The organism is Methylobacterium komagatae (assembly GCF_042661665.1).
Lineage (GTDB): Bacteria > Pseudomonadota > Alphaproteobacteria > Rhizobiales > Beijerinckiaceae > Methylobacterium > Methylobacterium komagatae.
In genome coordinates this window covers 4,145,985-4,199,868 of record NZ_JBHSWN010000001.1, presented here as the reverse complement: position 1 = coordinate 4,199,868, position 53,884 = coordinate 4,145,985, and the positions used below count along the sequence as shown (strand labels likewise).

Annotated in this window: 60 protein-coding genes and 1 pseudogene; 23 read left to right on the top strand and 38 right to left on the bottom strand. The window is 65.4% G+C overall.

The genetic code is table 11. The features are described from left to right. Nucleotides 1-85: 85 nt before the first annotated feature. The 13 genes from ACFQE0_RS20920 to ACFQE0_RS20860 form a co-directional block, all read right to left on the bottom strand. Nucleotides 86-625 carry a cytochrome b gene (locus ACFQE0_RS20920; RefSeq protein ID WP_378973061.1) on the bottom strand — a complete coding sequence of 180 codons (540 nt, stop codon included), beginning with the start codon at nucleotides 623-625 and terminating at the stop codon, nucleotides 86-88. Then, entirely contained in the window at nucleotides 622-1,233 is a 612-nt protein-coding gene (locus ACFQE0_RS20915; RefSeq protein WP_378973059.1) for a class I SAM-dependent DNA methyltransferase, read from the bottom strand. The genes ACFQE0_RS20920 and ACFQE0_RS20915 overlap by 4 nt, the downstream gene beginning before the upstream one ends. Then, nucleotides 1,230-2,378, bottom strand: a complete 1,149-nt coding sequence (locus ACFQE0_RS20910; RefSeq protein WP_378973057.1) for an acyl-CoA dehydrogenase family protein — start codon at nucleotides 2,376-2,378, stop codon at nucleotides 1,230-1,232. The genes ACFQE0_RS20915 and ACFQE0_RS20910 overlap by 4 nt, the downstream gene beginning before the upstream one ends. A 97-nt stretch (nucleotides 2,379-2,475) precedes the next feature. Beyond that, the gene (locus ACFQE0_RS20905; protein WP_378973055.1) at nucleotides 2,476-3,417 is read right to left on the bottom strand and encodes a hydroxyacid dehydrogenase; all 942 of its coding nucleotides are present in this window, start codon (nucleotides 3,415-3,417) and stop codon (nucleotides 2,476-2,478) included. A gap of 123 nt (nucleotides 3,418-3,540) precedes the next feature. After that, the gene (locus tag ACFQE0_RS20900) at nucleotides 3,541-4,047 is read right to left on the bottom strand and encodes an SRPBCC family protein (RefSeq protein WP_378973052.1); all 507 of its coding nucleotides are present in this window, start codon (nucleotides 4,045-4,047) and stop codon (nucleotides 3,541-3,543) included. A gap of 23 nt (nucleotides 4,048-4,070) precedes the next feature. Next, nucleotides 4,071-4,805 (bottom strand): ABC transporter ATP-binding protein, encoded by a 735-nt coding sequence (locus ACFQE0_RS20895; RefSeq protein WP_378973050.1) that lies wholly within the window; start codon nucleotides 4,803-4,805, stop codon nucleotides 4,071-4,073. Continuing rightward, the gene (locus ACFQE0_RS20890; RefSeq protein WP_378973047.1) at nucleotides 4,802-5,593 is read right to left on the bottom strand and encodes an ABC transporter ATP-binding protein; all 792 of its coding nucleotides are present in this window, start codon (nucleotides 5,591-5,593) and stop codon (nucleotides 4,802-4,804) included. Before ACFQE0_RS20890 ends, ACFQE0_RS20895 begins: the two co-directional genes overlap by 4 nt. Beyond that, complete coding sequence (locus ACFQE0_RS20885) at nucleotides 5,587-6,618, bottom strand: branched-chain amino acid ABC transporter permease (RefSeq protein WP_378973045.1); 1,032 nt, start codon at nucleotides 6,616-6,618, stop codon at nucleotides 5,587-5,589. The genes ACFQE0_RS20890 and ACFQE0_RS20885 overlap by 7 nt, the downstream gene beginning before the upstream one ends. Then, entirely contained in the window at nucleotides 6,615-7,514 is a 900-nt protein-coding gene (locus ACFQE0_RS20880) for a branched-chain amino acid ABC transporter permease (protein WP_378973043.1), read from the bottom strand. The genes ACFQE0_RS20885 and ACFQE0_RS20880 overlap by 4 nt, the downstream gene beginning before the upstream one ends. Nucleotides 7,515-7,551: 37 nt before the next feature. Further along, nucleotides 7,552-8,787, bottom strand: a complete 1,236-nt coding sequence (locus tag ACFQE0_RS20875) for an ABC transporter substrate-binding protein (protein ID WP_378973041.1) — start codon at nucleotides 8,785-8,787, stop codon at nucleotides 7,552-7,554. A 74-nt stretch (nucleotides 8,788-8,861) separates the two neighbouring features. Then, a complete protein-coding gene (locus tag ACFQE0_RS20870; RefSeq protein ID WP_378973039.1) occupies nucleotides 8,862-11,246 on the bottom strand; it encodes a xanthine dehydrogenase family protein molybdopterin-binding subunit in 2,385 nt (794 codons plus the stop codon). After that, nucleotides 11,243-11,758 (bottom strand): (2Fe-2S)-binding protein, encoded by a 516-nt coding sequence (locus tag ACFQE0_RS20865; RefSeq protein WP_378973037.1) that lies wholly within the window; start codon nucleotides 11,756-11,758, stop codon nucleotides 11,243-11,245. The genes ACFQE0_RS20870 and ACFQE0_RS20865 overlap by 4 nt, the downstream gene beginning before the upstream one ends. Next, nucleotides 11,748-12,617 (bottom strand): FAD binding domain-containing protein, encoded by an 870-nt coding sequence (locus ACFQE0_RS20860; protein ID WP_378973034.1) that lies wholly within the window; start codon nucleotides 12,615-12,617, stop codon nucleotides 11,748-11,750. Before ACFQE0_RS20860 ends, ACFQE0_RS20865 begins: the two co-directional genes overlap by 11 nt. A gap of 97 nt (nucleotides 12,618-12,714) precedes the next feature. Between ACFQE0_RS20860 and ACFQE0_RS20855 the strand changes: the two genes are divergently transcribed. Both ACFQE0_RS20855 and ACFQE0_RS20850 read left to right on the top strand, forming a co-directional pair. Then, the gene (locus ACFQE0_RS20855; RefSeq protein WP_378973032.1) at nucleotides 12,715-13,404 is read left to right on the top strand and encodes a TetR/AcrR family transcriptional regulator; all 690 of its coding nucleotides are present in this window, start codon (nucleotides 12,715-12,717) and stop codon (nucleotides 13,402-13,404) included. Nucleotides 13,405-13,476: 72 nt separating this feature from the next. After that, complete coding sequence (locus ACFQE0_RS20850) at nucleotides 13,477-13,914, top strand: cupin domain-containing protein (protein WP_378973030.1); 438 nt, start codon at nucleotides 13,477-13,479, stop codon at nucleotides 13,912-13,914. Here the strand turns inward: ACFQE0_RS20850 and ACFQE0_RS20845 are convergent. Beyond that, nucleotides 13,911-14,750 (bottom strand): FAD binding domain-containing protein, encoded by an 840-nt coding sequence (locus tag ACFQE0_RS20845; protein WP_378973028.1) that lies wholly within the window; start codon nucleotides 14,748-14,750, stop codon nucleotides 13,911-13,913. The genes ACFQE0_RS20850 and ACFQE0_RS20845 overlap by 4 nt on opposite strands. A gap of 302 nt (nucleotides 14,751-15,052) precedes the next feature. Further along, nucleotides 15,053-15,136: pseudogene (locus ACFQE0_RS20840) on the bottom strand (hypothetical protein); the annotation flags it as partial. A 352-nt stretch (nucleotides 15,137-15,488) separates the two neighbouring features. Here ACFQE0_RS20840 and ACFQE0_RS20835 point away from each other — a divergent pair. The 8 genes from ACFQE0_RS20835 to ACFQE0_RS20800 all read left to right on the top strand — a co-directional run bounded on the left by ACFQE0_RS20835 (nucleotide 15,489) and on the right by ACFQE0_RS20800 (nucleotide 27,100). Beyond that, nucleotides 15,489-15,659, top strand: a complete 171-nt coding sequence (locus ACFQE0_RS20835) for a hypothetical protein (RefSeq protein ID WP_378973026.1) — start codon at nucleotides 15,489-15,491, stop codon at nucleotides 15,657-15,659. Nucleotides 15,660-15,668: 9 nt separating this feature from the next. Further along, the gene (locus ACFQE0_RS20830; RefSeq protein ID WP_378973024.1) at nucleotides 15,669-15,968 is read left to right on the top strand and encodes a hypothetical protein; all 300 of its coding nucleotides are present in this window, start codon (nucleotides 15,669-15,671) and stop codon (nucleotides 15,966-15,968) included. A gap of 65 nt (nucleotides 15,969-16,033) precedes the next feature. Next, entirely contained in the window at nucleotides 16,034-16,321 is a 288-nt protein-coding gene (locus ACFQE0_RS20825; protein WP_378973021.1) for a hypothetical protein, read from the top strand. Between the two features lie 339 nt (nucleotides 16,322-16,660). After that, the gene (locus ACFQE0_RS20820; RefSeq protein WP_378973019.1) at nucleotides 16,661-19,585 is read left to right on the top strand and encodes a bifunctional [glutamine synthetase] adenylyltransferase/[glutamine synthetase]-adenylyl-L-tyrosine phosphorylase; all 2,925 of its coding nucleotides are present in this window, start codon (nucleotides 16,661-16,663) and stop codon (nucleotides 19,583-19,585) included. 412 nt (nucleotides 19,586-19,997) lie between these two features. Beyond that, nucleotides 19,998-20,468, top strand: coding sequence for a DUF4214 domain-containing protein (locus ACFQE0_RS20815; protein ID WP_378973017.1), 471 nt, complete (start codon nucleotides 19,998-20,000; stop codon nucleotides 20,466-20,468). 20 nt (nucleotides 20,469-20,488) lie between these two features. Further along, on the top strand, nucleotides 20,489-22,780 hold the full coding sequence (locus ACFQE0_RS20810) for a glycosyltransferase (RefSeq protein ID WP_378973015.1): 2,292 nt from the start codon (nucleotides 20,489-20,491) through the stop codon (nucleotides 22,778-22,780). Then, complete coding sequence (locus ACFQE0_RS20805) at nucleotides 22,777-24,615, top strand: glycosyltransferase family 4 protein (RefSeq protein WP_378973012.1); 1,839 nt, start codon at nucleotides 22,777-22,779, stop codon at nucleotides 24,613-24,615. The genes ACFQE0_RS20810 and ACFQE0_RS20805 overlap by 4 nt, the downstream gene beginning before the upstream one ends. A gap of 148 nt (nucleotides 24,616-24,763) precedes the next feature. Further along, nucleotides 24,764-27,100: a glycosyltransferase family 4 protein gene (locus tag ACFQE0_RS20800; protein WP_378973010.1), complete on the top strand. Its 2,337-nt coding sequence runs from the start codon at nucleotides 24,764-24,766 to the stop codon at nucleotides 27,098-27,100. Between the two features lie 145 nt (nucleotides 27,101-27,245). Here ACFQE0_RS20800 and ACFQE0_RS20795 read toward each other — a convergent pair whose 3' ends face one another. The 4 genes from ACFQE0_RS20795 to ACFQE0_RS20780 form a co-directional block, all read right to left on the bottom strand. Next, nucleotides 27,246-28,211: an NAD-dependent epimerase/dehydratase family protein gene (locus ACFQE0_RS20795; RefSeq protein ID WP_378973008.1), complete on the bottom strand. Its 966-nt coding sequence runs from the start codon at nucleotides 28,209-28,211 to the stop codon at nucleotides 27,246-27,248. Between the two features lie 5 nt (nucleotides 28,212-28,216). Next, on the bottom strand, nucleotides 28,217-29,206 hold the full coding sequence (gmd, locus tag ACFQE0_RS20790; RefSeq protein ID WP_378975605.1) for a GDP-mannose 4,6-dehydratase: 990 nt from the start codon (nucleotides 29,204-29,206) through the stop codon (nucleotides 28,217-28,219). A gap of 450 nt (nucleotides 29,207-29,656) precedes the next feature. Then, nucleotides 29,657-30,076 (bottom strand): thiol-disulfide oxidoreductase DCC family protein, encoded by a 420-nt coding sequence (locus ACFQE0_RS20785; RefSeq protein WP_378973005.1) that lies wholly within the window; start codon nucleotides 30,074-30,076, stop codon nucleotides 29,657-29,659. 43 nt (nucleotides 30,077-30,119) lie between these two features. Beyond that, nucleotides 30,120-30,602 carry a Ros/MucR family transcriptional regulator gene (locus ACFQE0_RS20780; RefSeq protein WP_378973003.1) on the bottom strand — a complete coding sequence of 161 codons (483 nt, stop codon included), beginning with the start codon at nucleotides 30,600-30,602 and terminating at the stop codon, nucleotides 30,120-30,122. Between the two features lie 288 nt (nucleotides 30,603-30,890). On the opposite strand from ACFQE0_RS20780, the gene ACFQE0_RS20775 reads away from it, so the two are divergent. The 4 genes from ACFQE0_RS20775 to ACFQE0_RS20760 all read left to right on the top strand — a co-directional run bounded on the left by ACFQE0_RS20775 (nucleotide 30,891) and on the right by ACFQE0_RS20760 (nucleotide 34,043). Further along, complete coding sequence (locus ACFQE0_RS20775; protein WP_378973001.1) at nucleotides 30,891-31,934, top strand: AraC-like ligand-binding domain-containing protein; 1,044 nt, start codon at nucleotides 30,891-30,893, stop codon at nucleotides 31,932-31,934. Between the two features lie 102 nt (nucleotides 31,935-32,036). Then, complete coding sequence (locus ACFQE0_RS20770; protein WP_378972999.1) at nucleotides 32,037-32,312, top strand: hypothetical protein; 276 nt, start codon at nucleotides 32,037-32,039, stop codon at nucleotides 32,310-32,312. 265 nt (nucleotides 32,313-32,577) lie between these two features. Next, nucleotides 32,578-33,309 (top strand): MipA/OmpV family protein, encoded by a 732-nt coding sequence (locus tag ACFQE0_RS20765; protein WP_378972996.1) that lies wholly within the window; start codon nucleotides 32,578-32,580, stop codon nucleotides 33,307-33,309. 242 nt (nucleotides 33,310-33,551) lie between these two features. Next, entirely contained in the window at nucleotides 33,552-34,043 is a 492-nt protein-coding gene (locus ACFQE0_RS20760; protein WP_378972993.1) for a hypothetical protein, read from the top strand. Between the two features lie 58 nt (nucleotides 34,044-34,101). On the opposite strand, the gene ACFQE0_RS20755 is transcribed toward ACFQE0_RS20760, so the two are convergent. After that, on the bottom strand, nucleotides 34,102-34,404 hold the full coding sequence (locus ACFQE0_RS20755; RefSeq protein WP_378972990.1) for a hypothetical protein: 303 nt from the start codon (nucleotides 34,402-34,404) through the stop codon (nucleotides 34,102-34,104). 88 nt (nucleotides 34,405-34,492) lie between these two features. Then, nucleotides 34,493-36,112, bottom strand: a complete 1,620-nt coding sequence (locus tag ACFQE0_RS20750) for a methyl-accepting chemotaxis protein (protein ID WP_378972988.1) — start codon at nucleotides 36,110-36,112, stop codon at nucleotides 34,493-34,495. A 230-nt stretch (nucleotides 36,113-36,342) separates the two neighbouring features. Between ACFQE0_RS20750 and ACFQE0_RS20745 the strand changes: the two genes are divergently transcribed. The 3 genes from ACFQE0_RS20745 to ACFQE0_RS20735 all read left to right on the top strand — a co-directional run bounded on the left by ACFQE0_RS20745 (nucleotide 36,343) and on the right by ACFQE0_RS20735 (nucleotide 37,700). After that, nucleotides 36,343-36,705 (top strand): hypothetical protein, encoded by a 363-nt coding sequence (locus ACFQE0_RS20745; protein ID WP_378972985.1) that lies wholly within the window; start codon nucleotides 36,343-36,345, stop codon nucleotides 36,703-36,705. A gap of 135 nt (nucleotides 36,706-36,840) precedes the next feature. After that, complete coding sequence (locus tag ACFQE0_RS20740) at nucleotides 36,841-37,497, top strand: L,D-transpeptidase (RefSeq protein ID WP_378972983.1); 657 nt, start codon at nucleotides 36,841-36,843, stop codon at nucleotides 37,495-37,497. 11 nt (nucleotides 37,498-37,508) lie between these two features. Continuing rightward, complete coding sequence (locus ACFQE0_RS20735; RefSeq protein ID WP_378972981.1) at nucleotides 37,509-37,700, top strand: hypothetical protein; 192 nt, start codon at nucleotides 37,509-37,511, stop codon at nucleotides 37,698-37,700. Between the two features lie 49 nt (nucleotides 37,701-37,749). On the opposite strand, the gene ACFQE0_RS20730 is transcribed toward ACFQE0_RS20735, so the two are convergent. Next, nucleotides 37,750-38,181, bottom strand: coding sequence for a hypothetical protein (locus ACFQE0_RS20730; protein WP_378972978.1), 432 nt, complete (start codon nucleotides 38,179-38,181; stop codon nucleotides 37,750-37,752). 520 nt (nucleotides 38,182-38,701) lie between these two features. Continuing rightward, complete coding sequence (locus ACFQE0_RS20725; protein WP_378972976.1) at nucleotides 38,702-39,262, bottom strand: DUF533 domain-containing protein; 561 nt, start codon at nucleotides 39,260-39,262, stop codon at nucleotides 38,702-38,704. 249 nt (nucleotides 39,263-39,511) lie between these two features. Between ACFQE0_RS20725 and ACFQE0_RS20720 the strand changes: the two genes are divergently transcribed. Further along, on the top strand, nucleotides 39,512-39,817 hold the full coding sequence (locus ACFQE0_RS20720; protein ID WP_378972973.1) for a hypothetical protein: 306 nt from the start codon (nucleotides 39,512-39,514) through the stop codon (nucleotides 39,815-39,817). 16 nt (nucleotides 39,818-39,833) lie between these two features. Here the strand turns inward: ACFQE0_RS20720 and ACFQE0_RS20715 are convergent, their stop codons facing one another. From ACFQE0_RS20715 to ACFQE0_RS20700, 4 genes are all read right to left on the bottom strand, one after another. Continuing rightward, entirely contained in the window at nucleotides 39,834-40,076 is a 243-nt protein-coding gene (locus ACFQE0_RS20715; RefSeq protein WP_378972971.1) for a hypothetical protein, read from the bottom strand. A gap of 200 nt (nucleotides 40,077-40,276) precedes the next feature. Then, a complete protein-coding gene (gene ctrA / locus ACFQE0_RS20710; protein ID WP_378972968.1) occupies nucleotides 40,277-40,978 on the bottom strand; it encodes a response regulator transcription factor CtrA in 702 nt (233 codons plus the stop codon). A gap of 254 nt (nucleotides 40,979-41,232) precedes the next feature. Beyond that, nucleotides 41,233-41,646: a GFA family protein gene (locus tag ACFQE0_RS20705; protein WP_378972966.1), complete on the bottom strand. Its 414-nt coding sequence runs from the start codon at nucleotides 41,644-41,646 to the stop codon at nucleotides 41,233-41,235. Beyond that, on the bottom strand, nucleotides 41,643-42,899 hold the full coding sequence (locus ACFQE0_RS20700; protein WP_378972963.1) for an MFS transporter: 1,257 nt from the start codon (nucleotides 42,897-42,899) through the stop codon (nucleotides 41,643-41,645). Before ACFQE0_RS20700 ends, ACFQE0_RS20705 begins: the two co-directional genes overlap by 4 nt. A gap of 74 nt (nucleotides 42,900-42,973) precedes the next feature. Here ACFQE0_RS20700 and gcvA point away from each other — a divergent pair, with 74 nt between their 5' ends. The 3 genes from gcvA (at nucleotide 42,974) to ACFQE0_RS20685 (ending at nucleotide 44,701) form a co-directional block, all read left to right on the top strand. Next, on the top strand, nucleotides 42,974-43,852 hold the full coding sequence (gcvA, locus tag ACFQE0_RS20695) for a transcriptional regulator GcvA (protein WP_378972960.1): 879 nt from the start codon (nucleotides 42,974-42,976) through the stop codon (nucleotides 43,850-43,852). A 160-nt stretch (nucleotides 43,853-44,012) separates the two neighbouring features. Further along, entirely contained in the window at nucleotides 44,013-44,258 is a 246-nt protein-coding gene (locus tag ACFQE0_RS20690; protein WP_378972957.1) for a hypothetical protein, read from the top strand. Nucleotides 44,259-44,320: 62 nt separating this feature from the next. Further along, a complete protein-coding gene (locus ACFQE0_RS20685) occupies nucleotides 44,321-44,701 on the top strand; it encodes a SpoIIAA family protein (RefSeq protein ID WP_378972954.1) in 381 nt (126 codons plus the stop codon). A 30-nt stretch (nucleotides 44,702-44,731) separates the two neighbouring features. Here ACFQE0_RS20685 and ACFQE0_RS20680 read toward each other — a convergent pair whose 3' ends face one another. The 5 genes from ACFQE0_RS20680 to ACFQE0_RS20660 all read right to left on the bottom strand — a co-directional run bounded on the left by ACFQE0_RS20680 (nucleotide 44,732) and on the right by ACFQE0_RS20660 (nucleotide 49,394). Then, entirely contained in the window at nucleotides 44,732-45,205 is a 474-nt protein-coding gene (locus ACFQE0_RS20680) for a tellurite resistance TerB family protein (RefSeq protein ID WP_378972952.1), read from the bottom strand. Nucleotides 45,206-45,347: 142 nt separating this feature from the next. Beyond that, on the bottom strand, nucleotides 45,348-45,917 hold the full coding sequence (locus ACFQE0_RS20675) for a peptidase S14 (RefSeq protein WP_378975603.1): 570 nt from the start codon (nucleotides 45,915-45,917) through the stop codon (nucleotides 45,348-45,350). A 654-nt stretch (nucleotides 45,918-46,571) separates the two neighbouring features. Then, nucleotides 46,572-47,465, bottom strand: a complete 894-nt coding sequence (locus ACFQE0_RS20670; protein WP_378972949.1) for an outer membrane protein — start codon at nucleotides 47,463-47,465, stop codon at nucleotides 46,572-46,574. A gap of 846 nt (nucleotides 47,466-48,311) precedes the next feature. Further along, entirely contained in the window at nucleotides 48,312-48,980 is a 669-nt protein-coding gene (locus ACFQE0_RS20665; protein WP_378972947.1) for a hypothetical protein, read from the bottom strand. A 30-nt stretch (nucleotides 48,981-49,010) separates the two neighbouring features. Further along, nucleotides 49,011-49,394: a hypothetical protein gene (locus ACFQE0_RS20660; RefSeq protein WP_378972944.1), complete on the bottom strand. Its 384-nt coding sequence runs from the start codon at nucleotides 49,392-49,394 to the stop codon at nucleotides 49,011-49,013. A gap of 334 nt (nucleotides 49,395-49,728) precedes the next feature. Here ACFQE0_RS20660 and ACFQE0_RS20655 point away from each other — a divergent pair, with 334 nt between their 5' ends. Beyond that, a complete protein-coding gene (locus tag ACFQE0_RS20655; RefSeq protein ID WP_378972942.1) occupies nucleotides 49,729-49,932 on the top strand; it encodes a hypothetical protein in 204 nt (67 codons plus the stop codon). A 233-nt stretch (nucleotides 49,933-50,165) separates the two neighbouring features. Here the strand turns inward: ACFQE0_RS20655 and ACFQE0_RS20650 are convergent, their stop codons facing one another. Beyond that, a complete protein-coding gene (locus tag ACFQE0_RS20650; protein ID WP_378972940.1) occupies nucleotides 50,166-51,347 on the bottom strand; it encodes a GNAT family N-acetyltransferase in 1,182 nt (393 codons plus the stop codon). A 274-nt stretch (nucleotides 51,348-51,621) separates the two neighbouring features. Between ACFQE0_RS20650 and ACFQE0_RS20645 the strand changes: the two genes are divergently transcribed. Then, entirely contained in the window at nucleotides 51,622-51,921 is a 300-nt protein-coding gene (locus ACFQE0_RS20645; protein ID WP_378972938.1) for a hypothetical protein, read from the top strand. Between the two features lie 14 nt (nucleotides 51,922-51,935). Here the strand turns inward: ACFQE0_RS20645 and ACFQE0_RS20640 are convergent, their stop codons facing one another. From ACFQE0_RS20640 to ACFQE0_RS20620, 5 genes are all read right to left on the bottom strand, one after another. Next, on the bottom strand, nucleotides 51,936-52,214 hold the full coding sequence (locus tag ACFQE0_RS20640; protein ID WP_378972936.1) for a PilZ domain-containing protein: 279 nt from the start codon (nucleotides 52,212-52,214) through the stop codon (nucleotides 51,936-51,938). Between the two features lie 252 nt (nucleotides 52,215-52,466). Then, entirely contained in the window at nucleotides 52,467-52,733 is a 267-nt protein-coding gene (locus tag ACFQE0_RS20635; RefSeq protein WP_378972933.1) for a hypothetical protein, read from the bottom strand. A gap of 144 nt (nucleotides 52,734-52,877) precedes the next feature. Continuing rightward, on the bottom strand, nucleotides 52,878-53,063 hold the full coding sequence (locus tag ACFQE0_RS20630; RefSeq protein ID WP_378972930.1) for a ribosome modulation factor: 186 nt from the start codon (nucleotides 53,061-53,063) through the stop codon (nucleotides 52,878-52,880). Between the two features lie 41 nt (nucleotides 53,064-53,104). Then, nucleotides 53,105-53,389, bottom strand: a complete 285-nt coding sequence (locus ACFQE0_RS20625; RefSeq protein WP_378972928.1) for a hypothetical protein — start codon at nucleotides 53,387-53,389, stop codon at nucleotides 53,105-53,107. A gap of 122 nt (nucleotides 53,390-53,511) precedes the next feature. Then, on the bottom strand, nucleotides 53,512-53,754 hold the full coding sequence (locus tag ACFQE0_RS20620) for a hypothetical protein (RefSeq protein WP_378972925.1): 243 nt from the start codon (nucleotides 53,752-53,754) through the stop codon (nucleotides 53,512-53,514). Nucleotides 53,755-53,884 lie beyond the last annotated feature (130 nt).

Here is a 53,884-nt window from a genome sequence, read left to right as displayed (position 1 = left end):
CTAAGTACCAGACTGCTTGGTGGATAGGCCTACGTCAATTTATTTTTCAGTCCATGCCTCAGCTACGAGGCAGCCATGCTCGGGCTCAGGTCATGCGGGAGAGGGTGCGGTCCTTCCACACCCTCTGATGCACCAGCACCATGGCCGCGTGTCCGAGGACGACGGCCAGGAGGGTGAAGCCCAGCCAGGCATGGAGGAGATCGGCCGGGGCCATCATCCATGCGATCTTGGTGTCCCGCTCCGGCATGAGGGGAATTCCATAGGGGGCGAACGGCTTGCCCGAGCCATATTGGCGGAGCAAGGCGAGGCTCGGGATGATGATCATCAAGCCGTAGATCACGCCGTGCCCGATCGAGGCCGCCCGGCCGAGGCGGCCGGGATGGGGTGGGCGGCTCTTGAGATTGGCGAGGCCCCAGAGTCCCCGCAGCAGCACCAGCCCGAAGAGCGTGAAGCCGAGGTCGAAATGGCTTCCACCGACGAGGCGGGTCACGGCGGTATCGCCGATCCCGACATAGAGCAGCGCTCCGGCGAATTGCCACGCGAAGAGCGCGGCCATCAGCCAATGGAAGCCACGGCTGATGCGGCCGTAGCGTTCAGGCGTGTCGAGCCAGCGGACCGTGCTCATGGTTGGCCTCCGGGCGCCGTGGCGGCTCGGTCCGCCAGCACGTCGAGGCGGTACGTCTCCGTCGCGAGATGGCGGAGGGGGGACAGGAAGGCCGACGAAGCCGCGATGAACGCATGCGTCGCCTCGTCACCGCTCAGGGGATAATGGGTCTCGCCCGTCCAGTGGACCAGGACGACGACGCCTCCCGGCCAGAGGGAGTGCCGGACCCGCTCGGCCAACCGCTCCACGTCGCCGGGATCGAGGAAATAGATCATCTCGGACAAGAGGATCAGGTCGAACGACCCGGCGGGCCATTCCACGGGAACCTGCGTCCGCTCGAACCGGACATGGCCGAGGTCGCGGCATGTCTCGCGGGCACGGGCGAGGGCGCGCTCCACCACATCGACCCCGACCACCGCATCGCAGCGCGCGGCCAGAGCGCGGGTCAACACGCCGATGGAGCACCCGACTTCCAAGGCCGAGGCGTAACGCGGATGCGGCAGCGCGGCGAGGGTCGCCTCGTATTTCGCGTGCTCGTAGGCGCTGGTCTCGAAATGCCAGGGATCGGGATCGTCGGCGTAGTGCCCGTCGAAGTAGCTCGGCGGGATGGAGGATGTGAAACGGCTCATGGACCGCCCCCATGCCAGAGGTCGCCGGCCATCCCGCCCGCCGCCAGGATCTCCTCCGCCGCGCCGACCAGAGCGCCGTCGGGAGCAGGCTGGCGCAGATAGGTGGCGAGGTCGCGGGACAACCGCTCCAGCGGATGGCCGCGCAGGAAGCCCTGGAGGCCGACCGAGCGCTGGGCCAGTTGCAACACGTCGAGCCCGGCCCGCTCGACCGCGAGACGCACGAGGTTGATGCAGGCGATCAGCCGCCCGGACGGCAACGTCCCCTGTGTGACCGTGGCCGCACCGCGCGCGATCCAGTTCCGCGCGCCCTCGACCGCCAGAGCCCCCTCCCCCAACCGGGCGAGCTGGTGCGGGTCGCCTCCTCGTCCATGTCGCGTCAGGTGCTCGCGCCACGCATCGAACACCGCCTCGATGCCGCCGAGCTGCACGGCGGCAAAGCGCCATGCGCCGCCGGAGAAGACCGGTTGGCGATGGTAATCGCCCGGTTCCCCGAGGATGGCATCGTCCGTGACCGGCAGGTCCGTGAAGTCGACGGTTCCGGTGGCCGAGGCGCGCATCCCATGCGCGCGCCAATCCGACAGGTCGGCCCGGGTCCCGGCCCGCAGGGGAACGACCAGCATCACCGGCCCGTCCGCGTTCGCGCGATGGGCGGTGACGAGAGCCCGGGTCACGTGGCCGGCTCCCGAGGCGAAGGTCTTGGCGCCACGCAGATGCAGGCCGTCCGGCCCGCCCTCCAGGACGAGGCCGCCCCCTGCCCTCTCGGTGTTCCAGACGCCGAAGAGATGGCCGGAGCGCGCATCCTCGAACAGGCGCTCACGCTGTCCGGCATCGCCGTAGAGGGCGACGAGATGGAGCGCGTTGACATGGCCCTCGTAGAGGCGACCCAGCGCGAGGCTCCCATACCCGACGAGGCGCAGCACCTCGGCGAGCTTCGCCCCGCCCGGCTCCTCGCCGAGCCCCGCACCGCCCTCGCGGACGGGGATGGGGGCGGCCAGGAGACCGAGACGGGCGAGGTCGGCGACGTCCGAGGCCGGGAAGCCGTCGTCACGGTCCTGGGCGTCGGCGTTGATCCGCGCCGAGACGGCCACCTCCCGCGCGGCGGCGAGGGCGTCGTAGGCCAGATTCACCGGTGTTATTTGGTCCATGCGTCCCCCCCCAGCCCGCTTCACCGGCGCAAAACCAGACAGCACCGCTCGCGAGCCCTCCACGCCAACCTTTGTTAGAACGCGAAGTTCGGTCGGCTCAGGGCCCGATGAGGTGGCGACGCACGGCTTTGGCCGTGACCGCCGAGACGCGGACATTCGACTCCTGCGTCACGCCCGCGATATGCGGCGTGAGGATCAGGTTCGGCACGCCCGCGAAGGCCGCGCCGGTCTGCGCATCCAGGGGCTCGCGGTCGAACACGTCGAGGGCCGCGCCGCCGAGATGGCCCGCCTTCAGGGCCGCGGCCACGGCCGCTTCGTCCACCACCCCGCCGCGAGCGGCGTTGATGAGTACGGCGCCCTTCGGCATCCGGGCGATGGCGGCCCCATCGATCAGCCCCCGCGTCCCCTCGGTGAGGGGCACGTGCAGGGAGAGTACGTCGCTCTGCGCGATCAGCGTCGCAAGGTCGCGGCGGATCACGGGGCCGGAGGGCGGGGTCCAGGCGGGATCGCCTGGCGCGAGGAACGGATCGTGAGCCGAAACCTCCATGCCGAGGGCGGAGGCCCGCCGAGCGGTCTCGCGGGCGATCGCGCCGAAGCCGACGAGGCCGAGGCGCTTGCCGCCGATCTCGCGGCCCATCAGCGCGTTGCGCGGCCAAGCGCCCTCGACCACTTGACCGGTCGCGCCGTAGGCGCCGCGCAGGAGCAGCATCGCGCTGGCGATCACGTATTCGGCCACGGCCCCGTCATTGGCGCCCGTCGCCGGATAGACGGCGATGCCCCGCTGGTTGCAGGCGTCGACGTCGATATTGTCGAGGCCGACGCCGAGGCGGCCGACCACCTTCAGATCCGCCGCGCTGTCGAGCAGGGCGCCGCGCACCTGGGTCCTGTTGCGCACGATGAGGGCGTCGGCGCCCCGGAGCGCCTCCGCAAGATCGCCGGGCCGGTCGACGAGGCCCGGATCGTACAGGGTCTCGAACCCTGCGAGTTCCGTCGCGATCGCGGCCTCGTCCATGAACTCGCTGACGACGACCTTGGGCATGAGCTGTCCTTCCAGGAGACGGTTCGTCGCTCACCATAGCGCGACGAGCCCTCGAGAAGGCGCAAACGATCGTCGCCGGAAGGCGCAATTCAGGCCATGGCCGTCTCGGGTGCGGACGGCTCGCTAGAGCATCGCTTTCGTGGCATTTTCCGATGCGGAACCGGTATCCGCTTCGGCGGATACGACTCCGGCGGCCCCGAACTCGGCGGCGAACTTGCCGAAGAACTCGTCCGCGAGCTTGCGCGAGGTCGACTGCATCAGGCGCCCGCCGAGGGTGGCGATCTTGCCGCCGATCTCGGCCTTGGCCGTGTAGGTCAGGACCGTCTCGGCCCCCTCCCCCGCGAGACTCACCGCCGCGCGGCCCTTGGCGAATCCCGCCATGCCGCCATTGCCCTGTCCGGTGAGGGTGTAGCCCTCGGGCGGGCGCACATCCTCCAGGCGGACCGTGCCCGCGAAGGTCGCCGAGACCGGCCCGATCTTGAGGGAGACCTTGGCCTTCATCTCCTCCGGCGAGACCTGTTCCAGCTCCTTGCAGCCGGGGATGCAGCGGGCGAGCACGGCGGGATCGTTCAGCGCCGCCCAGACGGCCTCCCGCGCGGCGGGGATGCGGTACTCGCCGGCGATGTCCATTCGGATCTCCTTCTCACGGGCGCTCAGACCGCGCAGTAGCGGGCCTGGATCTCGGGATCGTTCCGCAGCGCGGCTGCGGGGGCGTGGTAGACGACCGCGCCGCCATCCACGATGTAGACGCGGTCGGAGATGGCGAGGGCGAGTTCCACGTTCTGCTCGACCAGCAGGATCGTGGTCCCGGCCCGCTTCATCGCCACGAACTGCTCGAACATCTCCTCGACGAGGATCGGCATGATCCCCTCGGAGGGCTCGTCGAGGAGCACCATCACCGGTTCGGCCATGAGCGCGCGGGCGATGGCGAGCATCTGCTGCTCGCCCCCCGACATGGTGATGGCGTCCTGCTTCAGGCGCTGCTTCAGACGGGGGAAGGTCTCGGCGATGACCTCGATCCGCCGCGCCTCGTCGCGGCGGGAGACCCGCTCGCCCTTCGCCGCCAGGATGCCGAGGCGCAGGTTCTCCTCCACCGTCAGCCCCGGCACGATGCGGCGCTCCTCCGGCACGTAGGCGAGGCCCCGGTGAAAGCGCTCGTGAGGCGGCCGGTCGAGGATGTCGGCGCCCGCGAAGGTCACGCGACCCTCGCGCTTCGGCACGAGGCCCATGATCGCCTTGAGCGTCGTCGTCTTGCCCGCACCGTTGCGGCCGACCAGCGTGACGATCTCGCCGGGGCGGACCTCGAGGGAAATCCCCTGCAGGATGTGGGAGTGGCCGTACCACGCCCGCAGGTTCTCGACCGACAGCAGCGGCGCGGCGGCACTCATGCGCTTTTGCCCAGGTAGACGCGGCGGACCTCGGCATGGGCGCGGATGTCGTCGGGGGTGCCCTCCGCCAGCAGCTGGCCCTGGTGCAGGACGACAAGGCGGCGGCACAGGCCCATGACCAGCTTCATCTTGTGCTCGACGAGGATGAGGGTCCGCGTTGCGGCGAGCCGCTGGACGAGATCCATCATCTCGCGGGTCTCCTCAGGGCTCATTCCGGCGGTCGGCTCGTCGAGGAGGAGGAGCGAGGGCTCGGCGGCGAGGGCCACCGCGATCTCCAGGGCGCGCTGCTCGCCATGGGCGAGTTCGCGGGCCAACCGGTCCATCCGGGAGGCGAGGCCAACCTCGCCAAGCAGCGCCTCGGCGCGCTCGATCAGTTCCGGATAGGCCGAGCGGTGGCGGAAGAAGGCGAAGCGGACGCGCCGCGCCTGGGCCGCCACCCGGACGTTCTCGCGCACGGTGAGGTGCGGGAAGACGTTGGTGATCTGGAACGACTTGGCGATGCCCATCCGGGCGAAGTGGTGCGGGGCCGCGCCGGTGATGTCACGCCCCCGGAACAGGACCCGCCCTTCGCTCGGCGGGAAGGCGCCGGAGATCAGGTTGAAGAAGGTCGACTTGCCCGCCCCGTTCGGCCCGATGATCGCGGTGATGCCGCCCTCGGGGAAGGCGACGCTGACATCGGACAGGGCGCGGAAATGACCGAACCGCTTGCCGAGCCCCTCGGTGGCGAGGATCGGCGGCGCAGCGGCGACGGCGGCGGGGGATGCCGCAAGAGGAGCCGCGCTCACCATCCGGCCCTCCTCAGGCGCGCCAGCACCTCGCCCCAGATGCCGAGCGGCAGGAACAGGACGAAGGCGATGAAGATCGCGCCGACGAAGAGCTGCCAGTGGCTCGTCAGCGTCGCGAGCCCGTCCTGCAGCAGGGAGAAGGTCGCCGCGCCGACGAAGGGCCCGAAGAAGGTCCCCATGCCGCCGAGCAGCGCCATCATCACCGCCTGGCCGGAGGTTGAGTAATGCATGGTCTCAATCGGCACGATCGAGAGATGGATCGCCTGCAGCGCCCCCGCGAGACCGCAGAGCGCCCCGGAGATCACGAAGGCCACGAGCTTGGTGCGCTGCACGTCGTAGCCGCAGGCCTGCGCCCGCCCCTCGTTCTCGCGGATCGCTTCGAGAGCCGCGCCGAAGGGCGAGGACAAGAGCCGCGAGAACAGCCAGACCGCCACGCCGACGACGGCGAGCACGGCATAGTACTTCACCACGGGATCGATGAGATCGAGCCGCAGGCCCGGCAGCAGGGTGAGGCTCGGCACGTTGATGCCGCGCAGGCCGTTCTCGCCCCCGGTGAAGGATTCCGCACGGTAGAAGGCGTAATAGACGCACATCGACAGGGCGAGCGTCGTCATCGCGAAGTAGATGCCGCGGGTGCGGATCGCCAGCACGCCCATCGCCGCTGCGATGAGGGTGGCGAGCAGCGTGCCCGCCACGAGGGCGAGGCCCGGATGCAGCCCGTAATGGACGATGGCGATGCCACTGCCATAGGCGCCGCCGCCGAGGAAGGCGGCATGGCCGAAGGACAGGAGCCCGGTATAGCCGAAGAGCAGGTTGAACCCGAGCGCGTAGAGACCGAACACGAGGATGTTCACGGCGAGCGCCTGATAGGGCGCGATCCACGGGAACACGAGCAGGAAGGCCAGCGTCAGGGCAACCCGGTGGCGGCTGGCGAGCGCCAGCCACCGTCCAGTCCGGCCCGAACCCGGCCTCGCGGCGGGGATGGGGGTACCCTTGTCCACGGCCTGTCCGGAGAGGGGCGCGCTCATCCGAGGGCTCCCGCCCGGCCGAGGAGGCCCCTCGGACGCACCAGCAGCACCAGGGCCATCAGCGCGAAGATCGCCATCTTGGTCATGTCGGGGGCCACCAGCGAGGTCATGGCGACGACGATGCCGACGAGGAGCCCGGCCAGCACCGCCCCGGCGAGAGAGCCCATGCCGCCGACGACTGTCACCACGAAGGCCTCGGCCAGCACCGGGATGCCCATTTCCGGCGTCACACCCTGGAGGGGCGCGGCGAGGATGCCCGCGAGCCCGGCCAGCGCGCATCCGAGGCCGAACACCGCGAGCCAGATCTTCGACATCTGGATGCCGAGCACCTGCACGATCTGCGGATCCCGGGCGCCCGCCCGGATCACGAGGCCGAAGGGCGTGCGCTCGATGAACAGCCACAGGGCGCCGACCACCACGAGGGAGAAGGCGATGAGGAACAGGCGGTAGAGCGGGAAGTAGCCGATGCCGATATCGACGGCCCCGCGCAGTTCCGGCGGCGCCCCGAAGGGCAGGCCAGTGAGGCCGAAGGCGATACGCACGGCCTCAATCATGACGTAGGACAGGCCGAAGGTGAGGAGCAGCGGATCGTCGATCCCGCGCCCGTAGAGCGGCCGGACGAGAACCCGCTCGACGGCGAGCCCGAGGCCCCCCATCGCCAGGGGCGCCGCGACGAGGCTCAGCCAGAAGTTCCCCGTATAGCCATAGAGGAACACGCCGACATAGGCGCCCGCCATGAAGAACGCCCCATGGGCGAAGTTCACGACGTTCATCAGCCCGAAGATCAGCGACAGGCCGATGCCCACGAGCACATAGATCGCTCCCAGCGCGACGCCGGTGACGAGCTGGAGCGCGAGGAGATCGAGGGGAAAGCCTCCGATCGTGAGGTCGCTCACCGACTGGCCCTCCCCATCGTCCGTGCGAGGCTGTTTCTCACGCCTTGTGACCGAGTTCGTCGCAGCCGCGCAGGAACCGCTCGTCCGGGCCTTCCGTGCCGAGGATGGTGAAGACGTCGTCGGGGGTCTTCATGTCCTTCGACTTCGCCTCGACGATCAGCACCGACTGCACCGACTGGTGGTCGCACTTCCGGAAGCTCTGCGGCCCCTTGTAGAAATCGGCCTTCAGGTTCTCCATCGCGGCCACGACCTTGTCGGTCTCGGTGGAGCCTGCGGCCTTCACGCCCTCCAGCACCGAGCGGACGCCCGCATAGCCGAGCGCGCCGTAATCCGAGGGGACGGCGCCGTTATAGGCGGCGCGGAACCGGTCGTTGAACGCCTTGGCGGTCGGCACGCTGTCTTCCAGGCGCCAGTAATACGAGGTGCCGCCGATCACCCCGTCGAAGGCGTCGCCGCCCGCCTTGCGCGCAGTGAACAGGAGGACCGGCGCCACGAGCTTGGTGTTGCGCTTCAGGCCAAACTCGGTCGCCTGCTGGATCGAGACCACCTGATCGCGGCCGAAATTGCACAAGCAGAGCACGTCGGGCTTCAGCGCGGCGATGCGCGGCAGGAAGGCCGAGTAATCGGAGGCGCCGATCGGGTGGCGGATGTCGGCCACGACCTCGATGCCCGAGGCTTCGCCCGCGCGCTTGAAGCCGCGCACCATCTCGTGGCCGTAGGCGTAGTCGGCGCTGAGGAAGGCGACGCGCTTGCCCGATTTCGGGAAGACGTAGCGACCCACCGCCCCCGCCGTCATGTGCGGGTTCAGGGCCTCGTGGAAGGTGGTGCGCCCGAAATCCTTCGCCTCGTTGATGGCGTCGGACTGGCTGATCGAGTTGTAGATGACGCCGCGCTCGCGGGCGACGTTATTGATCGAGAGCGTCACCGCCGCGGAGAGGCCGCCGACGAGAAAGTTGACCTTGTCCTTCTCGATCAGTTCCAGCGTCCGGGTCGCGGCCTCGCCGGGGTTGAGCTTGTCGTCGCGCACCAGAAGCTCGGCGTTGCGGCCCTGGAAGCCGCCACCCTCGTTGAACTCCTTGATCGCGAGCTGGCCTGCGCGGACCTGATCGTTCGCTTCGGCCCCGAAGGCGCCGGTGAGCGGCACGGGAAAACCGATCCGGATCGGGCCGCCCTGCGCGGCCGCCGAGCGCAGGAAGGCCGGGGCGGCGAGCGCCAGCGCGGATGCGGCGGCGCTGCCCTGAAGCAGCCGACGCCTGTCGAAGCCCGTTCCCATCCCCTCATCCCTCCGTTGTCTTGGCGTTTCCTCGCCGGGACCGGTCTCTCTTTCGGACCGGTTCCCGGAATGGGTCAGATCAGCCCCAGGGCCTCCAGCACCACGTCCGGCGTCACCGGCTGGCGGGAGACCCGGGCGTTCAGCGGCGAGAGCGCATCGTTGATGGCGTTGACCACCGCCGCCGGGGCACCGGCCGTGCCCGCCTCGCCCGCGCCCTTGGCGCCGATCTCCGAGGAAGCCGTCGCCGAGACGACGTGGGCGACCTCGATGTCGGGCATCTCGCCCGCCATGGGCACGAGGTAGTCGGCCATCGACCCGTTCAGGAGCTGGCCCTCCGTGTCGTAGAGGCAATGCTCGAACAGCGCCCCGCCGATCCCCTGGACGATGCCGCCCCGGATCTGCTCGTCCACGAGAAGGGGATTGAGCACGGTGCCGCAATCCTCGACGCACCAGTGCTTGAGGAGCTTCACGAAGCCCGTCTCCGTATCGACCTCGACATAGGAAGCCTGGACCCCGTTGGTGAAGGCGAAGGGATAGTCCTTCGGCACGTAGTGGCGGGTCGCGACGAATTCCGGCTGAATCCCCGGCGGCAGCGTGTCGGGGCGGAAATAGACGATGCGCCCGAGTTCGGAGAGCGCCATGCGCTCGGTCCCCGTGGCGGAATCCACCACCGCGCCGCCGCGGATGTCGAGGCTGTCCGGCTCGGCCTGGAGGATCGCGCCCGCCACCGCGACGACATTGGCGCGCAACGCCTTGCCCGCCTGCCATGCGGCCTCGCCGCCGATGCCCGCACCCCGCGAGGCCCAGGTGCCGCCGCCATAGGGCGTCGCCTGCGTGTCGCCGGAGATGACCCGGACCTTGTCCATCGGCACACCCGTGGCGGTCGCCACGATCTGCGCGATGATGCCCTCCGTGCCCTGGCCCTGCTCGGTGACGCTCACCGAGGCGACGACGCCACCCTGCGGATCGAGGCGGATCGTGCAGCCGTCCTGGGAGGAGATGCGCGCGCCGCCGACCCCGTAGAAGGCGGCCGAGGGGTTGGTGATCTCGATGAAGGCCGCGAGGCCGATGCCGCGATGGATGCCTTGCTCGCGCAAGGTGGCCTGCTCGGCCCGCAGGCCGTCATAGTCCATCATGGCCTTGAGCTTGGCCAAAGCCGCCTGATGCGAAAGCTTCTCCAGCTTGATCCCGGAGACGCCCGCGCAGGGGTAGGCATCGTCCGGGATGACGTTCCGCTCCCGGACCGCCAGCGGATCGAGGCCGAGCCTCTGCGCGCCGAGATCGACGAGCCCTTCCGCGACCATGGTAGCGATCGGATGGCCCACCGCCCGGTACTGGCAGGTCGGCGCCTTGTTCTGGAGCACGACACGGGCGCGGGCGCGGTAATGCCGGTGGCGATAGGGACCGCCCGTCAGGTTCACGACCTGGTTGGCCTCCACCGCGCTGGTGCGTGGATAGACCGAGTAGGGGCCGATCCCCGTCAGGTCGTCCATGTCGAGGGCGAGGATGTCGCCCTCCTGCGAGAAGGCCATCCGCGCCGTGACCCGGTGGTCGCGGGCGTGGATGTCGCTCTGGAAGCTCTCCAGCCGATCGGCCACGAACTTCACGGGGCGCTTCAGCATCAGCGCCAGCGCGCAGGTCGCCATCTCGTCCGGATAGATGTGGACCTTGATGCCGAAGGAGCCGCCGACATCCTTGCAGATCACCCGCACCGCCCCCTCGGGGAGCGAGAGGTGCTTGCACAGGATGTCCTGCATCATGTGCGGCGCCTGGAAGGAATGGTGGACGGTGAGCATCCCGTCCGCCGCCGCCCAGTCCGCCATGATCGCGCGGGGCTCCAGGCAGACGCCGGTATGGCGGCCGAACTGATAGGTCTCCTCGACCACGACGGCTGCGTCGCGGAAGGCCGCATCGACCTCGCCCACCTCGAGGTTGCGCTCGAAGGCGAGGTTGTCGCCGAGTTCCGCATGGATGGCCGGCGTCCCGGGATCGAGGGCCGTCTCCATGTCGACCACGGCGGGCAGCGGCTCGAACTCGACGAGGATGGCGGCGAGCGCGTCCTCGGCCTCGGCCCGGCTCCGGGCGACGACGGCGCAGAACGGCTCCCCGACCCAGGTCACGCGGTCGATCGCGAGCGCATGCTGGGGCGCGGAGCGCAGGCCCTTGAAATGGCCGAGCACGCCGACCCAGGGCGTGCAGACCTCGGCGAGTTCGGCACCGGTTACCACCGCGATCACGCCGGGCATGGCCTTGGCCTCGCCGGTCTCGACCGATAGGAGGCGGGCATGGGCGTGGGGGCTGCGCAGGAACGCGACGTGGCCGAGGCGGGAGGCCGCCACGTCGTCCACGTAGACGCCCCTGCCCTCCAGCAGGCGCCGCGCGTTCGGGCGGGGGACGGAGCGGCCGATATAGCTGTTCGGCCGGTCGAGGAAGGTGAGGCCGGTGGGCTCGCCGCTCATTCCGCGGCCTCCCGGCGGGCGCCGCGCCTCGCCTCGGCGGTCGTCGCGATGGCGTCGACAATGGCATGGTAGCCGGTGCAGCGGCAGTAATTGCCCGAGATCGCCGCGCGGATCTCATCCCGCGAGGACGAGGCCTCCTCGTCGGCCAGCAACTCGGCGGCCGTCACCAGCATGCCCGGCGTGCAATATCCGCACTGGAGGGCGTTGCGGGTGTGGAAGGCGTCCTGAAGATCCTTGATCCGCCCGCTCTCGGTCAGCCCCTCGACGGTCTCGACGGTGGCGCCATCGGCCTGGACGCCGAGGATCAGGCACGAGCGCACCGCCCTCCCGTCCACGAGGATGGTGCAGGCGCCGCAGACGCCGTGCTCGCAGCCGAGATGCACCCCCGTCAGGCCGAAGGAGCCGCGCAGGAGATCGCCGAGATGCATCCTGGCGGGCACGCGGGCGCGCACCGATTCCCCGTTCAGGGTGAAGGAGACCGCGTGCTCGCGGTCGGGGCTCTCAGACGCCATGGTGGCTCTCCTCCGAGACGGATCCGCCCCGCATCCGGCCCGCGACGCGGCCGAGGATGACGCGGGCGAGGTGGAGCCGGGTCGCGGCCTTCGTGGACGGGTCGTCCGGCGGGTCGAGTTCGTCGGCGAGCGCCGCCTGCGCGCCCGCCACGTCGCCCGCCTCCAGGGCGGCGGCGGCCTTCACCGCCAGGACCGGCCGGTCGGAGACGCTGAAGAAGGCGAGGCGGATCTCCGTGAGGGTGGAGCCGGTTCGCTTCGCCGTGGCGGCGAGGCCGACCAGGGCGTAATCGCCATGACGGCGGGACAATTCCTCGAAGCCCCAGACGGACTCTGGGCCGGGCAGCGGGAATTCGATCGCAGTGACGATCTCGCCGGGCTCCAGAGCCGTCGTGTAGAGGCCGAGGAAGAAGTCCGCCGCCGCGATGCGCCGCTCGGCCGTCAAGCCCTGCACGACGATGGTCGCCCCGGCGGCGAGGCAGCAGGCCGGCCATTCGGAGGCGGGGTCGGCCAGGGCCACCGAGCCGCCGATCGTACCCCGGTTGCGGATCGCGGGATGGGCGATGTGAGGCAAGGCGGCGGCGAGCAGCGGCAGGCGCTCGCGGACGAGGGCGGTCCCGACATCCCGGTGGCGGGTCATCGCACCGATCCGCACCGCGCCGTCGGCTTCCGTGACGCCGGCGAGGCCGGGAATCGCGTTCAGATCGACCAGAAGGCCGGGGGCGGAAAGCCGCATGTTCAACGCCGTGACGAGGCTCTGCCCGCCCGCGAGGGGAACGGCATCCTCGCCATGCTCGGCGAGCAGAGCCAGCGCCGCATCGAGCGAAGCCGGGCGCGCGTAGGCGAAGTCTGGCGCTTTCACGCGCGGCTCCTCCTCCCTATGGGCTTGCCCATGACCGCCCCGTGGGACAGGTTGGACGCCCTTATTGATCGTTCGCTCAATAGAAGGCCAAAGCGAGATGCCGTCAAGCAGCCCCGCGCGAGAGACGGAGGCGATCCCGACCGGTCGGAGGCTTTCGGCCGAGACTCGTGAGCGCCAGATCGTCGAGGGTGCGATCGCCTTCTTCGCCGAGGCGGGGCTCGACGGGCATACCCGCGAGTTGGCGCGGCGCCTCGGCATCACGCAGCCGCTGCTGTTCCGCTACTTCCCGACCAAGGCCGCTCTGATCGAGCGCATCTACGAGGAGGTCTACCTCAAGCGCTGGGATAGCGGCTGGGAAGCGACGGTACGCGACGCCGCCCTCCCCTGCCTCGAACGGTTCCGGCGCTTCGAGATCGATTACCAGCGCCGGATCGACGACTACGCATGGCTGCGGATCTTCGTCTCTGCGGGCCTGAAGGGGTTCGATCTGCCGAACCGCTATCTCGGTATGGTCCGCGAGCGCATCTTCGCGCCGCTGCTCGAAGGCATGCGCGCCGAATCGCACCTGCCGAGCGCGCAGGAACAGCCGCTCTCGGCGGACGAGTTCGAACTGCTCTTCGGCATCCACGGGGCCCTGGTCTATGTCGGCCTGCGCTCGCTGGTCTACGGCATCGAGGGCGCCACGGATCGCGACGCCGTGCGCGCGGCGATGCTCGACGCGGCCCTGCCCGGCCTCCTCGCGACGCATCGCCGGGTGGTGACGGGCGCCCGCGCCGCGCGGGATTAGGCCAAGGCAAGCGGCGCTTGCCCGTCGCACCGTTCGGGATCACCATCCCGGAAAAGGCCGAGGAGGAACGCCATGACCCGGACGACCGAAACGGCGGCTCTTCCGCCGGACCTCGCGCAGAACTTGGCGCAGGACTTCGCGGCGGCGCGCACGAATGGCTGCGTCGGCACGAGGCTCCTGTCGGAGGATGCGCGCTGCCGGGTCTGGACCATCGTCCTCGCGCCCGGCGAGCGGATCGGCTTCCACACCCATGTCCTCGATTACTTCTGGACCGCCGTGACCGCAGGACGCGCCCGCTCGCAATACGGCGACGGCCGGGTCGCCGAGGTCGATTACCGGGCGGGCGACATCCAGCACCTGTCCTTCGGTGCGGGCGAGTGGATGACGCACGACCTCGCCAATATCGGGCAGACCGAGCTGATCTTCACGACGGTCGAATTCCTCGACAGCGCCAACGCGCCCCTCGACCTTCCGGCCGAGATCCGCCGAGGGACCGCCAAGGCGGCTTAGAGGTTGTCCCCGGCCTGTGGGGGGACGGCGGTCCAGGTCATGACCGCCTCGGGGCTACGGAAGCGTTCGGCCGCCTCGCGCTCCGCCGCGCCGCGCAACTGCGCCTGCATGTAGGCCCCGAGCTTCCGGCCCCGCGCCACGACCGAGGCGCCGTAAGGGCAACGGCCGGCATCGAAGGCGGCGAGCCCGGCCGCGACATCGCCCTCCGTCGCCGCCAGCGCGTCGGCGAGGGCGGCGGCATCCTCCATCGCCTTGGTCGCGCCCATCCCGACATGCGGGCGCGCTACGAAAGCGGCGTCCCCGAGGAGGGCGATACCCGGAGCCGGGGCCATGCTCGGCGTCTCGATATCGAGGATCGCCTGGAGGAAGGGCTGCTCGGCCAGACGCATGACGTCGGCGAAGGGCGGAGCGAGGATGCGCTCGGCATCGGCCCGCATCGCCGCCAGGATCTCCGGCTTGATCCGCCCCGGCGGAATCGACAGGGCGTGGCGGACCCCGCCGCTGTCGGTGAGGAGCGCGGCGAGGGCCGCCTCCTCCGTCGGCCTGTACCAGACCACGTTGAAGCGGCGTCCCGTCCCGGTCCCGTCATCCGTCGCCGGGACGGGATAGCCGAGGATCTGCTCGCCCGGCGGCAGGCAGAACGCGAAATGGGAGCCGATCGCCCGCCGTGTCGCCTCGGGCAGGATCGCCGCATCGACCACCGCGCGCCACGCGACATAGCCGGCATAGGCCGGAGCGACCGGCGGCAACACCTGCGCCCGCACCGTCGAGAATTGCCCATCGGCGCCCACGAGGAGATCCGCCGCGATCCGCGTTCCATCCTCGAACCGGGCCACGACCTCGCCCCCTCGTGGACGATCGCCGCGAGGGTCGCGCCGTACCGGATCGCCTCCGGCGGCACTTGGTCGAGAAGCAGGCGGTAGAGACGGCCCCAGCCCGCCAGGATCTGCGGCAGGCTCCGCTCGGCGACCACGCGTCCGTCCCGGCCGAGGACCCGGCGGCCCACGACGGAGACGCCGAGATCCTCCTTGTCGACCGGGCTGCCGCACCGCGCCAGCACGGCCCAGAGCCCCGGATGGGTGACGATGCCCGCCCCGCGCCCGGCAAGGGGACCGGCGGATCGCTCGAAGACCGAGACCCGGTGCCCTCCCCGCGCCAGCAGGCAGGCGGCGGTGAGCCCGGCGATCGAGCCGCCGATCACGGCCACTCTCAATGGCTTCATACTGTGCCTGTCCCGGCGGCGGTTCCATCCCGGAGCGGAGCATGAACGCACCGGGCCATTTGGCCAAGGTCAGGCCGCACCGGCGGTTCCCGCGCGGACCTCGATTAGAGTCCCGACGCGGACGGTCGGGACCCGGTCGGCACAGGGCGCGGGCGATCTTGAGACAGGTCGCAGAGCGAACGAGAACGGCCACGACCAGCGTCAGCACCGAGCCCCCCATGGCCGGCTGAGGGAACCCGATCGGGCTGGTGATAACTGGCCCTCCGTTCTCTTTTCGTACCGGTGTGCTCGCCGGGTGGCAGTCGGTGTCCGGCCCATCGTCTAGGGTCGCACCGTCCTTGAGGCGAGTGTCATGCTGATCCCGCGTCCCACGCCCCGTCGCATCGCCCTGCTCGGGCTCCTGCTCGCCAGTCTCGTGATGCTGGCGGATTGGACGGCCCGGATCGAACTCGCCCGCGCCGTCAGCGCGGCACCGGCCGATGGCGGGCGCGTGGTCGCGCAGGTCGCCGGGGCGGACGACTGAGCGGCGTCCATGCGCAGTCCGGCTTTCCTCCTCGTCCTCGTCGCCCTGACGGGCAGCGCCTCGGCCGCACCGGCCGATCCGCAGGCGCTCGAACTGGCGTGGCACCGCTGCCTGCGGGAGGCCATCGCGCATCAGCCGACCGGGCAGAGCCGGGCCGGCAACGAGCGCAACGCCCTGGACGAGTGCAAGGAGCGCGAGGACGCCTACGTGGCCGCGCTGATGGGCGGGCGGCCGCAATCGATGTGGGCCTGGGCCTGGACGACCCTCACCGAGCCCCTCTCTTCCTGGGTGAGCCTGCTACGGCGCTGACGGCGCCTTCGAACCCGAATGCGCCGATGCGGGTTGACCGGCCGCATCGCCATCCGAGGATCGCCATGAGCCGCCCCCGCCGCGTCGGCCTGCCCTGGTACGCCGCAGAGCATTACGACGCGCTGCGCGCGCGCCTCGCCGATGGCGGCGCGCTGCCGCCTCATTACGAAACGTGGCGGATCGCCACCGAGCAGATGGAACAGGTGGTCCGCCAGAGCGGCGTCGAGGTGCTGCGCGTGCCGATCGAACCGGAGGTGTTCGCCGCCTGGTGTGCCCGCACCGGGGCGCCGCCGGATGCCTCCGCGCGGGCGCGATACGCGGCGGAGGCTATCGCGACCGACAAGGGACCGTAACCGAGCCCGATCGCCTCGGAATTCTTCGCATCGCTTCGCCGACTTCGTGCGTTCCCGGAAGCAGAGCCTCAGCTCTCGGGGGGATATCCGAACGAAGGAGACGACCATGTTGCGTGGTGGATTGTTGTGGCTGCTCGGAATCCCGCTGCCGATCATCTTGCTGTTGTGGTTCTTCGGCGTGTTTCACTGATGTCATGGATGTGACCGTGCGCGTGGCGTGATGGCGGGCGGGGCCCAAGCCCCTCCCCTGGTGTCATCCGCCCCTCGGGGGCACAATGAAGCGGCGCGTGGTGGACCCAATTCCGCCAAGCGCCGCGATGAACAGAAACCGGCGAGCAGATGGACGGCACCCTGCGCGAGCGGCTCCGGCCGCGATGTGAGCCGAACGCATCCCCCCTCGCCCGCGAGCGGCTCGCGGAGATCGCACCGGCCTTTCCGGCGGGGTTCGTGACGCCCGCGATGCGGGCGTTGCTCCTCGGGCTCGCCGAGCATTCCGATTTTCTGTGGCAGATCGTGACGCGTTCGCCCGCGCTGTTCGTCGCCCTGGCGGAGCAGGCCCCCGAGGCGGCCAATGCCGAACTCGTCTCGCGGCAGCGCGCGGAGGGCGCGGCTTGCGCCAGCGAGGCCGACCTCGCCGCCATGGCCAAACGGCTCCGGGCGAACCGCATCGCTCACGCGCTCCTCGTGGCGCTGGCCGATCTCGGCGGGCTCTGGGACCTCGCGGCGGTGACGCAGGCCCTGTCGGATTTCGCCGACGCCTCCGTCTCGGCCGGGCTCGACGCGCTCCTGCGCCGGGCCGCCGCCACGGGAAAGGTCCGCTTGGCCGATCCCGACTGGCCCGCCTGGCAGAGCGGGCTGTTCGTCCTTGGACTCGGCAAGCTCGGCGGGGGCGAGTTGAACTATTCGAGCGATATCGACCTCGTGGTCTTCTACGAGGCCGAGCCCGCCGCGCGGGTCGCCGGGCCGGAGGCCAAGGCGATCTTCGGCAAGATCACGCAGGACCTCGGCAAGCTCCTGTCCCAGCGCAGCGCCGACGGCTACGTCCACCGGGTCGATTACAGACTCCGGCCCGATCCCGGCTCCACCGCGCTCGCCCTCTCCACCGCCTTCGCCTTCGATTACTACCAATCGATCGGGCAGGATTGGGAGCGCGCAGCCTTCATCAAGGCCCGGCCCGTCGCGGGCGACGAGGCGGCGGCGACCGGCTTCCTGAAGGAACTCGGGCCGTTCATCTGGCGCCGCCATTTCGACTTCGCGGCCATCGCCGAGATCCACGCGCTCAAGCGCCAGATCCAGGCCGTGCGCGGCCATGACGAGATCGCGGTGGCCGGGCACAACATCAAGATCGGCCGCGGCGGCATCCGCGAGATCGAGTTCTTCGCGCAGACGCAGCAACTCGTCTTCGGCGGGCGCCAGCCCGCCCTGCGCGGGCGCCGCACCGTGGAAACCCTGGACGGGCTCTGCGAGGCGGGGTGGATCGACGCACGGGCGCGGGATGAACTCACGCAGGCCTACACGTTCCTGCGCACGGTGGAACACCGCCTCCAGATGCTGCGCGACGAGCAGACCCAGCGAATGCCCTCCGATCCAGAGGCTCTTGAGGGCTTCGCGCGCTTCTGCGGATCCCCCAGCCTCGCCGCCTTCGAGGAGACGTTGCTCGCCCATTCCGCCCGCGTACAGAGGCATTACGGGCTGCTGTTCGAACGCGGCGGCGACGAGGCGGCGGCTCCCCTGGTCTTCGGGCCGGGTGAGGCCGAGCCCGCGACCCTGGCCGGGCTCGAAGGGCTCGGCTTCCGCGAAACGGAGCGCGCCTTCGGCATCGTGCGCGACTGGCATCTCGGCCGCCATCCGGCCCTGCGGGGCGGGCGCGCCCGGGAAATCCTCGTCGATTTCCTGCCCGCCCTGCTCAAGGCGCTGGGCGGGACGCCGGATCCGGATGCCGCCCTGCTCACCCTCGACCGGGCCTTCTCCCGGATGCCCGCGGCGGCGGAATTGCTGGCGATCCTGCGCTCGCACGAGCGGCTGCGGCTGCTCTTCGCGGACCTGCTCGGCGCCTCCCCGCGCCTTGCGGACACGGTGGGCCGCAGCCCGCACGTCCTCGACGCAGTGCTGGAAGCCGAGTTCATCGCGCCGGTCTCCGAACCGGACACGATGCGCGTGCAGTTCAGGACCCTCGTCGGGGAGCCCGCCAGCCACGAAGATGTCCTCGACCGCTGCCGGGACGCGGCGCGGCGCCTGAGCTTCGTGACGGGCGCGCGCCTCGTCTCCGGCCTGATCACCCCGGCTGAGGCGGGCCGGGCCTACTCGGCCCTCGCGGACGCCGCGATCGGCCTCGTGCTGGAAGCCGAGACGCGGCGCTTCGCGGAGGAGCATGGGCAGGTGCCGCGCGGGCGCTGCTGCGTCCTGGCCCTCGGGCGGCTCGGCTCGCGCCAACTGACCGCCGCGTCCGACCTCGATCTCGTCATCCTCTACGATTTCGACCCCGACCACCGGATGAGCGACGGCCCTCGCCCGCTCGATGCCGTGGTGGCCTATAACCGCCTCGCCCAGCGCATCGTCGCGGCGCTGACGGTCCCGACGCGGCGCGGGCGCCTGTATCAGGTCGATCTGCGGCTACGCCCCTACGGCAGCCACGCCCCGCCCGCGGTGCAGCTGAAGAGCTTCATCGCCTATCACGACGGGGAAGCGGAGGCCTGGGAGCACATGGCCCTGACCCGCGCCCGGGTCGTCGCCGGCGACGCCTCCCTCGGGGCCGAGGTGACGGCCGCGATCCGAGATGTCATCGCCCGCCCGCGCGATCCCGCCACGGTCTGCGCCGAGGCCAGAACCATGCGCGCCCTGGTGACGAAGGAGCGGGGCTATGCCGGGCCGCACGATCTGAAGCTCGCGCCCGGCGGGCTGTTCGACCTCGACTTCCTGGCACAGTCGATCGTGCTCGCCACAGGTCTGACCGGATGCATCGGTTGCGATGCGAGCACGGTCCTGCGCCGGGCAGGCGAAGGCGGGCTGATCCCAACGGAGACGGCCGATACCCTCGCGGAGGCCCATGACATCCTCGACGCCGCCGTGCAGTGGCAGCGCCTGACCCTGGAGGATCCGGCCAAGCCGCCTTCGGGCAATGCCGCAGACAGGATCGCCCGGGCGATGAACCTGCCGGATGGTCGCGCCTTGCAGGCTGAGTTGGCCCAGCGTCGCCGGGGAAACCGGTCTCTGCTATCCACGATCAAGGCGGCGGTGGGTGGGCGGAACGAGCGGTTGCCGTGAAAATCGGGCGAGCGTTTCCGCTCTGTCAATAAAGACGATGCCGAACACTTCTAGAGTTGGCAATCTATGCATATACGCTTGCAATTTCTGTCGAAGTTGCAAGCCCCCCAAGCAAGGTATATACCCCGCCAAAAATCCAATATGCTATTAGATACTGAGTGAAATTAATGAATATTCCATCGTCAAACAATACAAATTTAATAAATTTGCTGGATCTTTTGGCACTCCCCCCGGTGAATTCATAAATGAATGTTATTGTTTGTTGCTTGGTAGACCTGTCGAGCCGGAAGCTCGCCGAGATTCAGAGGTCGATATTCACCTAGGACGCGGGCGATTTTCGAGGATTACTAGTATATATTTTTCGAAAGAGGCCGTAACTTACCGGGATAAGCTCTTCATTTCGAGCGATAATTTGGAATTCGTAAATAATTTGTATAATTTTTATCTCGGACGCAATGCTGATCCAGACGGGCTGGATCATTATTTGGCGCAGCTCGAGCGACGAAATCGCAAGAAGGTCATGGCCGCTTTTGTGCGTTCGGCGGAAGCTCGAGCGGTCGGGACCCTTTGGTATGAAGTCGAATGGCTTATCACCCGGCTCCATCGCGATCGCTGGCCCTGGAAATGGGCTTCGCGGAGGAAGCGCCTCCACCACGTGGAATACGAGGCCATCCTCAGCAATGCTTATCGCCCGTTCCGTCTCGCAGCAGGACTTGAGACCGGCGCTCAATTACCAGGTTTCACCCCTTCCCAAGACACTTTTTCCGCCAACGCGGCGACAGGTGGGCCTGCTGGTCTCGAATTGCTTGCGGAGAGCGACCTCGGCGCAAACTCGGCTCGCATCCTGCGCAGGATGAGAGCTCTCGCTAGGCATCAGGCTTAAGGAAACTTTGGATGCGCTTAGTGGTTGATCTTCAATGCGCGCATGGCAGCAGCCGGAATCGTGGCATTGGCCGGTATAGCCTTTCGCTGCTCCGAGGCCTGTCGCGTCAGCGCGCTGATCACGAAATCATTATCGTCCTCAACGGCCTCTTTCCAGAGAGCGTGGAGCGCCTCCGTGGCGAACTCGCGGATATTGTCCCGGCCGACGCAATTCGCGTTCTACACCTTCCTGAGCCTATCTCGAGCGCCGACGCCAACAATGACGCGCGACGCGAAGCTGCCGAACTAATCCGCGAACAATTCCTCAGCAGCCTGAACCCAGACTTCGTGTTAATATGCTCCTTATTTGAGGGGTTGGACGATAATATCGCCACCAGCATCGGTGCTTTCAACACGCGTATTCCAACTGCAACGATCCTTTACGATCTCATTCCCCTCATCAACAGGTCAATCTATCTAGCAAATCCTATCATTTGCCGATGGTACGAGCGGAAGCTAGCACATCTCCGCCGATCTGACCTTCTGCTAGCCATCTCCGGCTCGACGCGTCAGGAGGCCATCCATTGGCTTAACTCAGCCCCGGAAAGCGTCATCAATATTCTAGGGGCTGCCGATGATCAATTTTATCCTTCTCAGGTATCACAACACGATGAAGCTGCCTTTCGGCTCAAATACGGCCTGATTCGACCCTTTGTGATGTACACAGGCGGCATCGATTACCGCAAAAACATTGATGGATTGATCAAAGCCTTTGCACACTTGCCATGGGACGTGCGACAAGCTCACCAATTGGCCATCGTATGTGCGATGACACCGTCCGAACGGGCTCATATTTTATCTATTGCCCATGAACATGGCCTGCGCGAAGACGAGCTTGTTACTACTGGTTATATATCAGAAGAAGATCTTGTTACATGCTACCGAACGTGCAAGCTCTTCGTCTTCCCGTCCTGGCATGAAGGTTTCGGATTACCCGTTCTCGAAGCCATGAAATGCGGGCGCGCCGCCCTGGCGAGCAATTGCTCGAGCCTTCCTGAAGTCGTCGGAATGGCTGAGGCGCTCTTCGATCCCCTTGATACCAATTCCATCCGGGACGCGATGGCCAGGGGCCTTACGGACGAGAGCTTCCGCACCAAACTGGAACACCACGGCCTGGAACAGGCGAGAAAATTTGAGTGGGACAGAACGGCCCAGCTGGCGTGGAATGCACTCCTAGCTGCGCACGAAGTCCGTTCCCGGAACGTCTTTCCAACGGCACGTCCCTCGCGTCGCCCGAGATTGGCCTACCTGTCGCCACTTCCGCCAGCAATGAGTGGGATCAGCGATTACAGCGCCGAACTTATTCCGGAATTAGCTCGTCGCTACGATATCGATGTTGTGGTCGCGCAGGATAGTGTGTCCGTCGAAGGAATAACAGCAAACTACGCTATTCGCGGCATCACATGGTTTCGCAATAACTTTAATATCTATGATCGGATCCTTTATCACTTCGGTAATTCTGAATTTCACTCGCATATGTTCGAACTTTTGCGAGATTGTCCAGGTGTGGTGGTCCTGCACGACTTTTACCTCTCGGGTATCGTCGCCCATCGTGATCTAGGTGGTGATACTCCCGGAAAATGGGCGCGTGACCTGCTGGAATCTGAAGGCTGGCCCGCAATAACCTACCGGTTTACAGTCAAAGATCCAATAAACGCCGTCTATAGATATCCTTGCAATCTGCGAATTATACAGGACGCTTTGGGTGTTATCGTCCATGCAGAATTCTCTCGTCTGTTGGCACGTCAATTCTACGGGCCTGATGCAGGCCAGGATTGGCACAAGATTCCTCTCCAGCGCCAACTAACCTTGGGAGTCGACCGGGCTGCGGCGCGCAGGGCACTCGGATTCTCTGAACACGACATCGTAGTTTGCAGCTTCGGCATGCTTGGTCCGACCAAGATGAATGATCGTCTCTTGGCCGCATGGCTTGGGAGTCCGCTCGCCAGAGATCCGAACTGCCATCTCGTCTTCGTAGGCGAGAACAATCCCGGCGGATATGGACTGGCCATGGCCGACGAGATCGCCGCCGGGACTTTCGAGGGCAGCGTGAGGATCACGGGTCGCGTCGATTCGGACACCTTCCGCCAGTGGCTCGCCGCAGCGGATATCGGTGTGCAGTTGCGCATGCTTTCCCGCGGCGAGACATCGGCCGCGGTTTTAGACTGCATGAACGCGGGCCTTCCGACCGTCGTCAACGCCCACGGATCGATGGCCGAGCTTCCCCGCGATTGCGCGTGGATCCTGCCAGACGACTTCACGAATTCGGAGTGATCGAGACACTTTCGACCTTGCGAAGGGATTCGGTGCGCCGAACTGAACTGGGCACCAAAGCTCGCGCTCATATCGCGAGAGACCACAATCCGCGCCTGTGTGCAGAGGCCTATGCGGATGCGATCGAAAGCTCCTATGCCCGAGCGGATCGTGGTCCGAAAGGCCTTGAGGCTAGGCTGATAGAGCAGGGCCGACCGCTCGCCACCTCCGATTGGCCCCAACTGATCGGGGCGATGGCGAGAAACACCCCGCCGCCCTACCGGAAGAAGCGTCTTCTAATCGACGTGTCGGAATTGGTCCGACACGATTTCGGTTCGGGTATCCAGCGCGTTGTCCGCTCCATTCTTCTGCAATGGGTGAAAGAACCACTGCAGGGCTTCATCGTCGAGCCGGTCTACGCGACTCTCGGGCGAGGCGGGTACCGGTACGCGAGGAATTTTACGTGTCGGCTGCTCAACATTGAGTCGTCTTGGTGCGAAGACGAAGTCGTGGAGCCGGTGATAGGGGATATCTTCCTCGGTCTCGACCTTCAACCATCCATCGTCGCGCAACAATTGGACACGTATCACGCGTGGCGGCGCGCCGGGGTGATCATACGCTTCGTTATCTATGATCTCCTTCCCGTCGTCGCGCCAAAGTTTTTCATGGAAGGAGGGCAGTCCGTCTATCGCGCTTGGCTCGAGCACATTTCACAATTCGACGGCCTTATCTGCATCTCCCGTGCGGTGGCCGATGAGTATTGCGAATGGCTCGATTGTTATGGACCTAATCGTATATCGCCCCTCGAAGTGGACTGGTTCCATCTTGGGGGTGACAGAGAGGTCGCGAGAACGACACAACCCCTTCCCGACTCCGCGGAAGCTCTCATAGAAACACTCCGACAGTCACCCACGTTCCTGTCCGTCGGTACGATCGAGCCACGTAAGGGCTACCGGCAAACCCTCTTGGCCATGGAGATGGTATGGGCCAAAGGAATTGCTGCCAACTTCGTCATCATCGGTAAGCGTGGCTGGCTCATGGATGATTTCATCGAGTCTCTCCGTAGCCATCGAGAATTTGGCAAGCGCTTGCACTGGCTCGAAGGGGTTAGCGACACTTACCTTTATGCCATTTACGAGGCCTCCCGGTGCCTAATCGCAGCCAGCGAGGGGGAAGGCTTCGGTCTACCGTTGATCGAAGCCGCCCACCACGATATCCCTATTCTGGCTAGAGATTTGCCTGTGTTCAGGGAAGTGGCGGGCGAAGCCGCGGATTACTTCCCTGATACGAACGCACCCGAAGCGATTGCCTCTGCTGTCGAAATGATGTTGTTTAAGGCAAAGCGTCCGCCGCTTGCGCGTGGCATGTGCGTCCTCACCTGGGCGGAAAGTGCCGCTTCTCTGCTCTCTCTGTTGCGTCGGGAGACGCCCCCGTATCGACGCTGGATGCCCGTTAGGGGGCTTCGGTTCTGGGGCAGTGATCCGCGACTGACGACCGAGTTAGGCGTCTCGGACGGGCGAAGCGTCCACACGAATGAAACGGAAGGCTTCCTCATTTCCGGTCCCGATCTGCCGCTCGGCGCAGGCAAATGGGTCATCGTGGCAGAAGGCGAGGCCACGAAGCTCGATGGAAATGAAACGATCAGTGTTACGTCCGGCCAGGGCTTGCAGGAACACGTCCAGGCGCGATTGAGCAAGCAGGATCGAAAGTGGCGGATCGAAGCCGCCTTCGAGCTCGATCGGCCGGTCAGTCACATCGAGGTAAAAGTGCGCGTCTCGAAAGAGAGCGTCCTGTCTGTACGGAACATCGAACTGCGGCCTGACGAAACCAACAACCAACTGATCGACGTCGCATGAGGACGAATGGGATCCGGCGTTTGGGTGGAAGGCCAGCCCCTTGTCGTTGCGATCCGGCGGCCCGTCTGGCCCAACCCCGAGGTTGAGTCTCGTGACAAAGCCGGTCTCAGGATGGGCGGCATACAGAATGTTTAGCGCGAACACAGGAATGAAAATGCTTTCGCGGGCCATGTCATGGATCGGCGCGCGGACAACCGGCCGCCAAGCTACCAAAGAGACCGACCTCATCGAAGAGACCGACTTCATCGAAGAGATCGATCTCATCACGCAGTCCGGGTTGTTCGATGAGCGCTGGTATCAGGCGACCTATCCAGACGTCGTGGGCTTTCCCGGGGGATCACTCGCTCATTATCTAAACTATGGCGGCGGCGAGGGACGTGCTCCAGGCCCGCGCTTCGATCCCCGGGCTTATCTGATCGCCAACCCCGATGTCGCGGAGCCGGGCACCAACCTGCTGCTGCATTACCTCAGGGAAGGCAAACGCGAGGGCCACACTCTTCCGCCGATCCCCCATGACGCGGAGCCCATTGGATCGAATGACGACTTGGACGTCTTCGATCCTAATGCCGTTGCCGAAGGGGTCGGACTGCCGCTTGCGAAGGTCGTCTGGTCTCCCGAAGATCTTTGGCAGCCGAACGACCTCATGTCGGGGGCTCGCCTAGTCCTCGAACTACTTCGGCGCTACCGAAACCTGCAGCCACGTTCCCCTACGGCCCTGCGAGACGGCCCAGGGGGGGCCTTCGCCCAATGGGCCAAACAGGAGGGCTTGGCACAGCTCGGTTTCGGAGCCAGCGCAGCAGACTGGATCGATGCCGCCTTTGCCGCAAGGATCGATACGGCGGCAAGGGAAACGCTTTATGCCGACGTCGCCTTCCGGCAGGCTCGACCTCTTTTCCTGCTTCCGAATTGCGCCCTGCCAACGAGCCGGAGGCTGTTCAAAGACGTATACGTAGGACGCTTATCCCTTGAGTCTGTGTGGTGGTTCCTGCTCGCCAATGCCGAGGATACCCAGGCCGCTCTCTGTGAGACGTGGGCCATCACGCCAGAGTGGCAGGCAGCTGTCCCTGACGGTGGGACGGTTTTCGGTGTTGTGCAATTGGCGGAATGGGTGGCCGAAACCTACCAATGCCGGGACGCTGGCATCTTCGCCCAGACTTTCCCGCGTCTCCTCGGAGACGCCGCGCAGCTTCGTCTCGCCTACGCCGCGCGGCCTGACTGGCAGGCTCTTTTTCCCAGGGCGACCCAAGATCGAGGAGAAGCAGCAGCCTTTCTCCACCGTCTCGGCGACAGCCGGTCGGACCTTCATTTCCTGCCACGCGCGTGGCTGGCGGAGCGGCAGCCACGGGATCTTGCGGATGATCTGACACGACCCGGGCTGAACATCCTCGGGCATTTCACCTATCCCTCCGGCCTGCGCACCTCGGTCGAGCACATTGTTGAGGGCCTAAACCGCCAGGGGATCGCCACCGCCTTGCGCGACGTGCCGGTTATCCGAAACGCCAAGGAGACGTTCGCGCGCGACTTCCACGACTTGGAGGTGTACGACACGACGCTGATTCACGTTCAGCCGGAGCCGCTGTTCGACCGGGTCTACGAGATCGCGGGCCTCATGCCGCGGCAGCCTCGCACATACCGGATCGGCTACTGGTACTGGGAATTCGATGAAATTCCGCCGTCCTGGAACCGGGTTGCCCTGCAATGCGACGAGTTCTGGACCGCAACGGAGTTCATCGCCACCGGCCTGCGCAAACGCTACAGGCAGCCGGTGCGCGTTCTGACACCTGGAGCCGAGATCGCTCCCTTCAAGAGGACGCCGCGACCGGCCTTTGGCGTGCGAGACGACGAGTTCGTGTTCCTGTTCGTGTTCCACATGACGAGCGTCATGGACCGGAAGAACCCGCTCGGGCTCATCGCTGCCTTCCGGCAAGCATTCCCGGAGGGTACTGGTCCCAGGTTGATCATCAAGACTGCGTTTGGGGACCAGCATCCCGCGGAACTCGATCGCCTCCAAGCAGCAGCACATGGAGCGGCCATCACGATCATCGACCGCGTCTCTTCGCGTGACGAAACCTTGAGCCTCATGGCCTGCGCCGATGCCTACGTTTCTCTCCACCGTAGCGAAGGCTTGGGTCTCACGATGGCGGAGGCCATGCTTCTCGGACGTCCCGTCGTGGCGACACGCTTCTCCGGCAATCTCGACTTCATGAACGACGAGAACAGCTTACTGGTGGATTGCGATCTCGTCACGATCGAGAAGGATATAGCACCCTATCGGGCTGGGCAGACCTGGGCCGAGCCTAATGTTACTCACGCAGCACATCTTATGCGAAAGCTGTACGACGACCCGGAATGGGGACGAAAGCTTGGCGCGCGCGCCAAGATCGATCTCGAGCACCGGCTCTGCAGTAATGTAACGGGTCAAAAAATGGTCCAGCGCCTTGCGGAGATCGCCGCGGAGCGACGGAGCAAGGCCGCCACAGACTAATGCACGGGCCCGCTTTGAGCATTTGGCGCTGTGTAGCAGGAAGATGCCATCCGCCGACATCCGCCATCGCGAGCACTCTGGCTCATCGCCATGGCATGCGAATTTACGATAACCTGCCGCGTCCCCTCAATCCGCCAAAGTCGTGCTAACTCTCTGCAGCCACCCTCGCCCGAGCGTCTTCGAGAGCCTGAACGAGCGTCTCAGACCAAGGTATCTCCGGCATCCAGCCGGTAGCCTTCCGGATTCGACGATTGTCCCCGGAGGCGAAGTGGATCTCGGAGGCACGCGCGCGGCTCGGATCAACGACGATCTCGAACGGAACTCTCGCAAGTTGCGTGAGGTCGTCCAATACGCTCCTAATCTTGCGCGGCCGACCTGCGGCGATGTTTAGAATAGTCCCTGATTCAAGGCGCTCACTCGCCTCTATGGTCATTGCATAGGCTCGCGCGACGTCTCGCACATCCAAGAAATCCCGATATGAGTCGAGATTTCCGACCGCGAGTCGGGGCGGGATCAGTCCCGCCTCGATCCGGGCGATCTGGTGCGCAAAGGCGGGTACAACGAACCGTTCGTCCTGCCCGGGCCCCGTATGATTGAAGGGCCGCAGGATGATGAGACGGCTCTCGCTTTCGGCCAGGACATCCGTGAGCATCTCCTCGCCCACGTGCTTTGTTCGTGCGTAGACGCCAACCGGCTTCGGAATGGTGTCTTCGGTGACCGATTCACCAGAGAGAAAGGCGCGCCCATACACCTCGCTGGAACTCACGAAGATCAAGGTGCTTTTAGGCACCTCGGCGAGCAGGCCATCTGCAAGATTGAGAAGGCCGGCTACGTTCGTGCGCCAAGTCTCCGCACCTGCCCCCTGCGCTTGGGCAGCGGAAGCCTGCGCCGCAAGATGCAGGACGTGGCTGGGCCGGAAGCTTCGCAGGCAAGCCGCCAAGCCCACACGATCTGCAAGATCGACGGCGCGAAACTCGGCACCAGCGGGCACCGTAGCGCCTTCGTGGCGACCAAGTCCAAGTAGAGCAGCGTAGCCGGCGCTCGCGAGCCCTGCAAGGACATGGCGGCCGACAAAGCCGGACGCGCCAGTAACGAGAACGCGCCGGCCCACTCCACTCATCCAGCGGCCTTCGTGTCCCGGAGACGCGCGAGATCAGCCTCGACCATTTCTTGAATCATGGCTTCGAGAGTGGTCTCGGCTTGCCAGCCGAAAGCGCCCTTGGCCTTGGACGGATCGCCGAGAAGTACGTCCACCTCAGCCGGACGGAATAGCTTGGGATCAATGATGAGGTGCTCGTCGATGGCAAGGCCGACATGCTGGAAAGCAATCTCGCACATCGCACGCACCGTCGTCGTGCGCCCAGTCGCCACGACGTAGTCGTCAGGCGCGTCCTGCTGCAACATCATCCACATTGCCTTCACGTAATCACGGGCATGGCCCCAATCACGCTTTGCGTCGATATTGCCAAGCCGCAGCTCTTTGGCCAAGCCTAATTTAATCCGCGCTACGCCATCAGTCACTTTACGGGTTACAAACTCAACACCGCGAAGTGGGCTCTCATGATTAAAGAGGATGCCGTTTGAAGCATGCAGGCCGAAGCTCTCGCGGTAGTTGATCGTCATCCAATGGGCGTAGAGCTTTGCCACGCCATATGGCGAGCGCGGATAGAAGGGCGTGCTCTCGCTTTGGACCGTCTCCTGGATCAGCCCAAACATCTCCGACGATGAAGCTTGGTAGTAACGTGCCTGCGGTCGCAAGGTGCGCACGCATTCAAGAAGGTTGACTGCGCCGAGGCCCGTGATGTGTCCCGTAAGGACAGGCTGCTGCCAGGAGGCCGTCACAAAGGACTGAGCGGCGAGGTTGTAAACCTCATCGGGCTGCACATCCTGCACGATACGTGCAAGACTCGACAGATCAAGCAGATTGCCGTCGTGGAGGGTGACGTCGTTGGAAACGCCAAGCCATTTCAAGCGGTGATCAAAGACACCGGCATGGCTGGATCTACGCACCACACCATGCACGTCATAGCCCTTCTCCAGCAGAAGTTTCGCCAAATAGGCTCCATCCTGACCGGTTATGCCGGTGATCAAAGCGCATTTCTTCAACAAATTCAATCCCCTAGGATACTGACGTAGTGTAAGGACGTTGCGTTCGCCCTCCTTACAGGGATTCGATGCGTTCTGCCAAATGGGTTTGCGGCCCCATGCGTGGAGGTGTGCTGTCGAGGTCCTTCAGCCATCAGCAGCCGTGGCCGTCCTAAATATCAATAATGTCGTCCTCGTAGATGTAGAAGCAGGCTCGTACGTTGATTAATCCGAACTAAAACCTCGACCACCGTACGAGCGACTCCATAACACCACAATTTGACCTTGAACCGCGCGCATAGTTCAACCAGCCCTACAATCGGTCGCCGCAGATTCAGACGCGGCCGAAGCATCTGCCACGGTCATAGGGACCTATATTCTCCCAGTAAAAAAGCACACGTTCACGATCACGAATCGTTCGCCGACTATACCTTCCGCAATAAATCGCGTCATTGCGACCCAACACCCCTCTTACCCCCGCCGTAGCCGCACGAACAACCGGGCAAACCATGGCCTGAACGGCAAGAATAGCCGATAGGCCACCTCCGCCACCGGCAGGATCGGCCGGAATCCGAGAATGCGGAACTCCACGATCCGGCCGAGCCAGCGCCAGTTCGGCAGGACACGCCAGAGCCGCGCGAAGGCGGCCGCTCCGGAGACGAGCCGCCCCTGTGGGTCGCGCACGTGGAAGCGGGCCAGAGCAGCCCGCCGGTCGAGCCCCTCCCCCAGAGCCGCGCTCGCATCCCGCCCCACATCGACGAAGGCGAGGCGGTCGGCCCCCCGGCAGCCGCGATAATGGTCGATCTCGGCGCGGCAGAGCGGGCAGCTGCCGTCGTAATAGATCGTCAGGTCCGTGTTCGAACCGCCCAGAGAATGCGTGTCGCCGGTCATGGCGGCGAGATAATCCGCCCGCCGCGACCGTCCAGGCGAAGCCTCAGGCGACCTTGCGTCGCCCCTTGGCAGGCTTCGAGGCCTCCTGCGGAGCCGCGTCCGGTGCGGATTTGGCGGGGCGACCGAGCCCCAGCGACTTGGCGAGGCTGGAGCGCTTCTCGCTGTAGGCCAGAGCGACCATCGGGTAGTCCGACGGGAGGCCGTAACGCTCGCGATAGCTGTCCGGATCGAGCCCGTGCGAGGTCAGATGCCGCTTCAGGGTCTTGTAGGTCTTACCGTCGATGAAGCTGACGATCCCCTCGGGCTTCACCGATTTACGGATCTGCGCCATCGTCGGCTTGTCCGTCGCCTCCTCGGCCGGCAGGCCGGCGCCCGGAGCGGTAAACCCATGCAGAGACGCGTGGACGCTGGCGATGAGAGCCGGCAGGTCGCCCACGGCAACGTGATTGTGAGAGACATAAGCGGCGACAATCTCGCCGGTCATCTCAATAAATTGAATTGTTTCTTCTGAAGCTGATCTGGTCATGGGGGAGGCTTCCGGCTCGGACAATAGAGATAACTAAAGCAGCACCGATGACAGTTCAATGCCGGAAAGTTACGTGAAAATACAACTTAAGCGTGCAGAACGCCGCCAAGCCGGCGCTCCGGGCTCTCGAGGCCGTGTGACAAGTCGGCTTCGGTGGAAAGTGCTTGAGGCGGTGGCACCAAAACGGTGGTCAACATGTTGCTAGGAGCCTAACCGTCGGCCAAACCTTGTCCGGACATGGGATTTTTCCTTTTCGGCCGCTTCCGCGGAGTGACCTGAGAGACCCCGATGACCATTCGCGGCCCCAATCTGCGCCTGGAGGGATCGACCCTCGGTCCGCGAAAGATCTCGGCCTGGCGCGAGGCCGTGGCGCCCTTCTGGGACGTCCGGATTCGCAAGGAGGATACACAGGATTTTCGCGGCCGGTCCGAGGTCTATCACCTCGGCAATGCCATCGTCGGCTTCACCGCCGCTTCCGAACTGCGCATCGAGCGCTCGCAGGCCCTGGTCGCACGGATGGGCGTCGATCACGTCGCCATCAAGATGCGTATGGAGGGGCATGCCATCGTGAGAGCCGGCGATCGCGAGGCGACGCTGGCTCCCGGCGACGTCGCGCTGCTCGACCTGTCGCGGCCCCTCGCCCTGGAATCGGACAATTACCGGGCAATGACGCTCATCATGCCCCGCGCCCTGTTCCCGGAGAACGGAGAGGGGCTGGACGCGGCGCACGGGACGATCCTGCGTGGCACCACGCCGTTCGGAACTTTGGTGAGTGACCATCTTCGGTCCCTCGGGGCGAATGCCCCGCGGTTCAACGCCGAGGAATCGCGCGCCGCCGCCCAGGCCACGGCCATCCTGCTCTCCATGGCGGCCCGGCGGGAGATCGGGCCGAACCAGAGCCCCCGGCCGGCGGAGCGGGCACCGGTCTTCCTGGCGATCCGCCGCTACATCGATGCCGAACTCAGCGCCCCGCATCTCAACGTCAGCCATCTCTGCCAGCGGTTCGGCATCTCGCGCAGCGGTCTCTACCGCCTGTTCGCGCCGCTGGGCGGGGTGCTGGAATACATCCGCCGCCGCAGGCTCGCGCGGGCCTACCGGGACCTCTCGGCCGCCGGCCCCCAGGGAGTTCGCGTCTCGGAGATCGCCTTCCGCTACGGCTACGGCAGCCCGGTGAGCTTCACCCAGGCCTTCCGGGCGGAATTCAACGTCAGTCCCGCCGATGTCCGGGCCGGTGCCCGCACGGGCAAAAGCCACGCCGGCCTCGCATTCGATTCGCTGCCCACCGGCGGATGGGACGACTTCTACGATTGGGTGCTCCGCCTCGACGTTTGAGCCCCCGCATTGGGACGCTCAATGAACATTTTGGGACGGGCACCCGTCGCGACCGCACGCACTTCGCGCGACATATCCTGCGGTTGTGCTGGGTGGACGTCTATGGTGCGGAAAGCGAAGGAGCAGCGGCCTGGAGCCTGGGTGTGGCGGCGGCCGGACGAGGCAGGAACGCGAGATCCCCTGGGGATGCGCGGGCCCCGCATCCGGCGCTGGATCGGTGCCGCCCGGCGCCGGGCATCCCGGACCAGGCAGGAGGAACCGGGGACGGGAGCGCAGGTCATCACCCTCACCTGGGCGCAGACCTTCGGCCGCCCTCCGGCGCCGCTTCGGCCGGACGACACCGCCGAGCGGATCGTCGTCCCGCTTCGGCGCCGCTGAGGCATCCCGCGCGCCGTCGCCCAGGTGAGGCGTCCGGGCCGCACGGTTCGGACGGAGATACCTGATCGAGACAATGTGTCTGGCGCGCCGGTTCGCGACGGGGAATCTGCTGGGCCTCATGGGCAGGGTCCGGATTGTGGTCGGCGTATCGAGTTTCGTATCGGGATGGGCGGCGACAAGTGCCGCCCTGGTCGCCTTGGCGGCGGCATCACCCGCGGGGGCGGCAGATATCACGCCCCCCGCGCCCACCCCCACTTTCACCTCCGTGAATCCCGAGACCTGGGAGATCACCCTCAGCGGCACGCTCCAGGCGATCCCACGCTATCCGGGCGCGTCGGACTACACGCTGATCGGCTATCCGGGGATCGATGTCCGCCGCTCGGGCGAGCCGCGCCGTTTCTCCGCGCCCGACGACAATCTCAGCCTCACGCTCTTCGACACGGAGGCCTTCCGCGCCGGGCCGACCCTGCGCTTCGTGCCGGGCCGTTATTACGGCGATGACCGCGCCCATCTCTTCGGCTTCCGGGACGCGCGGATGGCCTTCGAGCCGGGCCTGTTCGTGGAGGTCTACCCCGTGTCCACCGTCCGCCTGCGCGGCGAGATCCGGCAGGGGGTCTACGGGCATCACGGCACGGTCGGCACCGTCGCGGCGGATTACCTCCTGCCTTACGGCCGATGGCTCTTCTCAGTGGGGCCGCGCCTCAATGTCGGGGATGCCAGTTTCGCGCGGACCTATTTCGGGGTGAGCCCGATCGAGGCCGCCATCAACGGCCGCGTCGTGCCCTACAGCCCCGGCAGCTTCTACTCCGCTGGCCTCCTCGGAGCGGTCACCTTCCGCCAGGACGACGCGTGGTCCTACACGGCCTATGCCGGCTACAACCGCATCCTCGGCTCGTCGGGCGAGAGCCCGCTCGTCGACCGGCCCTATGGCAATCCCAACCAGTTCACCCTGGGCCTGCGCGTCGATTACACGTTCAAGACGGCGCCGCTACTGTAGGGCTCGACCCGTGATTGCAAGCCGCAAGGGTCGTGGCCGGAACGAGGAATGACGGACAGGCGAGACGTTGGTCGGCCCATGACACCCGATGGGTCACGTCGCTGTGAATAGCGATGAATACGCGGCAAAGGTCCCGGCTCGCGCGCTTTTCAACTGCGATCACTCGTTGCGCGCTTTCTCACTACCGCAGCTAGAAGTAGTCTCCACAACGCCACGCGTTTGCGTGTTGCAGGAGACTCGTCATGGTCCGCTCATTCGTGTCCGTCGCGCTCCTCGGCGCGGCCCTGGGGGTCGCCTCCTCACCCGCCTCCGCGCTTACGGTCACGGAGTGCTCGGCCAAGTATCAGGCCGCCAAGCAGGGCGGCACGTTGAACGGCCAGAAGTGGAACGACTTCCGCAAGGCCGAGTGCGGCGCCAATGCGGCCCCCGCCGCAGCTCCGGCCGCCTCAACCGTGCCGAACCCGATGGCGCCCGGCGGCAACAAGGCCGCCTCCCCCGCCCCCGCGCCGAGCGCGGTGGCTCCGAAGCCCACCCCGGCGGCTGTGGGCACCACGGCAGGCTTCCCGGCCAAGGTCGATCCGAAATATGCGAGCGAGCCGGCGGGCAAGCAGCGGATGCACACCTGCCTGGACAGCTACAACGCTGCCAAGGCTGCAGGCACGCTCGGCGATCTCAAGTGGATCCAGAAGGGCGGCGGCTATTACAGCGAGTGCAACAAGCGGCTGAAGAGCTGAGCCGCTTCCCCCGCCAAGGCGAGGCCGTCCTTGCGGAGGGCGCCCTGGCGGGGAACGCCTACGGCATCACCCAGACGCAGGCCCCGGCGGCCTGCGTGTAGCATTCGTAGATCGTGCCGCCGAAAGTCGCGCGGCGCTCGACGGCCCCGATCCCGTCACGGGGCACGAGATGGCAACCGGGACGTTGCCCGATCAGCATCGCGGCGCGACCGCTGTCTTCTCCCGCTTCCGCCGCGAGCTGGCGCAGGGCCACAAGGCTCTCGCAGGCCGGAACCGTCAGCCCCGATGGCGCCCGCGTCTCCTCGGCCCGGGCCGCGAGGGGCGCCAACACCAGACATCCCGCAAGCGCCACCGCACGCATCGCGACCTCCCCTGCGGACGACACACCGCGCAAGGGGAGATGGACCGGGCGCGCCGTTCGGCAACCCGGACACGATGGCACCCTCTCCTCAATGCCGGTAGCGTTCCGCCAGGGCCATGAGCGCCTGGGCGAGTTCGGTCATGTTGGCGGAGGCGGTCTCGACCTGCCGCGTCCCGGCCGCCGTCTGCTGGCTCGCCTGGCGGATGTTCTGCAGCGCCCCCATCACCTGCTCGATGCCCAGTTGCTGCTGGTTCGTCGAGGCCACGATCTGCTGGAACGTCTGCACGTTCTCCTCGAAGCGCGCCGTGATCTCCTCGATCGTCCGCTGCGTCGTGTCCGAGCGCGTCTTGCCCACCGCCGAGCGCTTCACCGCCTCCTCGGTCAGCATCACCGATGTGTTGATGCCCCGCTGGATCTCCCCCAGGATCGCCCGGATCTGGCCCGTCGCCGCCTTCGCCTGATCGGCCAGAAGCTTCATCTCCGAGGCCACCACCGCGAAGCTGCGCCCGCTCTCCCCCGCCGCCGCCGCCTCGATCGCCGCGTTCAGCGCCAGAAGATGCGTCCGCTCCGAGATGTCGTTGACGCTCTCGATGATCTCGCCGATCGCCTGCGTCTTCTCCGAGACCCCGACGATGTTGCCTGCCACCGCCTCCGCCTGCTCACGGATCGCGTCCATGGCCTGCGCGGTGTCCGATACCGCCCGCAGCCCCTGCCGCGAGGTCTTGGCGGTGGCCTGGGCCGTGGCGATCACCTCGCTCGCCCGCTTCGAGATCTGCGCGCCCGAATGGGTGATCTCATCGACGGTCGCCGCCGTCTCCTGCACCGCCGCGAACTGCTCCTCCACAGAGGCCGCCTGCTCCTGCGCCGAGGCCCGGATCTCCGCCGCCGCCGCGTTCAGGTCGGACGTCGCCGCCCGGTTCGTCCGCGCGAAATCCGAGAGCCCGATCACCATGGCGTTCAGCGTGGCGGCGAGGCGACCGACCTCTCCGTCCGCCGTCTTCTCCAGGCGGCCGGTCAGGTCGCCCTCACCCACGCGCTCGACGAAGGTCATCACCCGGAGGAGTGGCCGGACCACGAGGCGGTTGATGGCGAGGCCGAGACCGAGGCAGATCAACAGGGTGACGAGCGTCCCACCCCAGACCGCGATGTCCTCGGCGCGTTGGGCCTGAGCCACCCGCTGCGACAGCTCGGCGCGCACGCCCTGCTCCAGAGCCTCGATGGAGCCGAGTTCGGTACGGAGCCGGTCGAACAGACGCTTGCCCTTGCCATCGGCCTCGTTGCGGACAGCCTCCGTCCGCGTCGCCGGATCGGCTGCGTTGCGGATCGCCGCCTCGCCGATATCGGTCTGCCAGCTACGCGCCGCCGTGACAGCGTCGGCGAGCATCCGGGTCCGCCCCGGATCCTGCCCGATCAGCATGCGCAGGCGGCCAATCGCCTCGTCCAGGGCCCGGCGGCCCGCATTGTAGGGATCCAGACTGCCCTCGTGCCCGGTGATCAGGTAGCCGCGCAGGCCGGTTTCCTGGTTGAGCATCGCCGCGCGGAACGCATCGAGCTCGCGGATCACTTGGTCCGAGTGCTCGCGGGCATCGGTCGCTTCCTGCAGGCGGCTGCGTGTGAGCAGGACCGCGCTGCTGCTCAGGACCGACACCAGGGCGACGACGCCGATCGCGCCCCCCAGAAGGCCATTGAGACCCAAAGACTTGCGCATGACCGGCTGCCCTGCCCCGTGCCGCGGGCGGCGCGCAGGAGGCAGCCGAACCGGGGCGATGCGGCGTGATAGCCGGTGAGAGAGGCGGTTGCGAGATCCGTTCCGTCGGGATTCGCCGAAGGGTCCGCGACGTGTGTCCTCACACAGATGTGTCGCAGGCCGAGGGTCCAAGGGCGAACGGATTGCATGCGGACGCTTTGTGACACGAACGTCATCACGGCCTCGACACGATGAAGAGATTAGCCCCCGCCCTGTTCGTTGTCGCTGCCTGGGCCGCCTTCGGCTCCTGGGCCGAGGCCCATCGCGCCGCGCAACAGACCGATCCTTCCGCCCTCAGGCCGGGCATCGAGGCCGACATGGCCGCCCGGCATTGCGCCGACCTTCGCATCGACACCGAGCGCTTCCGCGCCTTCGCCCATGCGAACCACCTGAACCACGCGGATTTCTTCACGCTGAAGCGTTCGGTGGCCCTGCAACAGGGGATCGACGCCGAGGCCAAGGCTCTGCGCGAGCGTCCGCAGGAGGCCTGCGCCGCGCTCTGGGAGCGCTACGGCAGCGCGGGCAGCGTGGCGCAACTCCTCGTCAAACGGTGAGGACATCGCCCGGCCTTGCCGCATTGGCGCCATAACCGAAGCCGACAACCGTGGCCGTAATACCCTCGGGCGGGCTACTCCCCGCCCGGTACGATGGCAGACGGGACGGCGGCGGCGATGACGATTGTGAGGCCAATGGCCGGCACCCGGGCGGGACTCGACCGCCGCTCGTTCCTCGTCGGCTCGGCTCTGAGCGTGAGTGCCCTGGGCCTCTCGGCCTGCAAGACCTCCGACACGATGAGCTTGGCTGAGGCACAGGGCCTCTACGGGCCGATGCCGCAGGAGAAGTTCCCGATCCCGGCGGTCGATATCAGCAAGGTCGATCCAAAATACTACCGGCGCACCGTCAGCTACGAGACGAAGGAGGCACCGGGCACGATCATCGTCGATCCGAAGAATTACTACGTCTACCGGATCGAGGAGGGCGGAGCCGCCACGCGATACGGCGCCAATGTCGGACGGGACGGCTTCCTGTGGAGCGGCGATGCCTATGTCGGACGGAAGTCCGAATGGGCGACGTGGACACCGCCCAAGGAAATGATCAAGCGCCAGCCGGAAGCCGCCAAATACGCCCGCGGCATGCCGGGCGGCCTCGACAACCCCCTCGGCGCCCGCACGCTGCATCTCTACCAGAACGGCGCCTACACGCTGTACACGATCTACGCGAGCAGCGACCCGGAAACGATCGGCAGCGGCATCACCAGCGGCTGCGTCGGCCTGCTGAGCCAGGACATGATCCATCTCTATGCGCGCACCCCGGTGAAGACGAAGGTCGTCGTCCTTCCGGCCTGAGGGGCCCCCGCATGCGCCGCTGCTCGGGCGTGAGCGGCGCCTCAGATATCTCCTTCGAAGTGCGGGTGCCCCGCATTGGCGAGGGCACGGTCCACGGCCTCTATCGCCAGAAGGATGCGGGTCAGATCCTCGGCCATCGAGACGGGCGCGAGCTCGATCCCACCGATGCGCGTGGCGAGGACATCGCGCTGACGAACGAGTGAGCCACGGGCGCGTGTCAGGCCCTCAACGGAATCGGTGTTCATGGCGCCCCTATTGCGGTGCAAAGATCGTTACGTTGTTATTGATCTGATAAGCCGCTGTCGGCTTCGTGTTGACGAACCGTAAATAGATCGGGCTTTCGCCAAAGATAGCACCGAAGGAGGGCGTTACCGCCATAGGGAAACAGCGCGACAAAACCTCGGATGCAGCGTCTTCATACCGGTGTTTGGCGTTGTCATCACCGACGAGCCGGCGTGCGGTGATGAGCGGCTTGCCCCGGATGGCTCCCGTCTTGTCGAGGCCGAACCGGTAGGCAATCAAAGAGCCTTCGGTCCCCGACGGTACCGTCCAGCACGCGGCCACCGCCTTGCGAAACTCAACCCAGTTGTTAATCGGCGTGGGCTGAGATCGTGCCGACGAACCGGACAGGACGGCGGCCGATCCGGCGAGAAGCAGCGTGGCAAATCGGACGGCCAAGAGCACCTCCGCGACGAGCGCTTTGCCTTCGGCCCGCCTTCCATGAGGAAGGGGGCAGCTTCACGGGATCGCACCGCTGCATGGTGCCACGAACGAAGCCGCACCTTCGGCCTGTCCTCACAAGGCGTCAAATGACGTCAGACCGCATGGGTCTTCGAGCGGCTGATCGTCTTCATCACCTTCAGGAGCCACCTCGCGGGCAGATTGGCCTCGGCGCTTCCACGGCTCAGACGAGGCCGCCAAGTCCCGGGGACGAGACGGCTACCTATGCTGCGACGAATTCCCTGCTTCGGCTTAAGGATTCTCGCATCTGGGCGGCGCTGCTCACTCGTTCAGTACCGGAAGGCTGGACGGCCACGTCGTGTCACGATTGGCACCGTGCTCGGTCACGCAGGCGACACGATGACGAGCCGGTGCGTGCATCACCTCACGCGGTGCTGATTTCGTGAGTGAGCCCCTCCCCCGGCAGACGAAGATAGACCTCATCGTCAGTGAGCAGGCCGATTGAAGTCACGCCGACGGCCGATCACAGCGATAGCTCCTCGTCGAAGCGTGCGACAGCTTCGGCTGGCACGTCCAGCGCGTCTGCCAGCATCTTGAGAAACTGCCGTTCCTGCAGGGTATCTGGCTCAATGGCGATGCGAGCCGCTGCATAGATCCGGGCGGCCTGCTCCGGCCCGCTCACACCCGAGGCGAGTTGATCAATGTCGGCCGGTTCGGCAATTTCCCTGTCGAGCCATTCCCGGCCAGCCTCGCCGATCTTGGCTGTCGTGAGGGCACTGTAAAGACGTTCTCGCTCGACAGCGTCCAGCAAGCCGTCAGCCATCGTAGCGGCGACCATGGCGCGCAGCATGGTGCGGGCCTCGTCCTCATTGACCTCTGAATGATCAAAGGGGGTGCGAGACGCAGTTGCGGGCTTTGCATCCTCCGCAGCAGCCTCCGTGCCCGACGCGTGCGTGCTGCCTGCCAGGGCCTTCAACGCGAGACCAACGATCAGGGAGATGCCACCCAGGACGGCTGTGACGGCAATGGCACTACCCTGGCGATCACGAGTGAGCGCATCGACCATCTGCTTCGCTTCAACCACGGTGATCTCCCACCATCGGACCTGACGGTGGTGCAACCGTGAGATTGCCCACCTGGTTCACAGCGTTGGGAGCTCCCTCGCTGGCCGTGCTCTTCATCGCGGGGCACCGATCCGCCCCATGAATTCGACCTCGGGGCAGATGTCGGTCGCAGCGAGAAGGCGATCCCTTGACGCTCGGCCGTCAGAGCGGTTGGCGAAGTTCCGGGGGCCTGATCGTTAGGATGAATTCACGCTCAATGGGATGGATCGATGACCGGCGAACGCCTGCTGCTCTACGCCAGCTCGAACGGAGATCAGTGGTGGCTCCGTCGTGGCCACGATCATTGCGATGTCTTCGTATGGCATGAGCCGAACGTCTCTTCTGGCGGCCACACCTCCAGAATCGAGTTGGGGCGCTTCCTCAGCGACGTGCCCCAGGGCCCCCAGCACCAGGAATTGATGCGGCTGCTGGGTTCCTTGATCGTCGCAAACTCGGCTTCGCCACAGATCGGCGGCCCTCAACCCGAGGCGGGCGCTGCCGGGGCGGAGCCGACGCCCGGTGAAAGCGCATCATAGCGGAGGTGGATCGTGCTCAGTCCGCGAGGCTGGACGGTGGCTGCCACGCGACGCCGGCATGCTCACGAATGTCTCCCGCCTTCGCACCCGTGTCTGCATCGCTCGCCCAATCGGCCGGCTCGTCGACAGACTCGATCACAGCGTCTGGATAAGCCGCTTCGAGGAACAGGCGTGCCTCACCTTCCGCGGCTGCTCTTACCGTCACCAAGGGCTTCGGACCATCCGCAGTGCGGATCTGCGCAATGAACAGCTTCGTCATGGAACCTCTCTGTCCTGCTCTCGCCCCCCAGAGTGGGCCGCTGGCAGCCCCTCCCGGGAGGATCACGCATCGTCGAGCGGCAACAGATCAACTGAGCGAAGGTTCGCGATCCAATGAACAGAAGCGGGGACAGGGGCCCATGACGCCGTGATTTTATCTTCGGAGATGGCTGCCCCGGTTCATAACCGTCCGAGAGCGCATCAACTGGCCATAGCCCGCATCTCCGGCGCTTCGTCGCGCATCACGTAGCCGCGGCCCCAAATGGTCTCGATGTAGTTCTTGCCCTGGCTCGCATTGGCCAGCTTCTTGCGCAGCTTGCAGATGAAGACGTCGATGATCTTCAGTTCGGGCTCGTCCATGCCGCCGTAGAGATGGTTCAGGAACATCTCCTTGGTGAGGGTCGTGCCCTTCCGCAGGGAGAGGAGTTCCAGCATCTGGTACTCCTTGCCGGTCAGGTGCACGCGGGCGCCGCCGACCTCGACGGTCTTCTGATCGAGGTTCACGATCAGGTCGCCGGTGGTGATGACCGACTGGGCATGGCCCTGCGACCGGCGGACGATGGCGTGAATGCGCGCCACCAGTTCATCCTTGTGGAACGGCTTGGTGAGATAGTCGTCGGCACCGAAGCCGAGGCCCTTCACCTTGTCCTCGATGCTGCTCATCCCGGAAAGGACCAAGATCGGCGTCTTGATCTTTGCAACGCGGAGGCTGCGCAGCACTTCATAGCCCGACATATCGGGCAGGTTCAGGTCAAGCAGGATGATATCGTAGTCGTACAGCTTGCCGAGGTCGATTCCTTCCTCGCCAAGATCTGTCGTGTACGTCTGAAAATTCTCCGACTTGAGCATCAACTCGACGCTGCGAGCGACTGTCGTGTCGTCTTCGATTAGCAAAACGCGCATGAAGTCACCTCGATTTGAGGTGGCTCGTAAAGGATCAACAATACCGATTAGTTAACAGGCGTCGTGCGAGTTCATCCATCGGTGACTGACCGGTCAGGCCATCATGGGGCGCCCATCACCATAGGGAGACGTACTGCGCGCCGTCCCTGACGTTCAGGCTCTTCTCACTCTGCCTCGGCCGCGAATCTCCGTCCCAGCCCAGAACGCAACGCATCCCGTCGGAATGCCGGAGCCGACTGCTGCGCCTCGGAGCGTCACGTGGCTGGGGCGAAGCGCAATGTGCCGGCAATGCGGGTTGCCTGCCCCGTGTCGCTCGGATGGTTGACCCCGTCCACGACCGGCACCTCTGCGAAATCGAACGGGCTCACCCCGTCGAGGCAGGCGACGTTCACGCCGTAGAGGTTTGGGTTCGAGCGACGTTGATGGTGGGTGTAGATCCCGCAGCGTGAACAGAAGAAGTGCGCGGCCGTGCCCGTGTTGAACCGGTAACGCGTCAATGCCTCTTCTCCCTGCACGATCCGGATGTCGGCCATCTCCGCAGAGGCGACGACTGCGCCCCGCATCCGGCAGTAGGAGCAGGTGCAGCGGCGGATCGTCGAGAAGCCATCGACGAGCGTCACCTCGAACTGTACCGCGCCGCAATGGCATCGTCCGGTCCGGTGGGTCATGGCGTCGACGTCTCCTGGGTCGAGGGCGCTGCGAGGCGGGGTGACAGGACGAGCATCAGGGGCACGACCGCGGCCGCCGTGGCGGCGGAGGCCATCGTCGCCCAGCCCGGGCCCACGGCGTCGCCTAGGGGGCCGTAGAGCAGCGGCGTCGCGAGCGCGCTGCCGCCCAGGGTCCAGGTGTAGAAGATCGCGAAGGCCCGCTCGACCCGGCCACCCGGCGCCAGTTCCGGCACTGTCCCGTAGAGCACGGACGACGTGCCGTTCAGCATCAGGCCGAGCAGCGGCAGTATGACGAGGACGGGGGCAAGAGGCAGGAGGACGACGGCGAGGATAGCGACTGCCGTACCGGCTTCCGTGAGGATCACGCTGCGGGTCACTCCGAACCGCTCGCCGATCCGCCCGAAGACGGCCTTGCCCAGCGCCCCGCCGACCGCGACCAGGGCGAAGGCGATGCCGACCAAGGACAGCCCGGCCCCCTTCGCCTGGAGCAGGAACGGGAGGTAGATCAGGAAGGCCGGGCGCGCAGCGTTGTCGAGCATGCCGATCGCCACAAGGAGGCGGAAGCCGGTCGGGTCCGCATTGCGTCCCCCTCCTCCCATGGCTGCCTCCTTCACAGGTGTGTCGCCGCGCGAGGCCGGCTCACGTGGCAGGAGGCCCGCGACGACGAGGGCGACAACGAGGCCGCCGCCGGCCACCCACCACAGGACGGGGCGCCAGTCGGCCCGGGTGAGCAGGAAGCCGACGAGGGGCGGCAAGGCCGCCTTTCCGAGATCGCCGGTGAAGTTGTAGGTGCCCAGCGGCCCACGAGCGGCGGATCCGTAGGTGCGGGCGATCACGGCGGAGGCGAGCGGGTGCTGCGTGCTGCTGCCGGCGCCGGACAATACCAGCGCGAGGCAGAGGCCGACGAGGCCGCCGGAACCGCCGGCGAGCGCGTAGCCCCCCGCCCCAAGCAGGGTGCCGAGGGTGAGCACGGCGCGCACGCCGAACCGGTCCGCGAGGGCGGCAGCGGGCATCTGCAGCCCGGCCAGCGCTCCGGCATAGAGCGAGCGGAGCACCGCGAGGGCGACGTAACCGAGCCCGAACTCCGCCTGCCAGACCGGCAGAAGCACGTAAATCATATCGGTGTAGCCGTCGTGGAGGGCGTGGTTGACGCCGACGACGGCGAGCGAGCGCCGCCCCGCCCGATGGCCCTGAGCCGGCGCTTCCGCAGGGCTCAGCGGCAGGGCGGGCGATGTCCGGCTGTCCGTGATCATGCCCGCCAGGATGATCCTCTCCCCCGGCCCCGACAAACGCCTTATGCTGACGCTCACGTGAGGAAAGCTGACGCATGCACCGTCGCCTGCCGCCGCTCAACGCCCTGAAGGCTTTCGAGGCGGCCGGTCGCCACGGAAGCTTCACGCTGGCGGCAGAGGAACTGCGCGTGACCCATGGCGCAGTCAGTCGTCACGTGCAGACGCTGGAAGCGTGGCTCGGCCTCCTCCTGTTCGAGCGGCACAACCGGCGCGTGGTGCTCACCGAGGCGGGCCGTACGTATCTCCCCGAGATCGGCGCGGCGCTCGACCGGATCGCCCTCGCCACCGCCCGGCAGAAGGAGCGCGGCCAAGCCGACGTTCTGCACGTGAATGCGCTGGCAACCTTCACCCTGCGGTGGCTGATCCCCCGGCTCTCCGCGTTCCAGCGGGCCCATCCGGCGGTCGAGATCCGCCTGACGACCTCGAACGTGCCCCTCGCGCAGATCATCGAGCCGTTCGACGTCGCCATTCGCGGGGGGCCGGACACCCGGCCGGGCTTCGTCGGGCGGGAGTTCCTTACGGAGCGGCGCATTCCCGTCTGCAGCCCCCGGCTCCTGCAGCACGGCCCCCTCTCGAAGCCCGCCGACTTAGCCGGCCACACGCTTCTGCACGCGGCGACTTTGCCGGATGTCTGGCCACACTGGCTGCAGGCGGCCGGCGTGCCGAACTTGACCCCTCAGGCCTCGGTGACGCTCGAACACTTCTACCTGACGCTGCAGGCCGCCCTCGACGGATTGGGCGTCGCGATGGGGCCCGATCGCCTCATTGCCGATGACGTCTCCGCGGGCCGCCTGATGATGCCCTTCGCAGATCCTGCTCTGCCCGCGCGCAGCTACCACACCTATGTTCCCGAAGCGGGCGCGGACCGTCCGGCCGTACAGGCGTTCTGCGACTGGCTGTCGACTACGAACTGAGGTGGAACGGCCGTCAGCGGCGGGGCACATGCCAAAGCAAGCCGTCGTTCGCGTTGATGACTCCTGAGTCGACCGAAGGGTACGGCCGAAGACGATCCCGCGGGGGGACAGCTCATCACACGCTTGGTGAACCAGACCGGCCCTGATCAGTTGAGCGCTCATGACTGATCAGCCCTCGCCCACCCCTCTGAATCTCATTGCCGATGGCCGTCGGCGTGAAATGGCCGTCGAGCACATCCTGTTCGGCACGATCCGCTTCCTGTCCCATCGTCATCCGGAACTGCTGGATGAACTTGAGGGTAGCTTGAGCCACCTTTGGGACAAATCCGAAGGTGAAGAGCGAGATGACGAAGCCGTCCGAGAAATCGCACGGAAATTCATCCGCAGCTTACGCGCTGAAGCATGATTTCTTCAGGGCAACTCTGACGAAATGACCTGCGTCTGTATCAAAACGGTCTGGAGGCCAGCATGAAAACGGCGCCTGATGGTTCGGTTGTCCAGCGAGACGCTCCGCGGCCCGACCTTGTTGCTTTTGAAATCAAAGACAAAATCACGAAGCCAGACATCGAATGGATGTCGGCCCTCACAGATCAGGCCATGCAGCAGCATGAACAGATCGACATGCTTCTCATCATGTCAAATTACGAAGGCTCCGACTTCGGCGCGAAATTTGACGGCTATGCCAATAGCGTGAAGGTGCGCTCCGTTGCGCATATCCGGAAATACGTCGTCGTCGGCGCTCCCGCCTTTGCCGAGGCCATGATCAAGCTCTCAGGCCTGGTCATGCCCGTGGAAACGAAGACGTTCGATCTGGCGGACGAGGATGCGGCCTGGGCCTATCTCGCCTAGGCTAACCCGGCGACTCGGACTACGGTTGATTTAAATCTGGGTTCGCTGTTGAGCGGACCTGACTGGCGCTGCCTCAAGCAAACTCTTCTTATCGACGATCAGAGCGGCTGCAATCTCGTTCAGAGCCGTATGCTCTATCTCGGCAATGCCATCATGGTCCGCAACATCAGCGGCGACCAGGAACACGCTTTCACGTTGATCGGCAGGCCTGCCAGCAATGGCCGCGATCCGTCGAAGGTTGTCGGCCCGTCCGGCTCGCGTGCGCGCGCGGCCGATGGCGTCGTAGAGCGCCTCTTCCAGCATGAGGGCGTCGTAGCCTTTCTCGAGGATAGGGCTTGCCAAGACGCCCTTCAGCGCGGTCTCGAACTCCTCACCGGCTACCTCGCCGTCCGCGACGATCACGTTGGCAGCGGCTGAAACGGCGGCCTGCATCAGCGTCTCATCGCCAGCATAAGCGGTCACGGCGCGGGCAACGCGGGTGAGAAAATCGGTTACGATGCTCATGCTCGGTTATCGCCCCCGGAGAAAGAACCACAACAGGATCGGCACGCCCAGGGGCCATGGCGGACCGCCCGTCAGCCTCCCGACCTTCGTCGGAACGCTAAGCCATCATGCGCGAGGTCGTTCCAGAACAGGCGCCAGCTCTTCAGAGCACCGCCTCGATGAGCCCGAGCGTTCGGGCCTCCTCGGCCTCAAGATACCAATTCGACGGCGCCCGCTGCAGGACCTCTTCCATCGTCACGGATGAGCCGAGGATCAGGTTCGCAAAGCCCTCGTTCTGAATGGTGATCGACGTCTCCAACTCGTTCAGCGTCGCCTTCACGGCAGCCAGACAGGTGGTCAGCGGTCCCTGGACGTGCAGATGCTTGTCCATCTTGCGCTCGTGGATCATCAACCGCGTCCCTCGTGTCAGGTAGCGATTGGCTCTCGTAAAGAAGCTCATGAAGGTCGTACCGGCCGAGTAGATGGCGGCCTTTCCCAGGAAGACATACCGCTTCTCCGGGTTCATCTCGCTGTAATAGCGGATATCCTCTCCCATCATTCGCGCGACTTCGGGATCGCCACCCAGAGTCGACAACTCAATCACCACAACATCTTGATCAATCACCGGCTCGAATTGCTGGCGAAAATCCTTGTACATCGCATAGTCGACCGATCCCGAAAGCAAGACGGTCGGCCTCTTGAAGGAAGAGGCAGGAAGTAGCGGTAGCGTCATCGTACTCACTTTGCCGTCGGCAGGCCCGCAAGAGCGGTCGTGCAATATCCAAACCAATCATCGGCACCGTGAACGTCAGCCTGCGCCGTAACCACCCTTGCGATTATCCGGCATCGGCATCTTGGGGCGGTTATCGTAGCCGCCACTTTCGGGACCCTGTTCATCCTGTTCTGTCGGATGAGCAGGGGATGTCGGTCCTGCAGCCATCGGCTCGTCGGGACGCTTCTCTTGCCCCGACAGCTTTCCCGGAGGGACCATTCCAAAGGCCTCTCGTGCTGCGTCCGAATCGGTTCCCATAGTCGCTCTCCACGCCTCTCGCAGGGATCAAGGCAGGGGAAGCAGACGAGGTTCCTGGCGAGCGTCCGACAGAGTGCCAGGACCGGCAATCGCTGAACCAAGCGGTCCTTTGGGAGACATCATGGCCGTCTGCCGACGATGCCACATGGACCACGACCCGCCGAAGAATAAGCGGTCGCGGTGGCGAAGCCTGCTCCAGCAGAAAGCGCCGGGCGGCCCAACCGGCGGGCCCCGTGTCTGAGGGGCGCTCACGACAAAGATAAACGCCCCAGGAGTTTTCACTCTCCTGAGGCGTCGCTTGGCCTACAAAATCAGTTTGATCGGGCTGACTCTAGGGCCAAATCCGAACTGTCGGTCTTAGTACGAGCCGAACTTGTAGTTCACGCCGGCGCGGACGACGGCGAACTCGGTGTCGCGGCGGTTGTTGGCCGGGCCGGAGACCAGGGTCACGCCCGGGGACGTGGTGGTGATGGTCTGGCCGAGGTTGTTGGTGGCGAAGGCGCCGGCGGTGCGGCGGTTCTGCTCGAGGTTCACGTACAGGCCTTCGACCTTCAGCGTGACGGCCGAGGAGCGGAAGAAGTTCAGGAACGAGTCGGTCGGGAGAGCGTACTCGACACCACCGCCGACAGCGTAGCCGGTCTGGAAGTCGTCGGAGGACACGCCGGTGCCGAACTGACGGCCGCCGCCCGAGCCGTAGGCGAAGCCGCCGGTGGCGTACACGAGGGTGCGGTCGAAGGCGTAGCCGAGGCGACCACGGACGGTGCCGAAGTAGTCGAGGCCCGACAGGCCGTTCGGGTTGTAGACCAGGCTGCCCGGGATGATGGCCGAGCCGGCCGGGGCGGCGGCGGAGAAGCGGTTCCGCTGACGGCCGAAGTCGGCGTACTGCGCGTCAGCTTCGATACCGACGACGACACCCGAACCCGGGGTGAACTGGTAGTTGTAGCCGATCTGACCACCGCCAACGAAGCCTTCGTTGTTGTTGGTGTTCGAGAAGGCGAGGACGCCGGTGGTCGGGACGTTGCCGGCGGCGAACAGGTTGTTGCCCGGCGAGACGCCGACGACGGTCGGGCCGCGGCTGGAAGAGGCGTCGAAGCCGTAACCGGCGTTGAAACCGGCGTAGAAGCCCGTCCAGGTGAAGACCGGCACCGGCGTGAACACCGGCGGCGGCGCAGCGCGGCGCGGAAGGTCGGCAGCCGAAGCGGCGGCGGTCAGGGCCGTGAAGGCGGCGAGGGAAGCGATCAGGGTCTTCATGATGTGGCTGTCTCCAGCAAAACTTCGTTGAGCCCTTCCTAAATCATCGCCTAAAATATCGCTGTAGCCAAAGAGACACACTCGTTCCGAAGGTGACCTGCTGGGTAAGGGCAGAATTTTCGAAGATTGACATTGGTTAGCAAAGTGTAAGCGACTGATTGATTGAGTAAGACTTGGCAAAGCTGCCGTGAGCCGGCGTTTGCGGCGTCCAGTCCCCACCGCACCGACCCTCAGGCAACCGCTCAGGCCAGGCATCACAGGCGAGACACAGGAGACCGGCCCGGGCCCTCGCCTGTCGTCACGCTGTCTTCGAGTGTGGGCCTTGCGTTGTCGCGACCACCTCGGGACCACGCGAGCATGTGAATTTTCCACTAAAAGTGCGCCAGTCGCTGCATTAAATTGCCAGCACGCTTATTTTTCAGCGCAATCATGCTTGATCGGCGGCCCGCTCTCAGCTACGGCCATCGCCCCGGACAGAAAAAAGCCGCCCACGAGGAGCGGCTGAAGTCTAGGGAGGAAACGCCCAAGAAGGGCAGCGGGACCGCGACGCCATCGCCGTCCCGCGCTACTGATGTAATCCTTTGCACCGCAGCAAACAAGCTCGCAGGTGCGAGCGCATCGGCATTTCGACGTCATTCCGTCAGATCGGTGCATTTTCGCACCAGAGGCTGCGCGCGTCGGCTTCTTGCTTGGCCGTTTCCGCAACCCAGTCCGATCAAGGAGGCAGGCGGCCGTTGCGACAGGTTCCAGGCCTGTTTCAACGCGGCCCGCGATGCATGCCCCTGCAGACAAAAGGGCCGGAGACGATGCTCCGGCCGCACTGTTGAACTCCGAATGTCCGAGGGGTCAGATCCCGCTGCCGGTTCCGGGGTAAGAACGAACCCGCGTACGTCCGTCATTCGCTCCAGAGAGACCGGTACCCGATGGGTATGAGGGGCTGGTGTTCGATGCTGTTACCGGCGTCCAGCCTTCCTGGGTCCAGGCTGCCGTCTTCTGATCAAGATCGACCGAGCCGTGCTGCTCGAGGATGTCCATCACCATCGGAGCGCGTGCTTCGTCCGCTCTTACGGTCACGAGAGTGCCGCCACGGCGCACGCCCTCCCCGTAGGCATGGGCATCCTTCTCGCTCACCCCCGCTCCGGTGAGACCGCCAGCAAGACCGCCTGCAGCAGCGCCAACCCCCGCTCCCGTCAGAGTAGCTACCAGCCACCCTGCGGCCACAACGGGGCCAACGCCGGGGATCGCGATCATGCCGAGTCCGGTCAGCAAACCAGCCGCGCCACCCACGACCGTGCCGAGCGTCGCGCCTGCGCCGATGCCGTCCTTGGCCTTCTCCTTCGTATCAGGGCTCACGTGATCATGGCCCCGCTGAGTCAGGCCAGCGTGGCGGTCACCCTCGTTGTTGCTGACGAGGCTGATGTCGCTATGAGGAATTCCGCCAGCCTCAAGCTTATCGACTGCGGCACTTGCGTCTTCATATCTATCGAATAAGGCAGTCAAGGTCTGTTGGGCCATCAAAGCCTCCCAAGGCGAGTGTTGCAAGAATTACTGCGCGGCGACGTTGCCTTTGAAATCGAGTCCGACCGGGACCGACTTTCCTTCGTGCATGGCCGTACCGCGCCAGATGCCATCACCGTCTTTCTTGAGATCTTTGGCGTCCTTGAAGCCTGCCTTTTCCAGTCGGGAGCGTGCCTCGCCCTCGGTGAAGCTGTTCGCCCCCTTCTCCAGTTTGACTGCGGAATGAGCATTGGCTGTCGCCCCGTCGGGGGTCATTTTGTCCGTGTTCGGACGTGTCACGCTCTGCTGTCCGCCGGATTGCTGACTGGTCTTCGCATCGGGGGCGGCCGGTGTCCCCGTGACAGTGGTCTGGGCGTACGCGCCTGAGCCCAGGAGCGCCGTAAGAGCGAGCGCGGCAAGAGGTGTTCGCATGTTCAACTCCGTGGGTCTTCTCGGACTTACCAAGCAGGCACCACAACAAACCGTTCCAAAAATTAGGCGCCTCGCCCAAAAGCTGAGCTATCGACGCCAATAGATCGGCCTTTCACACGCAAATGCAGGGAATTTACGCATAACATCATGTTTATGCTCGGCTTTTTGTGAAAAGAGTTTGATTTTCGCTCGACGGCGTCGTGCGCTCCCAGGCTCCTCCGCACCGCCTCGGGGGAGCGATCCGCGATGATGCAGGGAAGCGGTGACGCGGGGTTCTGCCGCAGCGACGAAAGCCGGCCATCGCGGTTGCCTGATGCCAACCAAGGAGACAGGCATGGCCAGTAAGGCGGATGTGACGACCTACACCGTGAAGGAGGCCATGGCCGCCAAAGTCGGCGATCATATCGAGATCGCGATCGAGGCTGATGATGGGACCAAGCTCAAGCTGAAGGGTACTGCCGAGCAGCTCGACGCTCTTGTCGGCGACCTGGAAGTTATTTTGGATGGAGACGATGCCTCTGCTGAGGCCGCAGAGTAAGAAGCCATTTTCTGGCTTATTTGAATGACTTGCGCGCCCTGCGAAACGAGCAGGGCGCGCGGGGTGTAAGACCGGTGCGATCAGCTGTTTCTTTCGTCAAGCCGATGGCGTGAATCCGTAGGCCCGAACAGGCGCTCTGCCCTCCGGAGCCAGGAACCACGCGCGGATCGGCCCGCCGTTCCCCCTCGAGGCAGCGTCGGCGGTCACGGCTGCACTGACGTTTGCTCGTCGCCTCAGATCGCTTCCAGCGGGATCGACGAGCAGGTGAGCCCGATCTGACCAAGATTCACGGCCACTGAGCCGAACCTGAGCTTGGTCCGCCAACGCCTCGCCAGGGCCATCGATCGGTACAAGATCCGGGCACGCCAGGTCGATGAAACCTGATAGCCGTTCAGCAACGAGATCATCTCCGGTCGCCAGCGCGTCTTGGAGACGTCCGTGCCCGTCGATAAGTTTGCGACACGCACCCCGTTATCGAACGACCACTTCAAAATCTCCGTCAGCAACGTCGTCATGATGCTGTATTTGCGAAAATTCAGATCGTAACCCGAGTAATACAGGTACAAGACATCATCGATCTTGATAGCAAGACGAGCAGCCACTGTCTGGCCGCCGATCTTGATCTGAAAGACGAAGATGGCGCCGGCTTTAGAGGTAGCCCCCGCGTAAGACCGAAGAAAATTTTTTGCGGTATTCGTCCGGAAGATGTTGAGGTGATGAACCGTATTTTCCGCCTTGGATCGCTGTTGATGCAGGGACAGAAATTCCTCTACTGCGGACCCAATCTCCATCGGCGAAGAAACAGCCCGAAATTCGAATGAAATATTATCTCGATCGAGATAGCGATAGCATTTTCTGATGCTCTCTCTGATATTTCGCGGCAACGCGCTGTGGAACTCGGCCCAGCTGCTGGGCAATGGAAGGTAGTAGTTGCTGATATTGCTGACGTCTTCGAGCTTGAGGCTGGATCGAATGCGCTCGGATCGTTCGTCGAAGTCGTGCAGGCCGCGCCATTGAATCCAATCCCATTCCGAGGATCGGGCGTCGAGGTAGTCCCGAAGAGCTGCCACCACGACCTCGAGGTCGCCGGGTCGGCAGATCGGCCCACGGATCTCGGTCACGTTGGTATCTGCACCGATAAATTGCAATTCCCGCATACGCAGCGGGCCCCATGCCGGCCGGAGTGTCAGCATCATCGGCGCAATGCCGATGATTTCACCGTCACGCTGCACGAGAAAGATCCTCAGCCGGTCTTCGATAAAGTCGCGACCCCTGCGATAGCTCTCCCACCAGGATCGGCACCATTGGTACGAAGCGAAGGGATGTCGGGGAAATATTTGCTTGCTCAGCGTCTCCCAAGCGCCCTGTACAGATACGAGCTCATCGAATGATGTCGCAACGACAATCTGGACCATCTTACAGAGTAGCTCTGGTGGACATATTCCAGAAACATATCATTGAAGTGGCTTGAAATCCACGGCCATGCTTTAGCCGCCGGATCTTGGTTATCCGGCGAGAGGCGTCCAATGCGGTGGGGCAGCATAAGCCTTCACTGCCACTGGATCTTTTCGCGGGTGTCCACACCCGTCCACATCGCGTTGCCGCCCATCCAGCGTGAGCCGTTGAACGGAGGCGGCGACTTGGGCTGGTTCTGTCAATGTTCCAGCCCGGATCGAATCGCGATACCCCTTGGCGCGTGTCCTCGTGGCGGCCCTGAGCATGGCCTTCCCGAAGACGCTGGCCGATTACCCATTCGTCGTGGTGCGCCTGAGGTGCGACCTGTGCCCTCGACAGGGGCGTTATCGTCTCGCCCGGCTTGTCGCCCGTTTCGGTGCCGAGGCGGACCTGGATCGGGTTCGGCGCGAATTGGCGAAGCCGTGCCACCGCCTCGAAAACAAGGGGACGGCGATGCGGCCGGGGTGCCGTGTCGAATATATCGACCCTTGCTACGGCTCGCTGCGGCGGCCCGATCTCCCGCCGGGCTATTGAAGAATCAGAGGGCGCTACGATCCTCGGTTCAGTCGAAAGCGCACGCCAACGCTTTCGCCCGAGCGCCACCGGCCCTCGCAAGGCAACCGCACGTCCTCGTCGACCAGTGAGATTTCGAAGTAAAGCGGCAGCGGGACATCGCAGCCAATACCGATTTTCGCGCCGCGTTCCGACATATCCCAGACGATACACGCGATGGCGTCACGTCCGGAAATATGGAGGAGGCCGTCGAGGAAAGTCGGCGCGCGATGCAGGTCGCGTTTGTTGTCCGGCGCGTCGAGAAGTCGGCCCATGTCTACCGTCCATCTGGATGCGGGCGCATACAGCCTGGAGTTGGGCGCGCTAACATCTCGTTACAGACGGGTGGTCAGCAGCCCGCCGTGAATGAGACGTGCACGCCGAATTTCGCAGGGTCTCGGGGCATAGACAGAGCAGGCTGACACGACGCGGGGCAATTCCGGCTACGTGCAGATGGCATCGCGAGATCGCTCCTCGCGCTCCTGCTGGCGAACAGCGATCTCGTCAGCGGGAGCGAAACTCAGGCGTTAGCGACGCTGCCTCTCACGTCGCTCCTCACGGCGCTCCATCCGCTCTTCCCGGCGATCCCGCTCCGGATCGACACCCAGCACGCCGCCGACAGTCCCAGTCGCCGCACCGACCGCTCCACCGACGACACCGCCAATCGGCCCCGCAGCGCGATTGCCATCTTCCGCGCCTCGCTGAGCGCCGGGAATGGTACCTTGGGCTTGCGCCGTCGCAGCGAGTGCGAACGGCGACAGGATGAGGGCGGATGCGATCAGGATACGGTTCATGACGCTGTCCTTCGAGGCTCGATGAGGCGACGCCCCGCGTTGAGGCGAGGCGTCCGCATGTCAGGCCAACGTCCGGACACCGAGAAGGTCACGCGGCCGAGAGCCAGAACCGCTCTTCCTCACTCGGCCTCATGGGACCTCGATTCAAGCCGAGCCCTTCGAGCGATCCTCAAGCCTCTCGCCGCGTATGGCGGCATCGTAGCCGGCCAGCCAAAGATCGTGTGCGTCCACACCCTCGGCATAGGGGCACGCATCGCGGCTGAGGTTCTTGGCCGGGGCGTAGAAACCGAGGGCGTAATGGTCGAGGTTATCGTCCGGTATCTCGTTCATTGCCTTGCTGCCTCACGCTCGCCTGACAGGACACCGGACCGCTAACCAACCGTCACAGCGCCATCGATTTGATTGATGGATGCCACGCGCGGCCCTCGCACCTCGGCATCGCGTTGCTCCCATTCCGACAGGACCAGATTGGCGGCTTCAATAAGCTCACCCGGTGACCCCTCCCCGATCTGCGGGCGGATGGCCTCGACGAGGCGCGTCAGAACTGTCTGCTCTTCGCGGTAGGGCATCGGCATCGTCGCCTGCCTGCAATAGGCCGCGTAGACGTTCTCAGCGATCGTACGGGCGCGACGGTCGGCGTCTGGCGTTTCGTTCATGTCAGGTCGCCCTCAACCCATCGGATGCTCGGTGCAGCGTGTCCGAACGCCGCTACGGCTTCACTGACCTAGCTTTGAGGGCCCCCCGTTCAAGGCGTGCGGCCACGAGGCGTCGGTGACGATCAGTCCCCCGGCGTCCAATCGATTTTCGGCTGCTGCGACAGGATCCGGTCGAAATAGTTCGCCACGGCCTGCGCGCCGTCCGAATGCATCATGGCGACCGGATGGGCGAGATAGGCGCGTGCGAGGTCGAGGGGGATCTCGCCGGACTGAAGGGCACCGAGGACGGCGTCGATAAACGCATCGTTGGCCTCGTTGAAGTCGCTAGAGAGCTTCTTCCGCTCGTTGAGTGCCTTGATGGGCATCGTGCGACTCATTCTCCGAAAGGTGTACTACCGGTCTGCTTACGTGAACACGGGCAGCAACCGAGCAGCGACGCACACAACATTGCGCCACGCTTCCGCACCCCCAAAACCGAGGGCCCGCGAAGTTTGC

Bases quoted from the DNA above. Each gene is read 5' to 3' on its own strand.
- ACFQE0_RS20685 (WP_378972954.1), top strand. From the start codon at position 44,321: ATGAAAACGGCGCCTGATGGTTCGGTTGTCCAGCGAGACGCTCCGCGG.
- ACFQE0_RS20620 (WP_378972925.1), bottom strand. From the start codon at position 53,754: ATGCCCATCAAGGCACTCAACGAGCGGAAGAAGCTCTCTAGCGACTTC.
- ACFQE0_RS20910 (WP_378973057.1), bottom strand. From the start codon at position 2,378: ATGGACCAAATAACACCGGTGAATCTGGCCTACGACGCCCTCGCCGCC.
- ACFQE0_RS20800 (WP_378973010.1), top strand. From the start codon at position 24,764: ATGAAAATGCTTTCGCGGGCCATGTCATGGATCGGCGCGCGGACAACC.
- ACFQE0_RS20740 (WP_378972983.1), top strand. From the start codon at position 36,841: ATGGCCGGCACCCGGGCGGGACTCGACCGCCGCTCGTTCCTCGTCGGC.
- ACFQE0_RS20655 (WP_378972942.1), top strand. From the start codon at position 49,729: ATGGCCAGTAAGGCGGATGTGACGACCTACACCGTGAAGGAGGCCATG.
- ACFQE0_RS20760 (WP_378972993.1), top strand. From the start codon at position 33,552: ATGGTCCGCTCATTCGTGTCCGTCGCGCTCCTCGGCGCGGCCCTGGGG.
- ACFQE0_RS20745 (WP_378972985.1), top strand. From the start codon at position 36,343: ATGAAGAGATTAGCCCCCGCCCTGTTCGTTGTCGCTGCCTGGGCCGCC.
- ACFQE0_RS20690 (WP_378972957.1), top strand. From the start codon at position 44,013: ATGACTGATCAGCCCTCGCCCACCCCTCTGAATCTCATTGCCGATGGC.
- ACFQE0_RS20640 (WP_378972936.1), bottom strand. From the start codon at position 52,214: ATGGGCCGACTTCTCGACGCGCCGGACAACAAACGCGACCTGCATCGC.
- ACFQE0_RS20850 (WP_378973030.1), top strand. From the start codon at position 13,477: ATGACCCGGACGACCGAAACGGCGGCTCTTCCGCCGGACCTCGCGCAG.
- ACFQE0_RS20885 (WP_378973045.1), bottom strand. From the start codon at position 6,618: ATGAGCGCGCCCCTCTCCGGACAGGCCGTGGACAAGGGTACCCCCATC.
- ACFQE0_RS20705 (WP_378972966.1), bottom strand. From the start codon at position 41,646: ATGACCCACCGGACCGGACGATGCCATTGCGGCGCGGTACAGTTCGAG.
- ACFQE0_RS20825 (WP_378973021.1), top strand. From the start codon at position 16,034: ATGAGCCGCCCCCGCCGCGTCGGCCTGCCCTGGTACGCCGCAGAGCAT.
- ACFQE0_RS20855 (WP_378973032.1), top strand. From the start codon at position 12,715: ATGCCGTCAAGCAGCCCCGCGCGAGAGACGGAGGCGATCCCGACCGGT.
- ACFQE0_RS20720 (WP_378972973.1), top strand. From the start codon at position 39,512: ATGACCGGCGAACGCCTGCTGCTCTACGCCAGCTCGAACGGAGATCAG.
- ACFQE0_RS20900 (WP_378973052.1), bottom strand. From the start codon at position 4,047: ATGGACATCGCCGGCGAGTACCGCATCCCCGCCGCGCGGGAGGCCGTC.
- ACFQE0_RS20630 (WP_378972930.1), bottom strand. From the start codon at position 53,063: ATGAACGAGATACCGGACGATAACCTCGACCATTACGCCCTCGGTTTC.
- ACFQE0_RS20735 (WP_378972981.1), top strand. From the start codon at position 37,509: ATGCGCCGCTGCTCGGGCGTGAGCGGCGCCTCAGATATCTCCTTCGAA.
- ACFQE0_RS20890 (WP_378973047.1), bottom strand. From the start codon at position 5,593: ATGGTGAGCGCGGCTCCTCTTGCGGCATCCCCCGCCGCCGTCGCCGCT.
- ACFQE0_RS20755 (WP_378972990.1), bottom strand. From the start codon at position 34,404: ATGCGTGCGGTGGCGCTTGCGGGATGTCTGGTGTTGGCGCCCCTCGCG.
- ACFQE0_RS20660 (WP_378972944.1), bottom strand. From the start codon at position 49,394: ATGCGAACACCTCTTGCCGCGCTCGCTCTTACGGCGCTCCTGGGCTCA.
- ACFQE0_RS20915 (WP_378973059.1), bottom strand. From the start codon at position 1,233: ATGAGCCGTTTCACATCCTCCATCCCGCCGAGCTACTTCGACGGGCAC.
- ACFQE0_RS20675 (WP_378975603.1), bottom strand. From the start codon at position 45,917: ATGACGCTACCGCTACTTCCTGCCTCTTCCTTCAAGAGGCCGACCGTC.
- ACFQE0_RS20750 (WP_378972988.1), bottom strand. From the start codon at position 36,112: ATGCGCAAGTCTTTGGGTCTCAATGGCCTTCTGGGGGGCGCGATCGGC.
- ACFQE0_RS20835 (WP_378973026.1), top strand. From the start codon at position 15,489: ATGCTGATCCCGCGTCCCACGCCCCGTCGCATCGCCCTGCTCGGGCTC.
- ACFQE0_RS20785 (WP_378973005.1), bottom strand. From the start codon at position 30,076: ATGACCGGCGACACGCATTCTCTGGGCGGTTCGAACACGGACCTGACG.
- gcvA (WP_378972960.1), top strand. From the start codon at position 42,974: ATGCACCGTCGCCTGCCGCCGCTCAACGCCCTGAAGGCTTTCGAGGCG.
- ACFQE0_RS20700 (WP_378972963.1), bottom strand. From the start codon at position 42,899: ATGATCACGGACAGCCGGACATCGCCCGCCCTGCCGCTGAGCCCTGCG.
- ACFQE0_RS20820 (WP_378973019.1), top strand. From the start codon at position 16,661: ATGGACGGCACCCTGCGCGAGCGGCTCCGGCCGCGATGTGAGCCGAAC.
- ACFQE0_RS20650 (WP_378972940.1), bottom strand. From the start codon at position 51,347: ATGGTCCAGATTGTCGTTGCGACATCATTCGATGAGCTCGTATCTGTA.
- ACFQE0_RS20775 (WP_378973001.1), top strand. From the start codon at position 30,891: ATGACCATTCGCGGCCCCAATCTGCGCCTGGAGGGATCGACCCTCGGT.
- ACFQE0_RS20865 (WP_378973037.1), bottom strand. From the start codon at position 11,758: ATGGCGTCTGAGAGCCCCGACCGCGAGCACGCGGTCTCCTTCACCCTG.
- ACFQE0_RS20905 (WP_378973055.1), bottom strand. From the start codon at position 3,417: ATGCCCAAGGTCGTCGTCAGCGAGTTCATGGACGAGGCCGCGATCGCG.
- ACFQE0_RS20715 (WP_378972971.1), bottom strand. From the start codon at position 40,076: ATGACGAAGCTGTTCATTGCGCAGATCCGCACTGCGGATGGTCCGAAG.
- ACFQE0_RS20770 (WP_378972999.1), top strand. From the start codon at position 32,037: ATGGTGCGGAAAGCGAAGGAGCAGCGGCCTGGAGCCTGGGTGTGGCGG.
- ACFQE0_RS20780 (WP_378973003.1), bottom strand. From the start codon at position 30,602: ATGACCAGATCAGCTTCAGAAGAAACAATTCAATTTATTGAGATGACC.
- ACFQE0_RS20920 (WP_378973061.1), bottom strand. From the start codon at position 625: ATGAGCACGGTCCGCTGGCTCGACACGCCTGAACGCTACGGCCGCATC.
- ACFQE0_RS20625 (WP_378972928.1), bottom strand. From the start codon at position 53,389: ATGAACGAAACGCCAGACGCCGACCGTCGCGCCCGTACGATCGCTGAG.
- ACFQE0_RS20665 (WP_378972947.1), bottom strand. From the start codon at position 48,980: ATGGCCCAACAGACCTTGACTGCCTTATTCGATAGATATGAAGACGCA.
- ACFQE0_RS20635 (WP_378972933.1), bottom strand. From the start codon at position 52,733: ATGAACCGTATCCTGATCGCATCCGCCCTCATCCTGTCGCCGTTCGCA.
- ACFQE0_RS20670 (WP_378972949.1), bottom strand. From the start codon at position 47,465: ATGAAGACCCTGATCGCTTCCCTCGCCGCCTTCACGGCCCTGACCGCC.
- ACFQE0_RS20875 (WP_378973041.1), bottom strand. From the start codon at position 8,787: ATGGGAACGGGCTTCGACAGGCGTCGGCTGCTTCAGGGCAGCGCCGCC.
- ACFQE0_RS20870 (WP_378973039.1), bottom strand. From the start codon at position 11,246: ATGAGCGGCGAGCCCACCGGCCTCACCTTCCTCGACCGGCCGAACAGC.
- ACFQE0_RS20680 (WP_378972952.1), bottom strand. From the start codon at position 45,205: ATGAGCATCGTAACCGATTTTCTCACCCGCGTTGCCCGCGCCGTGACC.
- ACFQE0_RS20830 (WP_378973024.1), top strand. From the start codon at position 15,669: ATGCGCAGTCCGGCTTTCCTCCTCGTCCTCGTCGCCCTGACGGGCAGC.
- ACFQE0_RS20895 (WP_378973050.1), bottom strand. From the start codon at position 4,805: ATGAGTGCCGCCGCGCCGCTGCTGTCGGTCGAGAACCTGCGGGCGTGG.
- ctrA (WP_378972968.1), bottom strand. From the start codon at position 40,978: ATGCGCGTTTTGCTAATCGAAGACGACACGACAGTCGCTCGCAGCGTC.